At 64.6% G+C, this 56,973-nt stretch carries 52 protein-coding genes (2 of these 52 cut by a window edge); 19 read left to right on the top strand and 33 right to left on the bottom strand.

Annotated elements, in window-relative coordinates; all coding sequences use genetic code 11:
• The 5 genes from tcuB to FB598_RS06200 form a co-directional block, all read right to left on the bottom strand.
• On the bottom strand, positions 1-107 hold the 5' end (the start) of the coding sequence (tcuB, locus tag FB598_RS06220) for a tricarballylate utilization 4Fe-4S protein TcuB (RefSeq protein ID WP_141913992.1). Its footprint begins 1,096 nt before the window's first position; the window shows 107 of its 1,203 coding nt (coding positions 1-107); the start codon lies at positions 105-107; its stop codon lies off the left edge, out of view.
• Positions 94-1,503: an FAD-dependent tricarballylate dehydrogenase TcuA gene (gene tcuA / locus FB598_RS06215; protein ID WP_141913993.1), complete on the bottom strand. Its 1,410-nt coding sequence runs from the start codon at positions 1,501-1,503 to the stop codon at positions 94-96. Before tcuA (FB598_RS06215) ends, tcuB begins: the two co-directional genes overlap by 14 nt.
• Before the next feature lie 85 nt (positions 1,504-1,588).
• A complete protein-coding gene (locus tag FB598_RS06210) occupies positions 1,589-2,530 on the bottom strand; it encodes a LysR family transcriptional regulator (protein WP_141913994.1) in 942 nt (313 codons plus the stop codon).
• A gap of 206 nt (positions 2,531-2,736) precedes the next feature.
• Positions 2,737-4,041, bottom strand: a complete 1,305-nt coding sequence (locus tag FB598_RS06205; RefSeq protein WP_141913995.1) for an MFS transporter — start codon at positions 4,039-4,041, stop codon at positions 2,737-2,739.
• Between the two features lie 29 nt (positions 4,042-4,070).
• The gene (locus FB598_RS06200) at positions 4,071-4,868 is read right to left on the bottom strand and encodes a substrate-binding domain-containing protein (protein ID WP_141913996.1); all 798 of its coding nucleotides are present in this window, start codon (positions 4,866-4,868) and stop codon (positions 4,071-4,073) included.
• Between the two features lie 92 nt (positions 4,869-4,960).
• Between FB598_RS06200 and FB598_RS06195 the strand changes: the two genes are divergently transcribed.
• Positions 4,961-5,917, top strand: coding sequence for a LysR family transcriptional regulator (locus tag FB598_RS06195; RefSeq protein WP_141913997.1), 957 nt, complete (start codon positions 4,961-4,963; stop codon positions 5,915-5,917).
• Between the two features lie 260 nt (positions 5,918-6,177).
• Here the strand turns inward: FB598_RS06195 and FB598_RS06190 are convergent, their stop codons facing one another.
• Positions 6,178-6,708, bottom strand: coding sequence for a GNAT family N-acetyltransferase (locus FB598_RS06190; RefSeq protein ID WP_141913998.1), 531 nt, complete (start codon positions 6,706-6,708; stop codon positions 6,178-6,180).
• 239 nt (positions 6,709-6,947) lie between these two features.
• Between FB598_RS06190 and FB598_RS06185 the strand changes: the two genes are divergently transcribed.
• The gene (locus tag FB598_RS06185) at positions 6,948-7,706 is read left to right on the top strand and encodes an SDR family NAD(P)-dependent oxidoreductase (RefSeq protein ID WP_183405698.1); all 759 of its coding nucleotides are present in this window, start codon (positions 6,948-6,950) and stop codon (positions 7,704-7,706) included.
• 11 nt (positions 7,707-7,717) lie between these two features.
• Here the strand turns inward: FB598_RS06185 and FB598_RS06180 are convergent, their stop codons facing one another.
• Complete coding sequence (locus FB598_RS06180) at positions 7,718-8,623, bottom strand: LysR substrate-binding domain-containing protein (RefSeq protein ID WP_141914000.1); 906 nt, start codon at positions 8,621-8,623, stop codon at positions 7,718-7,720.
• Between the two features lie 259 nt (positions 8,624-8,882).
• Between FB598_RS06180 and FB598_RS06175 the strand changes: the two genes are divergently transcribed.
• Both FB598_RS06175 and FB598_RS06170 read left to right on the top strand, forming a co-directional pair.
• A complete protein-coding gene (locus FB598_RS06175; RefSeq protein WP_141914001.1) occupies positions 8,883-10,160 on the top strand; it encodes a ribulose-bisphosphate carboxylase large subunit family protein in 1,278 nt (425 codons plus the stop codon).
• Positions 10,161-10,162: 2 nt separating this feature from the next.
• On the top strand, positions 10,163-11,575 hold the full coding sequence (locus tag FB598_RS06170) for a four-carbon acid sugar kinase family protein (protein ID WP_141914002.1): 1,413 nt from the start codon (positions 10,163-10,165) through the stop codon (positions 11,573-11,575).
• Positions 11,576-11,794: 219 nt separating this feature from the next.
• On the opposite strand, the gene FB598_RS06165 is transcribed toward FB598_RS06170, so the two are convergent.
• The 4 genes from FB598_RS06165 to FB598_RS06150 all read right to left on the bottom strand — a co-directional run bounded on the left by FB598_RS06165 (position 11,795) and on the right by FB598_RS06150 (position 17,464).
• Complete coding sequence (locus tag FB598_RS06165) at positions 11,795-13,615, bottom strand: TRAP transporter large permease subunit (RefSeq protein ID WP_221292241.1); 1,821 nt, start codon at positions 13,613-13,615, stop codon at positions 11,795-11,797.
• Positions 13,616-13,686: 71 nt separating this feature from the next.
• On the bottom strand, positions 13,687-14,718 hold the full coding sequence (locus tag FB598_RS06160; protein WP_141914004.1) for a TRAP transporter substrate-binding protein: 1,032 nt from the start codon (positions 14,716-14,718) through the stop codon (positions 13,687-13,689).
• Positions 14,719-14,870: 152 nt separating this feature from the next.
• Entirely contained in the window at positions 14,871-15,983 is a 1,113-nt protein-coding gene (locus FB598_RS06155) for a zinc-binding dehydrogenase (protein ID WP_141914005.1), read from the bottom strand.
• 35 nt (positions 15,984-16,018) lie between these two features.
• Entirely contained in the window at positions 16,019-17,464 is a 1,446-nt protein-coding gene (locus tag FB598_RS06150; protein WP_141914006.1) for an aldehyde dehydrogenase family protein, read from the bottom strand.
• Between the two features lie 213 nt (positions 17,465-17,677).
• Between FB598_RS06150 and FB598_RS06145 the strand changes: the two genes are divergently transcribed.
• The 3 genes from FB598_RS06145 to FB598_RS06135 all read left to right on the top strand — a co-directional run bounded on the left by FB598_RS06145 (position 17,678) and on the right by FB598_RS06135 (position 20,883).
• Positions 17,678-18,610: a LysR substrate-binding domain-containing protein gene (locus FB598_RS06145; protein WP_221292208.1), complete on the top strand. Its 933-nt coding sequence runs from the start codon at positions 17,678-17,680 to the stop codon at positions 18,608-18,610.
• Between the two features lie 159 nt (positions 18,611-18,769).
• Positions 18,770-19,936, top strand: coding sequence for a CaiB/BaiF CoA-transferase family protein (locus tag FB598_RS06140; RefSeq protein ID WP_141914007.1), 1,167 nt, complete (start codon positions 18,770-18,772; stop codon positions 19,934-19,936).
• Positions 19,933-20,883 (top strand): CoA ester lyase, encoded by a 951-nt coding sequence (locus FB598_RS06135; RefSeq protein ID WP_141914008.1) that lies wholly within the window; start codon positions 19,933-19,935, stop codon positions 20,881-20,883. The genes FB598_RS06140 and FB598_RS06135 overlap by 4 nt, the downstream gene beginning before the upstream one ends.
• Before the next feature lie 70 nt (positions 20,884-20,953).
• Here the strand turns inward: FB598_RS06135 and FB598_RS06130 are convergent, their stop codons facing one another.
• The 3 genes from FB598_RS06130 to FB598_RS06120 all read right to left on the bottom strand — a co-directional run bounded on the left by FB598_RS06130 (position 20,954) and on the right by FB598_RS06120 (position 24,869).
• The gene (locus tag FB598_RS06130) at positions 20,954-21,733 is read right to left on the bottom strand and encodes an SDR family NAD(P)-dependent oxidoreductase (protein ID WP_255515732.1); all 780 of its coding nucleotides are present in this window, start codon (positions 21,731-21,733) and stop codon (positions 20,954-20,956) included.
• A 233-nt stretch (positions 21,734-21,966) separates the two neighbouring features.
• The gene (locus FB598_RS06125; protein ID WP_183405697.1) at positions 21,967-23,844 is read right to left on the bottom strand and encodes a TRAP transporter large permease subunit; all 1,878 of its coding nucleotides are present in this window, start codon (positions 23,842-23,844) and stop codon (positions 21,967-21,969) included.
• Positions 23,841-24,869: a TRAP transporter substrate-binding protein gene (locus tag FB598_RS06120; RefSeq protein WP_141914010.1), complete on the bottom strand. Its 1,029-nt coding sequence runs from the start codon at positions 24,867-24,869 to the stop codon at positions 23,841-23,843. The genes FB598_RS06125 and FB598_RS06120 overlap by 4 nt, the downstream gene beginning before the upstream one ends.
• Before the next feature lie 187 nt (positions 24,870-25,056).
• Between FB598_RS06120 and FB598_RS06115 the strand changes: the two genes are divergently transcribed.
• The 4 genes from FB598_RS06115 to FB598_RS06100 all read left to right on the top strand — a co-directional run bounded on the left by FB598_RS06115 (position 25,057) and on the right by FB598_RS06100 (position 28,761).
• Complete coding sequence (locus FB598_RS06115; protein WP_141914011.1) at positions 25,057-25,977, top strand: LysR substrate-binding domain-containing protein; 921 nt, start codon at positions 25,057-25,059, stop codon at positions 25,975-25,977.
• A gap of 227 nt (positions 25,978-26,204) precedes the next feature.
• The gene (locus tag FB598_RS06110) at positions 26,205-27,554 is read left to right on the top strand and encodes an NAD(P)H-dependent oxidoreductase (protein ID WP_141914012.1); all 1,350 of its coding nucleotides are present in this window, start codon (positions 26,205-26,207) and stop codon (positions 27,552-27,554) included.
• Positions 27,555-27,562: 8 nt separating this feature from the next.
• Positions 27,563-27,886, top strand: coding sequence for a putative quinol monooxygenase (locus FB598_RS06105; RefSeq protein ID WP_141914013.1), 324 nt, complete (start codon positions 27,563-27,565; stop codon positions 27,884-27,886).
• Positions 27,883-28,761, top strand: a complete 879-nt coding sequence (locus FB598_RS06100; RefSeq protein ID WP_141914014.1) for an NAD(P)-dependent oxidoreductase — start codon at positions 27,883-27,885, stop codon at positions 28,759-28,761. Before FB598_RS06105 ends, FB598_RS06100 begins: the two co-directional genes overlap by 4 nt.
• 23 nt (positions 28,762-28,784) lie before the next feature.
• Here FB598_RS06100 and FB598_RS06095 read toward each other — a convergent pair whose 3' ends face one another.
• The 9 genes from FB598_RS06095 to FB598_RS06050 form a co-directional block, all read right to left on the bottom strand.
• Positions 28,785-29,006: a TonB-dependent receptor gene (locus FB598_RS06095; RefSeq protein WP_141914015.1), complete on the bottom strand. Its 222-nt coding sequence runs from the start codon at positions 29,004-29,006 to the stop codon at positions 28,785-28,787.
• Between the two features lie 117 nt (positions 29,007-29,123).
• Complete coding sequence (gene ilvD, locus FB598_RS06090) at positions 29,124-30,986, bottom strand: dihydroxy-acid dehydratase (RefSeq protein ID WP_141914016.1); 1,863 nt, start codon at positions 30,984-30,986, stop codon at positions 29,124-29,126.
• A 239-nt stretch (positions 30,987-31,225) separates the two neighbouring features.
• Positions 31,226-31,432, bottom strand: a complete 207-nt coding sequence (locus FB598_RS06085; protein ID WP_141914017.1) for a hypothetical protein — start codon at positions 31,430-31,432, stop codon at positions 31,226-31,228.
• Between the two features lie 219 nt (positions 31,433-31,651).
• Positions 31,652-32,563: a LysR substrate-binding domain-containing protein gene (locus FB598_RS06080; protein WP_141914018.1), complete on the bottom strand. Its 912-nt coding sequence runs from the start codon at positions 32,561-32,563 to the stop codon at positions 31,652-31,654.
• 108 nt (positions 32,564-32,671) lie between these two features.
• Entirely contained in the window at positions 32,672-33,931 is a 1,260-nt protein-coding gene (locus FB598_RS06075) for an ABC transporter substrate-binding protein (protein ID WP_183405696.1), read from the bottom strand.
• Between the two features lie 138 nt (positions 33,932-34,069).
• Positions 34,070-35,536: an FAD-dependent tricarballylate dehydrogenase TcuA gene (gene tcuA, locus FB598_RS06070; RefSeq protein WP_141914019.1), complete on the bottom strand. Its 1,467-nt coding sequence runs from the start codon at positions 35,534-35,536 to the stop codon at positions 34,070-34,072.
• 76 nt (positions 35,537-35,612) lie between these two features.
• Entirely contained in the window at positions 35,613-37,094 is a 1,482-nt protein-coding gene (locus FB598_RS06065; protein ID WP_141914020.1) for an aldehyde dehydrogenase, read from the bottom strand.
• 215 nt (positions 37,095-37,309) lie between these two features.
• Positions 37,310-37,948: an FMN-binding negative transcriptional regulator gene (locus FB598_RS06060; RefSeq protein WP_141914021.1), complete on the bottom strand. Its 639-nt coding sequence runs from the start codon at positions 37,946-37,948 to the stop codon at positions 37,310-37,312.
• A gap of 472 nt (positions 37,949-38,420) precedes the next feature.
• Positions 38,421-38,855 carry a PACE efflux transporter gene (locus tag FB598_RS06050; protein ID WP_141914022.1) on the bottom strand — a complete coding sequence of 145 codons (435 nt, stop codon included), beginning with the start codon at positions 38,853-38,855 and terminating at the stop codon, positions 38,421-38,423.
• Positions 38,856-38,992: 137 nt separating this feature from the next.
• Between FB598_RS06050 and FB598_RS06045 the strand changes: the two genes are divergently transcribed.
• Positions 38,993-39,898, top strand: a complete 906-nt coding sequence (locus FB598_RS06045; RefSeq protein ID WP_141914023.1) for a LysR family transcriptional regulator — start codon at positions 38,993-38,995, stop codon at positions 39,896-39,898.
• A gap of 50 nt (positions 39,899-39,948) precedes the next feature.
• Here the strand turns inward: FB598_RS06045 and FB598_RS06040 are convergent, their stop codons facing one another.
• Positions 39,949-40,914, bottom strand: coding sequence for a 3-hydroxyacyl-CoA dehydrogenase NAD-binding domain-containing protein (locus tag FB598_RS06040; protein WP_141914024.1), 966 nt, complete (start codon positions 40,912-40,914; stop codon positions 39,949-39,951).
• Between the two features lie 202 nt (positions 40,915-41,116).
• Between FB598_RS06040 and FB598_RS20675 the strand changes: the two genes are divergently transcribed.
• Complete coding sequence (locus tag FB598_RS20675) at positions 41,117-41,275, top strand: DUF5993 family protein (RefSeq protein WP_183405695.1); 159 nt, start codon at positions 41,117-41,119, stop codon at positions 41,273-41,275.
• An 11-nt stretch (positions 41,276-41,286) separates the two neighbouring features.
• Positions 41,287-41,865 (top strand): disulfide bond formation protein B, encoded by a 579-nt coding sequence (locus FB598_RS06035; protein WP_141914025.1) that lies wholly within the window; start codon positions 41,287-41,289, stop codon positions 41,863-41,865.
• Between the two features lie 117 nt (positions 41,866-41,982).
• Here the strand turns inward: FB598_RS06035 and FB598_RS06030 are convergent, their stop codons facing one another.
• The 5 genes from FB598_RS06030 to FB598_RS06010 form a co-directional block, all read right to left on the bottom strand.
• Complete coding sequence (locus FB598_RS06030; protein ID WP_141914026.1) at positions 41,983-43,056, bottom strand: porin; 1,074 nt, start codon at positions 43,054-43,056, stop codon at positions 41,983-41,985.
• A 213-nt stretch (positions 43,057-43,269) separates the two neighbouring features.
• Positions 43,270-44,367, bottom strand: a complete 1,098-nt coding sequence (locus FB598_RS06025; protein WP_141914027.1) for an ABC transporter ATP-binding protein — start codon at positions 44,365-44,367, stop codon at positions 43,270-43,272.
• A gap of 127 nt (positions 44,368-44,494) precedes the next feature.
• Positions 44,495-46,306 carry an iron ABC transporter permease gene (locus FB598_RS06020; protein ID WP_141914028.1) on the bottom strand — a complete coding sequence of 604 codons (1,812 nt, stop codon included), beginning with the start codon at positions 46,304-46,306 and terminating at the stop codon, positions 44,495-44,497.
• A 150-nt stretch (positions 46,307-46,456) separates the two neighbouring features.
• Complete coding sequence (locus tag FB598_RS06015) at positions 46,457-47,563, bottom strand: ABC transporter substrate-binding protein (protein WP_141914029.1); 1,107 nt, start codon at positions 47,561-47,563, stop codon at positions 46,457-46,459.
• A 55-nt stretch (positions 47,564-47,618) separates the two neighbouring features.
• On the bottom strand, positions 47,619-48,581 hold the full coding sequence (locus tag FB598_RS06010) for a tripartite tricarboxylate transporter substrate binding protein (RefSeq protein ID WP_141914030.1): 963 nt from the start codon (positions 48,579-48,581) through the stop codon (positions 47,619-47,621).
• A 300-nt stretch (positions 48,582-48,881) separates the two neighbouring features.
• Here FB598_RS06010 and FB598_RS06005 point away from each other — a divergent pair, with 300 nt between their 5' ends.
• Together FB598_RS06005 and FB598_RS06000 are read left to right on the top strand one after the other, a co-directional pair.
• Complete coding sequence (locus tag FB598_RS06005; protein ID WP_141914031.1) at positions 48,882-49,556, top strand: response regulator; 675 nt, start codon at positions 48,882-48,884, stop codon at positions 49,554-49,556.
• The gene (locus FB598_RS06000; RefSeq protein ID WP_183405693.1) at positions 49,556-51,010 is read left to right on the top strand and encodes a sensor histidine kinase; all 1,455 of its coding nucleotides are present in this window, start codon (positions 49,556-49,558) and stop codon (positions 51,008-51,010) included. Before FB598_RS06005 ends, FB598_RS06000 begins: the two co-directional genes overlap by 1 nt.
• A gap of 19 nt (positions 51,011-51,029) precedes the next feature.
• Here the strand turns inward: FB598_RS06000 and FB598_RS05995 are convergent, their stop codons facing one another.
• Positions 51,030-52,157 (bottom strand): SDR family oxidoreductase, encoded by a 1,128-nt coding sequence (locus FB598_RS05995; protein WP_141914033.1) that lies wholly within the window; start codon positions 52,155-52,157, stop codon positions 51,030-51,032.
• A 48-nt stretch (positions 52,158-52,205) separates the two neighbouring features.
• Positions 52,206-53,018 carry a MipA/OmpV family protein gene (locus tag FB598_RS05990; protein ID WP_221292207.1) on the bottom strand — a complete coding sequence of 271 codons (813 nt, stop codon included), beginning with the start codon at positions 53,016-53,018 and terminating at the stop codon, positions 52,206-52,208.
• A 261-nt stretch (positions 53,019-53,279) separates the two neighbouring features.
• Between FB598_RS05990 and FB598_RS05985 the strand changes: the two genes are divergently transcribed.
• The 3 genes from FB598_RS05985 to FB598_RS05975 all read left to right on the top strand — a co-directional run bounded on the left by FB598_RS05985 (position 53,280) and on the right by FB598_RS05975 (position 56,341).
• Complete coding sequence (locus tag FB598_RS05985; protein WP_141914035.1) at positions 53,280-53,960, top strand: response regulator; 681 nt, start codon at positions 53,280-53,282, stop codon at positions 53,958-53,960.
• On the top strand, positions 53,957-55,354 hold the full coding sequence (locus tag FB598_RS05980) for a HAMP domain-containing sensor histidine kinase (RefSeq protein ID WP_255463847.1): 1,398 nt from the start codon (positions 53,957-53,959) through the stop codon (positions 55,352-55,354). The genes FB598_RS05985 and FB598_RS05980 overlap by 4 nt, the downstream gene beginning before the upstream one ends.
• Before the next feature lie 84 nt (positions 55,355-55,438).
• Complete coding sequence (locus tag FB598_RS05975; RefSeq protein WP_141914036.1) at positions 55,439-56,341, top strand: LysR substrate-binding domain-containing protein; 903 nt, start codon at positions 55,439-55,441, stop codon at positions 56,339-56,341.
• Here FB598_RS05975 and FB598_RS05970 read toward each other — a convergent pair.
• The gene (locus tag FB598_RS05970; RefSeq protein WP_141914037.1) at positions 56,338-56,934 is read right to left on the bottom strand and encodes a 2-hydroxychromene-2-carboxylate isomerase; all 597 of its coding nucleotides are present in this window, start codon (positions 56,932-56,934) and stop codon (positions 56,338-56,340) included. The two genes, FB598_RS05975 and FB598_RS05970, sit on opposite strands and share 4 nt — an antisense overlap.
• Positions 56,931-56,973 carry the final stretch of a CmcJ/NvfI family oxidoreductase gene (locus tag FB598_RS05965; RefSeq protein ID WP_183405692.1) on the bottom strand. The gene runs 821 nt beyond the window's last position, so 43 of the gene's 864 nt are visible here — the last part of the coding sequence; its start codon lies beyond the right edge, outside the window; its stop codon occupies positions 56,931-56,933. The genes FB598_RS05970 and FB598_RS05965 overlap by 4 nt, the downstream gene beginning before the upstream one ends.

Below are 56,973 nucleotides of genomic sequence, written 5' to 3'. Positions count from 1 at the left end.
TTCATCGCCGCGATGGGAATGATGCGCCGATGTGCCGGCGCCGGGGAGGAACCGGCATTGCCGGCATCGTCGCGCGCCTGCCTGGCCAGGGTTTCAAGTTTGTGCATTTTCAACTCCAGATTGCCGTGTGGCGAACTGCGCCGCCTGGGCGCCGGCGATGCGTCCAAAAGCGGTGCCGATGGACATGCCTACTCCGGCGGTATAGCCCTTGCCGAGAACATTGCCGGCCATCATTTCACCAGCCACGAACAGGTTCTCGCTGGGCTGGCCGGAGAAATGAGCTTGGGCCTGCTCATTGACCTTCAGGCCCAGGTAGGTAAATGTCACGCCAGGCCGCAGGGCGTAGCCGTAAAACGGCGCCTTGTCGATCGGCCGTGCCCAGTGGGTCTTGGGGGGATGCAGATGTTCGGTGCGGCAGTCGTCCAAGACGGTATGGTCGAAACGGCCGCCGCTGCAGGCGGCGTTATAGGCTTCGACGGTCTGGACGAAGCGCGCCTCGGGCACGCCCAGCTTGCGGGCCAGTTCCGCCAGGGTGTCGGCCTTCTCGCCGGGAAATACCGGCGGCATGAAGTGCCCGACCGCCTTGGCGTCAATCACCGAATAGGCGATCTGCCCAGGCTGCTGCGCCACAAGGCGTCCCCAGATGGCATAGCGCTTGGGCCAGAAATCCTCGCCCTCGTCATAGAACCGCTCGCCATCGCGGTTGACCACCACGCCCAGCGAGACGCAATCGATACGGGTGCAAATGCCGCCGTCATACAGCGGCGCCCGCGCATCGATGGCCACCATATGGGCTTGGGTCGGATCGCCGATTTTGTCGGCGCCGGCATCGATCATGAAACGCAGCAGGTCGCCCCGGTTGAAGCGGGTGCCGCGGATCAGGAAATTATCGGCCGGCCATTCCCCGCGCTCGTTCGGCCCCCAGGCCTCGCGCAGCCATTCGCGATTGGATTCGAAGCCGCCCGCAGCCAGCACGCAGGCGTGCGCCGCGAAACGGCGGCTGCCGCTGCGCGCGGCGACGAAGCGTGCGCCATCCAGCTCGATGGCGTCAACCGGCGTGTCGTAGAGAACCTGCACCCCCAGCGCCTCTGCGCTGCGGTAATAGGCGTTGACCAAGGCCTTGCCGCCCCCCATGAAGAATGCATTGGTGCGGGCCACATGCAAGGCGCCCGACAGCGGCGGCTGGAAGCGCACGCCGTGCTTGCGCATCCAGGGCCGGCAGATGGCCGAGGCCCGGATCGTGAGGCGGGCCAGGTGCTCATTGGTGAGGCCGCCGGTAACCTTCAGCAAGTCTTGCCAGTATTCCTCTTCCGGATAGGCATCCACCAGCACGTCCTGCGGGCCGTCGTGCATGCAGCGCAGGTTGCGGGTGTGCTGGGAGTTTCCGCCGCGCCAGGCGCGCGGCGCCGATTCGAGCATCAACACCGAGGCGCCGGCCTCGCGCGCCATAATGGCGGCGCACAGCGCGGCGTTGCCGCCGCCGATGACTAGAACGTCGATCATCGCCGTCCCCTCCTTGAGATATGTCCAGGAGACGACTATAGGCACGCCGGCCCCGCGCCGCTATCGGCGGGCCGGCAAGAGATATTCAGTTTTTGTGAAGGGTGGTGGGACGCAGGGCGGCGCCAGGCCAGCGTCCCTCTTCCACCTGCTTGCGCGCCACCTCCGCCAGCAGCACGCGGGCGGCCAGGCCGGCCGGGGACAATTCGTCATCCGATACGCTGACGATCAGGTTCGGCCGCGTGGCGTCGCCGCCGGCCAGCGGCACACTGGCCAGGCCGGCGTTCTCCGAACGGGCCAGCGCGGCGCCAGGCTGGATGGTGGCGCCAATGCCGGCGCGCACGGCATCCATCAGGATGGGCAAGCCGTCGACTTCCATCACGATGCGAGGCGCATAGGCCGCATGCTTGAACGCCGTATCCAGCAAGGAGCGCAGCCCGTGCTTGCGGGTCGGAAGAATGAGGGGCAAGTCTCCCAGCGATTTCAACCGTGCCTGGCGCGCCGCGGGCATGCCCGGCAACGCCGCCGCGCCGATGACGAACAGGCGCTCGTCGAGCAAGGGCATCACGCTCCAGCGCTGTACCGGCTCTTCCTGAAACAGGATGGCCAGATCGATCTGGCGCGCCCCGAGCATGGCCCCCAAATGGCCGGACAGGCTTTCCACCATGCGCAGGCGCACATCCGGATAACGCGCCCGCATCGCCGCCATGAACGCCAGCCCCATCACGCCCGCCGTGCTGGAGGCCATGCCAACGCTGACATGGCCGGACAGGCGTGCTTGGCGGGCCGCCAGCGCCGCGTCGTCGATATGCCGCAACGCCAGCTGCGCCTGCTTCAGAAAGGCGATCCCGGCGTCGGTCGGCACCACGCCGGTGGAGGTCCGTTGCAGCAAGCGGGTCGCCAGTTCGTTCTCCAGCCTGGTGATCTGCTGGCTCAGGGTCGAGGTCACCATGCCCAGCTCCAGCGCGGCCTTGCCGATGCTGCCGTGTTCAACGATGCTGGCAAAATATCTTAGCTGGCGGATTTCCATACAAGGCCCGGGATCAGTGCATTATTTTTCAGGAGGCGTTTCGCAACGGCGCGCTCCCTCTGTTGCGCACAAATCTTAACATCCCGTGCCATCGGCCGGCTGGCGAAGACAAGCTCCCTCCGGACTGCCCGCATGATCCCGGCGGCCGCGGCGCGGAGGGGTTTTCCTTCCCGATCCTTCCGCCGCCGGCGCGCTTACCGACTCGCTTACCGGCTCGCCTGCCCCACGCCGCCGATGGCCGTATCGCGGCCTTGGTTGCGATACAGAAGAACCGTGGCAACCAGTCCGCATACGGCAGCGAAGGTCATCCAGTAACCGGGGGAAGCCTTGTCGCCGGTTGCTTCGATAAGCCAGGTAGAGACCAGCGGGGTAAAGCCGCCGAAAATCGCCGTCGCCAGGCTATAGGCGAGCGAAAAGCCGACCGTGCGCACATGGGCAGGCATCACTTCAGTGAGCGCCACCACTGCCGCGCCGTTGTAGCTGGCATAGATAAAGGACAACCACAGTTCGGTGACCAGCAAATTCCGGAAACTGATGTTGGCGACCAGCCAGCTCATCACCGGATAGGCGGTCAGGATCGCCAGCAGCGTGAAGACGATCAGGACCGGGCGCCGCCCCACCTTGTCGGATACGGCGCCCATGATGGGCAGCCAGATGAAGTTCGACAACCCGACGCAGAAAGTCGTAATCAGGCTTTCCGATGCCGACAGTTTCAGGACGTTCTTGCCGAAGGTCGGCGTGTAGACGGTGATCAGGTAGAAGGAAACCGTCGTCATGACCACCATCATCATCCCGGCGATGACAATCCTCCAGTTCTGGGCGATCGACGCCACAATTTCGCCGAAGGACGGATGGTGTTTGCGCGCCAGGAACTCTTCCGTTTCCTGGAGCGAACGGCGGATGATGAAAATCACCGGCACGATCATGCAGCCGATAAAGAACGGAACGCGCCATCCCCAATCGCTGATCTGGGCCGGCGCCAGCCACTGGCTCAGCAGATAGCCGATCAGCGCGGATGCCATGATGGCGGCCTGTTGGCTGGCGGATTGCCAGCTCACGTAGAAACCTTTGCGGCCTGGCGTCGCCATTTCCGCCAGGTACACGGAAACGCCGCCCAGCTCGACGCCGGCCGAGAAGCCTTGCAACAGGCGCCCGATGAGAACCAGGACCGGCGCGGCGATGCCGATCGACGCGTATCCCGGCACAAAAGCGATCAGTACGGTGCCGACCGCCATGATGCTCAAGGTGACGATGAGGCCTTGCCGGCGCCCGACGCGGTCGATGTAGGAACCCAGGATGATGGCGCCCAGGGGACGCATGAGGAAGCCCGCGCCGAATGTGCCGAACGTCAGGATGAGCGATACGAACTCATTGTCGGACGGGAAAAAGGTCTTCGAAATGTAGCTGGCGTAAAAGCCGTACAGGAAGAAGTCGAACATTTCCAGGAAATTGCCGCTCGTCACGCGAATGACGGTCGACAGTTTCGATGGTTTGGCGTGTTGGTTATGCATTATTGTCTCTCTCGCTCGCCTGGTTCAGTTTATTGTCGGTGCCTGGGAGCCGGGTCCAGCCCCGCTTGCCTGATGATGTCCTGCGCTTCCGGGGAGGCGAGGTAGTCCAGCAGCTCACGGGCCGCTTCCGGCTGCCGCGCACCGACGACGATGCCCGCAGAGAAGGGAGTCACCTGTTGCGCCGCCTCCGGCAGCGGGCCGACGATGTCGATGCCGGCCAGGGGCTTCAACTCGGATAGCTGCTGGAAGCCCAGCTCCGCTTCACCGCGCGCCACCACGTTGCCGACGGGTTCGGCCGGAATCATGCGGGCTTTTCCCTTGAGCTGTTCCTCCACTCCCAAACGCTTGAACAGGACCGTCGACAGGTAAACGCCGCTGGCGCTATCGGAATACGCAATCGAATGCGCGGCGAGCAAGGTCTTCTTCAAGGCATCAATGCTGGAGATGTCCGGCTTGGGGGCGCCGGCCTTGACCGCCAGGCCGATGCGGGACAAGGCCAGCAGCTCATGGTCTTTTTGCGACACCTTGCCGGCCTTGACCAAACCATCCAGCGAATCGCCAACCATGATGACCACGTCGAATTGTTCGCCCCGGGCCAGGCGATTGGGAATCGCTTGCCGGGTCTCGCCCATGGAAGGCCCCCAATCGGAAATCAGCTTATGGCCGGTCTTCTTCTCGAAGCCCGGGCCCAGCGCCTTGTACGCCGCGGCAAAGCCGCCCGAGCTGACCACGTGGATATCCGCCGCCTGGGCCCAACTTGCGACCGAGACGAGCGCCAACGCGAAGACCACACGTTTGAATTGAACGGCCAGAGAATTCCTTTTCATCACGGTCTCCTTCAGTAGAGTTATTGAAACTTGCAATATTGGGCAAATCTGTTTAAAAAGTTAAATGCATTTAATTTAACGATTAATAAACAATGCGCATCAATATCGAGACCAGTGAAATTCAGGCGTTTGTCGCCGTGGCCCGGCAATCGAGCTTCAAGGCCGCGGCAGAAGGGCTTTTCATCTCCCAGCCCGCCCTCAGCAGGCGCATCGAGAACCTTGAACATGCGCTCCAGGAACGTCTGTTCAACAGGACGACGCGGCGCGTTTCCCTCACGCGCGCCGGCGAGATTTTTCTCACCCATGCCCTGGCAGTGCTGGAGGAGCTCGACATTGCCATGAAGAACGTCGAGCAAGGAACGGTTCACAGGAGGGAGCACGTCACGGTCGCCTGCATTCCTTCGGTGGCCACCCGCGTCCTTCCGCGCGTATTGCGGAAATTCTCGCTGCAGCATCCCAACGTCAGGGTGAAAGTCATCGACGAAAGCGCCATCGACGTTCTCGAAAGCGTTCGCAAGGGGGAGTCCGACTTCGGCATCAACTTCATCGGCGCGCAGGAAGCGGACATCGAGTTTGAAGAAATCGCCAATGAACACTATCTGGCGGTGATGCCGGCGGATCATCCGCTTGCGCACCTGGGGTCGGTTTCGTGCGAAGCGCTCTGCGGCGAAAGGCTGGTCTCGGTCTCGTCAAGCAGCGGCAACCGCGGCGTCATCGATCGCGCCTTCGCCAGGATCCAGGAGCGGCCCGTCATCCAGTACGAAATCAACCATGTCTCCGGCGCCATCAGCCTCGTGGCGGCCGGCGTCGGCATCGCCTTGCTGCCGGAGCTTGCCATCACAGGCGCGCCCTATACCGGCATCGTTTCAAAGCGCCTTACCAGGCCCGTCATCACGCGCCCGTTGGGCCTGATCACCCGCAAGGGCAATGTGCTTCGGCCCGCCGCGGAACTCATGGCCAAAGAAATGCGTGCCGCCATTTTAGCCAGCACCTCCAGGACAACCCGCAGCAGCAACAAGATCCAGGTCATACAGAAAGACGATGGCTGAATACCGGCTGGGCACTTTGCCCCATACCCCCTCAATTCAAGGTGTTGCGAGGCCGATTGAATCGGTTCGGTACGCCAGTCGCAAGTTTGGCCAGCGGTTGTGTCGTTACCGGATTGAGCAGGGCATGCGCCGGTATCGATCACCCACCCCACCTGCGCCGGCACTTCGTACTGAGCGTTGATATTGCTGAGGAATTCGCTCCCGAGGCAGAAGAATAGCGCGCCGGTCGCAATGACAGGTCTTGCTCTTTTTATTTCTCGTCATTCTGTCGCATTGAATGCGTCATGGTAGGCAACCTCGCCGGTGGGCATGCCGCCATTCAACGCAAGCGCCTGGAAATATTCGGGGGGAACGCCCGGATAAAAAAGCCCCTCATGAACGCGGAACCCGAATCGGCCATAGTAATTAGGATCGCCAAGGACGACACATCCTTGCGCATTGCTTGCCTTGAGTTCGGACAGCGCCTCCCTCATCAGTGCGGAGCCGATGCCTTTTCCCTGGTGCCCAGGCAGGATGGAAATGGGGCCGAGACCGTACCAGCCAGCCACCCCGGTCACTCCCGCTACTCCGGCCGCAATGCTGACGGGCGAAATGGCGACATGGCCGACTATATTTCCATCGAGCTCGGCCACAAGGGAAATGGATAGCTGATTGCTTCTCCGCAAGGCATCGACAATCCAGTGCTCCGTGTGACTGGAATACGCCGCATGCCTGAATGCCGCTTCAGTGACATCCCGGATTGCGCCGATGTCGGAATGCTCTTCCGGGCGGATCTTGATTTCGTCTCTCATTGATTCTTCTCCTGGTTCAGGTGTTCCGGCCCGGATTTTCGCATTCCGCATGCCGCAGGAAAAGGACATTGGCCGCCTTCAGGCCGCCGCCATGCCATTTCCACCTGTGACTTTTGCTCACATTACCGGGATTTCATATCGTTTGCCCGCCGCATACCCGTCTCTTAAGATGCAGCGTAGACGTGATGGTTTCAGGCTGCGCGCGTCATTCATCAACCCAATACCTACCCAGAAAAAACATGGAGAACAATACCAAAGTCGCCATCGTTACCGGCAGCGCCAGCGGTATCGGCGCAGCATCCGCCCTCACGCTGGCCCAGCGCGGCTACCGCGTCGCCATTGCCGACCTGCGCGCAGATGCCGCCTTGGCAACTGCGCAACATTTCCAGGCGCAAGGCTTGCAAGCGATGGCCGTGGCAGTCGACGTGTCGGATGAAAACAGCGTGGCCAAGATGGCCGAGGCGGTCATCGGCAAGTGGGGGCGGATCGATGCGCTGGTCAACAGCGCCGGGCTGGAAAGCGCCAAACCTTTCCTCGACATCGCGCCTGCCGAATTCCGCAAGGTGATGGAAGTCAATACCACCGGAACCTGGTTGTGCTGCCAAGCGGTATTGCCGCACATGGTCAGGCAGGCTGGCGGCGCCATCGTCAACATCAGCTCGATTGCCGGCATCCGCGGCGGCGGCATGCTGGGCACGGCGGCCTATGCCACCTCAAAGGGCGCCGTCATCGCCATGACCAAATCGATCGCCCGCGAGTTCGCCAAGACCGGCGTACGCGCCAACGTGGTCGCGCCCGCTTTCACCCTGACCGATTTCGTGGCCCGCCAGCTGGAAACCAAGCCGGCTGGTTTCGTCGATACCATCATGGCGTCCACGCCCCTGGCGCGCGGCGCGCAGCCGCATGAAATCGCTGCGGTCGTGGCCTTCCTGGCGTCGGATGAATCGTCGTTCGTGACCGGCTCGGTCTACAACGCCGATGGCGGTTCGGCGATGTAAGCAAGCACGGTTCAGGCAGCGCCTTCGGCGGCGTCCAGTTCCTGCTTCAGCCACGCCACCAGCGCATCGGCCTGGTGGCGTCCGGCCATATGCGGCGCCACCCACAGCACCAGGTGGTGCGGTCCCGGCACAAAACCGAACGGCGCCACCAGGGCGCCCGAACGCAGTTCGTCGCGCACCAGCATGCGCGGGACATTGGCCACGCCCAATCCGCATTTCGCCGCCTGGATCAGCAGGTAGAAATGCTCGAAGGCCTCCGCGATGACGGGCTGCACTCCGGCCTGGCCGGAAGCGTCGCACCACTCTTGCCAGGCCTGCGGGCGCGTCTTGGTGGCCAGCAGGCGCACCCGGGCCAAATCGGCCGGGATGCGCAGGCTGAATGAGCGCATGTATTCCGGCGTGCACACCGGCCCGATCCACTCCGGCACCAACTCGATGGGCACAATGTCACGCGGCGGCTCGATGGTATTGATGCGGATCGCCACGCTCACGTTGTCGCGCGCGAAATCGACATGGCCATGGTTCATGTTGAAGCTGACCTTGATGTCCGGATAGCGGTCGTGGAACTGCGCCAGCCGCGGCAGCAGCCAATACATCATGATGGACTCGGAACAGGAGAGGATCAACGGCCCCGGCTTGACCTGCTCCACGCTGGCCTGGATCAGGTTGAAGGCGCGCGACAGCCCTTCCGCGAGCCGCGCGCCTTCCGGGGTAGGTTCGGTCGAATGGGCGTTGCGCATGAGCAGCATGACGCCCAGCGTGTCTTCCAGCGAGCGGATATGCCGGCTCACCGCGCCATGCGTGACCGACAGCTCTTCGGCCGCCGCGCCGAAGCTGCGCAAGCGCGCGGTCGCTTCAAACGCGCGCAGCGCATTCAGGGACGGGCGGGGTATCCGCGTTGGCGCAACATATGCCATCTGGCATGTCTCCTCTGTTCTGCATGCCCGGGGGTGTCGTGCAGAGACGATGGCACGGGCAATCCTGGTGTGGCCTGTCTTCGCTATTGTGAGTTTTTTGCAGGGCGTCCAGAAATCATATCGTTTGATGCTTTTGACGGTCAATCTTATATTCGACACTGGCCGCCCGGTGTGCGCCATCCCAACTCAAACGACAAGAGACGACCTTGCTGCGCCATACGACAACACCATACGGCGCTGCCAATAACCCGTAGCCGACATGCCAAACCAACCTTCTCCACGCAAAGAATTCACCGCCCGCTATTTCGTCGAAAGCACCGTCCCCATTCCGAAGGCGGCGGAAATCATCGCCGGCGAACAATCCAGCGGGACCTTTCTTTCCCTGCCCGGCGAAACCGAAGAGCTCAAGCAACGTTCGCGCGCCCGCGTCACCCATGTCGCCATGCTGCCGCCGGCCATGGAGCCGTCGCTGCGCAGCGCCCACGCCGAACGCAACGGCCATCAAGGCGTGTTCCATCGCGGTGAAATAGAAATCGCCTTCCCGTGCGCCAATGTCGGCGCCAACCTGCCTTCGCTGCTGGCCACCGTCGCCGGCAACCTGTTCGAGCTGGGCGAGATCACCGGCCTGCGCATCCTCGACATCGACATGCCGGACGATTACGCCGCGCGCTTTCCCGGCCCCAGGTTCGGCATCGAAGGCACACGCGCATTCGCCGGGGTGCATGGCCGCCCCATCGTCGGCACCATCATCAAGCCGAGCATCGGCCTGTCGCCTGAACAAACGGCGGAAATGGTCGATGCGCTATGCGCGGCCGGCATCGACTTCATCAAGGACGACGAACTGCTGTCCGATCCCGACTACGCCAGCTTCGACGCCCGCCTGCAAGCCGTCATGCCGGTGCTCAAGCGCCATGCCGACCGCCTGGGACGCATGCCCATGTATGCCATCAATATCTCAGGCAGCATCGAAGAGCTGCGCCAGCGCCATGACGCCGTGCTGGCTGCCGGCGGCACCTGCGTGATGGTCAGCGCCAACTGGGTCGGCTTTGCCGGGGTAGAGCATCTGCGCCGCCACACGCAGTTGCCGATCCACGGCCATCGCAATGGCTGGGGCGCGTTCACGCGCTTTCCCCATCTCGGTTTCTCGTTCACCGCCTACCAGAAGCTGTGGCGCCTGGCAGGGGTGGACCATCTGCACGTCAACGGCCTGCGCGGCAAATTCTGGGAACCGGACGATTCCGTGATCGCTTCGGCCAGGCAGTGCCTGGCCGGTTTCGCCGGCACCCGGCCGCTGATGCCGGTGTTCTCTTCCGGGCAATGGGCCGGACAAGCGCCCGACCTGTACCGCCTGCTGCAATCCACCGACCTGATGCACCTGGCCGGCGGCGGCATCATCGGGCATCCGCAAGGAATCGCAGCGGGCGTGGCCAGCATGAAGGAAGGATGGGAGGCGGCAGTGTCGGGCGTCTCGCTGGAACAATATGCCCAGACCCGTCCGGCGCTGAAGGCGGCACTGGCTTATTTCAACAAGGACTGAGCATGCGCGGCAACGGACAATCCCCGACCTTGCGCCTGGCATTCTATGGCGACGATTTCACCGGCTCGACCGATGCGCTCGAAGTGCTTGCCTTCTCCGGACTGCGTTGCGCGCTCTTTCTGAAAGCGCCCACGCCGGCCATGCTGGAGCGGCTGGGCGGCTTCGACGCCATCGGCGTGGCCGGCGACAGCCGCGGCATGTCGCCGGCGGAAATGGATGTCGCCCTGCCGCCGGTGTTCCAGGCGCTGCACGCCCTGGATGCGCCCATCGTGCATTACAAGGTGTGCTCGACCTTCGACAGTTCGCCGGCCATCGGCAGCATCGGCCGGGTCATGGAGATCGCGCGCGCCCAGATCGGCGCCGATGCGATTCCCATCGTTGCCGGCACGCCGGCGCTGCAGCGCTATTGCCTGTTCGGGAACCTGTTTGCGCGTTCGGGCACCGACGGCCGGGTCTACCGTATCGACCGCCATCCCATCATGCGCCGCCACCCCGTCACGCCGATGGATGAAGGCGACCTGGCCGCGCACCTGGGCCGGCAAACCGCACTGCCGATCGGCAATTTTCACCTGCCCTTGTTCGAACTTGCGCCGCAGGTGCGCGAACAGGAACTGGATGCGCAGTTTGCCGACGCCGCCGCCGTGCTGCTCGATACCGCCAGCAGCGATCACCTGACCGAGCTCGGACGGCTGCTGGAGCGTGAAGCGCAATTGCGCCGGGCATCGCGCAAAACGCTCTTCGCCGTCGGCTCTTCAGGCCTGGAATATGCGCTGACCCAATGGTGGCAATCGCAAGGCCGCTTGCCGCAAGCCAGCCGCAGTTACCGGCATGTGGATGCCGCCGCCTGCATCCTGGCCGTCTCAGGCAGCGCCTCGCCGCTCAGCGCGCAGCAGGTCGATGCCGCCATCGATGCCGGCTTTGAAGAGATCGCCGTCGACGCGACCGCACTGGTCGGCGACGACACCTGGCAAGACGCGCAGGCGACGATGGCGCGACGGGCCGTCGCCGCGTTGCACGCCGGGCGCAGCGTCATCATCCATACCGCGCGCGGCCCCGGTGATGCGCGCATCGATGCCATGATCGCCAGCCTGGCGCAGCGCGGCATGGACCGCGAACAGGCGCGCCACCAGGGCGGACGCCTGCTGGGCCAGCGCCTGGGCCTGCTCACGCAAGCCATCCTCAAGGCGGCGCCGCTGCAGCGCCTGATCCTCTCCGGCGGCGATACGTCCAGCCAGATCACGCAGGTGCTGGGGCCGGACGCGCTGGAAATCTCGGCCAAGCTGGCGCCGGGCGCCCCATTGTGCCAAGTCATCTCCGACAAGGAAGAATTGCGCGGATTGGAAATTTCCCTGAAAGGCGGCCAGATGGGCAATGCCGATTTCTTCGTCACGGCATTGCGCGGCAACAACCTTTGAACCGTCGTCGTCGCATCCTCTTCCTTCTCCATTTTCCCCCCTCCGCTGATACCCATCCGGCCCAGTCCGGCGGGTATCGCTTTGTCGTGCCGATTCCCCAGCTGATTCCCGCGCTGATTCCCGCGCTGTTTTCTCCGCCGGTCCGTCGCACATAAAAAAAGGCGGCAACCGGAGTTGCCGCCAAATCCACATACCAAGCTGCGGAATGTGTTTCCGATATCAGAGGAACCCGATCGAGATCCACGGGATGGCCGCGACCACGATGATGCCGATCAGCAGCGCGACCATGTAGCCGATGATCGGTTTGATGCCGGCATCGGGATGGGTCTTGCTGACCGCGCAGGCGCCGTAGTAGCCGACGCCGAACGGCGGCGAGAACAGGCCCAGGCCCATCGACAGGATCACCACCATCGCGTATTGCACCTCATGGATGCCCACCTCGCGGGCGATCGGGAACATCAGCGGCCCGAACAGCACGATGGCGGGAATCCCCTCCAGCACGCTGCCCAGCACCACGAACAGCACGATCGACATGGCCATGAAACCGATCGCCCCACCCGGCAGGTTCTCCATGAACAGCGCCAGGTTGTGCGAAAAGCCGGACTGGGTCAGCGACCATGCCATCGCCGTGGCGGTGCCGATGATGATGAGGATGGCGCCGGACAGGGCCGCCGTTTCCACCAGCATCGGCCCGATGCGTTTCCAGTTGAAGGTGCGGTACAGCAGCAGGCCGGCAACGACGGCATACACGATGCCCACCGTCGACACTTCGGTGGCGGTGGCCACGCCTTCGACCACCGCCACCCGGATCACGACCGGCAGCGCCAGCGCCGGAATGGCCACCAGCAAGGTGCTGCCGACTTCGCGGCCCGAGGCCCGCGCCGCCGACGGCGTCGTCTTGCGGGCGCGCCACCAGACCAGGACGCACAAGGCCAGACCCAGCACCAGGCCCGGCAGCAAGCCGCCGGTAAACAGCGCCGAGATCGATACGCCGGTGACCGAACCGATGGTAATCAACACAATGCTCGGCGGCACCGTCTCGGTCTGGGCGCCGGTGGCCGACAGCAATGCCACCAGCTCGCCCGGCTTCTCCCCGCGCTTGGTCATCTCTGGAAACAGGATCGGCGCCACCGCCGCCATGTCCGCCGCTTTCGACCCCGAAATTCCGGAAATCAGGTACATCGCCCCCACCAGCACATACGACAAGCCGCCCCGGACATGCCCCAGCAACGAGGCCAGGAAATTGATCATCGCCTTGGCCATGCCGGTCATCTCGATCAGCAAGCCTAGGAAAACGAACATCGGCACCGCCAGCAACAGCAGCTGCGACATGCCCTCGTCCATCCGGCTGACCACGATTTCCAGCGGCATCGTAGTCGACAGCGACAAATAGGAGAACGTCGCCAGGCCGAACGAGAAGGCGATCGGCATGCCGCTGAGCACCGTGAAGCCGACCACGCCGACGAAGAAGATCAGCAAGTTGAGGTTGCCCAGGTCCTTGAGCAGCGGGCCGCTGAACTCCAGCGCGAACACCGCCAGCGCCACCATGCAGATGCCGCCGAGCATCTGCTTCCAGCCGATCGCCAGCAGGCGGACGATGCACATGGCCAGCATGCAAAGCACCGCATACATGATCCCGGCCACGCGCCAGCCATCGTTGAACTCCAGCGCCGGCGTCACCAATCCCCATTGCTGGCTGATGAAGGCCCATGCCGGCGCCAGGATCAGGCCGAGGAACAGCATGCTGGACATCAGGGCGACGTTGTCCCAGATCTTGCCCCACTCTTTTCCCGCACGGTTGACGATGGCCGTCATCCGCATGTGCGCACCGCGATGCAAGGCGGTGGCCGCGCCGGTCATCGCCAGCCAGAGGAACAATATCGCCGCCAGCTCATCGCCCCAGGACAAGGGGTTGTGGAAGGCATACCGCATCACCACGCCGGAAAACAGCAGCACGATCTCCGCCAGCACCAGCAGCGCGGCCGGCACGGCCACCATCAGCCCCAGCGCATGGTCGATGCGCTTGAGCCAGCCGGGCATGGAATGCGGCGGCCCGGCAACCACTGCCTCGCCGCCGCGCGCTGCGGCGAACTCTTCAGCGATGGCCGGAGTCATGCCAGCTTCCCTGTGACTTTTTCGAGCAGCGACCATTCTTCATCGCCGAAGGTCTTTTGCATCTCGGCATAGAAACCGCCCTTCTTGAGCACATCGCGGAAGGCATCGATGTTGGGCCGGTTGAAGACCAGGCCTTTCGCCTCCAGGTCCTTTTGCAGCGAAGCATTCAGCCTGGCGACATCTTCGCGCTGCTTCATCGCATGGGCATTGAGATGCCTGGACACCACGTCGCGCACGCTGGAGGGCAACTTCTGCCAGGCGTTGCGGTTGCCCAGGAACCAGAAGCCATCCCACATGTGGCTGGTCATCGAGCAATACTTCTGGACTTCGAACAGCTTGGCCGAATCGATCACCGCCAGTGCATTCTCCTGGCCTTCCACCACCCGGGTCTGCAGCGACGAATACACTTCATTGAAGCTGATCGAAGTGGGCGCCGCCGACAGGGCCCGGAACAAGGAAATCCATACGCGTCCCGGCGGAACGCGGATCTTCATGCCTTTCAGGTCGCCCGGCGTGGCGATCGGCTTGACGCTGCTGGTGATCTGGCGGAAGCCGTTGTCCCAGATCTTGTCCTGCACTTCCAGTCCCGCCTTGTTGATCAGGCCGCGCAGGTGTGCGCCCAGTTCGCCGTCCAGCGCCGAGAACACCTGGTTGTAATCCTTGAAGGCAAAGCCGACGCCCGAAATCGCCGTCTTCGGCACCAGCGCCGACAGTGCGTTCACCCCGGACAAGGTGAAGAACTCCAGCGCGCCTGCGCGCAACTGGGCGAACATGTCGGGATCGCCGCCCAACTGGTTGTTGGGGAACAGGCGGATTTCCATGCGCCCGTCGGTTTCCTTCCTGATGGCATCGGCCGCTTCCTGGATACGCGTATTGAGCGGGTGCGAAGCCGGCAAGTCGGTACCGACCTTGTAGGTGAACTCGGCCGCATGTGCACGGCGAATCCAGGGTGCGCCCATCACGCCGGATGCGGCCAACGCGACGGAACCTGCCCCGGTGATGAGGAATTTGCGGCGATCGAAAGTCATTGCTATCTCCTTGATGTAATTGCCGACCGTTGTCGGCGTTTATGTGCCTGGCGACGGCAAGGCGGTACCCTGCCGCAGCATCGGCTGTCTCCCTACCCTTGGTATGCGTTGGTTCTCTGCCTGGTTCTCTATCGCAGCGCTGCCGGCATCGCTCAGTCGACGGCGATCACGGGCTTGATCTCCTCAAAATTCTTCATGCGCTCCAGCGCCAGGTTGACCTCATCGAGCTTGTAGCGGCCGGTGATCATTTTCTGGAACGGGAAATCGTCCTGGTGCTTTTCCAGGAACTGCAGGGCCAGCGAATAGCTGCGCGCATCGCCCGAGAACGAGCCGATCACCTGCAGGTTCTTCTTGACGATCATCGACGGCTGCATCGTGGTGGCGCCTTCGCCCAACTGGCCGACCACCAGGTAACGGCCGCCCTTGCGGGCCAGCGCCAAGCCTTCATTGAAGGCCGATGGCGCGCCGGTGAACTCCATGACGATGTCGGCGCCCCGCCCTTCGGTGTGCTGCAGCACCAGGTCCAGGCGTTCCTGCGGGGTCGTGCCTTCCACCGGGATGCAGACATCCGCGCCGAACTGGCGCGCCATCTCCAAGCGCGGCGCCGGCGAACCGACCACGATGATCTTGCGGGCGCCGCGGACGCGGGCATTGGCCGTCGCCAGCAGGCCCAGCGGGCCGGCGCCCTGGATCAGCACGGTCTCGGTCGGCTCGATCTCGCCCAGTTGCGAGAAGGCGTTCATCACCGAACGCAGCGCGCAGCTCGACAGGCTGGCCAGCTCATTGGGCACCGAGTCCGGCACGCGCAAGCGGCCGGACTGCGGCAGCACGTAACCGTATTGGGAAAACCCGCCCAGCAAGTAAGGCGACTGCTCGATGTTTTCATACATGTAGGCGCGGCGGTTGATGCATAGCGTCGGCTTGCGCGCAGTGGTGCAGAAATAGCAGCCGCCGCAGGAAGTATGGGTATAGACCACCCGGTCGCCGACCTTCAGCGGCGTGCCGACCGAGTCGGTCTCCACGCCCTTGCCGGCGCGGATCACCCGGCCCACCATTTCATGGCCGATGATCACGGGCAGGTTCACCTTCAGCGACAGGGAGCCCTGCCACAAATGGATATCGGTGCCGCAGATCGAGCACATCTCGATCTTGACCATGGCGGCATTGGGTTCGAGCTCGCGCGGCACAGGCACTTCTTCGATCTTCAGCGGCGCCTTGAATTCGCGCAGCACGGCCGCGCGGGAAAACTCCGGAATGGGTGTCATGCAGTCTGTCTCCTGATGGGATGGCGTTGTTCTGTTCAACCGTGGCGCAGCACGATGGTCTTGGCGACGGTGTATTCCTTGAGCGCTTCCAGGCCCTTTTCGCGGCCGTGCCCGCTGCGCTTGACGCCGCCGAACGGCAGTTCGATGCCGCCGCCGGCGCCGTAGTTGTTGATGAATACCTGGCCGACGCGCAGCTTCTTGGCCACGCGCATCTGGCGCGCGCCGTTCTCGGTCCACAGGCCTGCCACCAGGCCGTATTCGGTGCCGTTGGCGATGGCAATCGCCTCGGCTTCGTCCTCGAACGGAATGGCAGCCAGCACCGGCCCGAACACTTCGTCCTGGGCCAGTTCATGGGTGGTCGGCACCGGGCCGAACAAGGTCGGCGGCACGAAGTAACCCGTCTTCACTACGCTGGCATCCATGCCCCCTTGCGCCAGCACCTTGATGCCGTCTTTTCGCGCGCGGTCGATGAATCCCTTGACCTTGTCGGCCTGGGTGGCGTTGATGACCGGGCCGCATTGCAAGTCGGCCGCCGGCGCGCCGACGCGGATGGCGGCCATCTTTTCGGCCAGCAGCGCCGAGAAGCGGTCGTAGATGGAACGCTGGATCAGCACGCGGCTGCCGGCCGAGCAGGTCTGCCCGGCATTCTGGGTGATGACGCCGACAATCGTCCTGGCGGCCAGTTCTGCATCGACATCGTCGAAGACGATCTGCGGCGATTTCCCGCCCAGCTCCAGCACGCATGGCACGTGGTTCTTCGCCGCCGCGGTCTGGATCAGCGTGCCCACCTCCGGCGAGCCGGTGAAGGACAGGAAATCCACATCCGGATGGTTCGACAAGGCCGCGCCGGCCTCTTCGCCCAGGCCGGTGACGAGGTTGAGCACGCCCGCCGGCAAGCCGGCCTGCGCGGCCAGTTGCGTCAGGCGGATGCAGCTCATGCTGGCGTCTTCGGCCGGCTTGAGAATGGCGGTGTTGCCGGTCGCCAGCGCCGGGCCCAGCGTGCGGCCGAACATCGACGCCGGGTAGTTCCACGGGATGATCAATCCCACCACGCCGCGCGCTTCGCGCTGGACGGTCACCTGGAAACCGTCGAGGAACGGCAGCACGTCGCCCAGTATCTTGTCGCAGGCGCCGGCATAAAACTCGAAGTAGCGTGCCGTGGCCTTGATGTCGGTGCGGGCCTGGCTGATCGGTTTGCCGGTGTCGCGCGCCTCAAGCTGCGCCAGGTCTTCTTCGTTGTCCAGGATCAGTTGCGACAGCCGGGCCAGGATACGGCCGCGCTCGAAGCCTGCCATGCTGCCCCAGGCGCCTGCCAGCGCGCGGCGCGCGGCCTGCACCGCGCGCTCGACTTCGTCCTTGGCGCCGCGCGCAATCGCAGTGAACACTTCACCGTCGGAAGGGTTGCGCACGTCGATGGACGCGCCCGATGCTGCGGCGCTCCAGGCGCCGTTGATGAAGATGGTCTGGGCTTGTGCAGCCATGGTGATGCCTCCTGATGTCTCGATCGTTGTAGTGGTGTTGCGGCGGTATTGGCCATCGTTGCAAGGCGGGGCCTTGCTCCGGTGCTGGAAAAAAGTATAGGGAGTTAAAAGCCCGCGCTACAAATACGAATTGCCAATAGAGGATATAATCCACGCCTATACCAACCGTAAAAACACCGCTTTTCCATCGTTTCTCCATGTGTGGCGCCCGCCATGGAACCTGTAGGAGACAAGTTCGTGGACGTACGACAATTGCGTTACTTCGTGGCCGTCGTCGAAGCCGGCAGCCTTTCCAAGGCCGCGCTGAAGCTGGCCATTTCGCAACCCTCGCTGAGCCAGCAGATCGTCGAAATGGAAGGCGACATGGGTCTTCCATTGCTGTTGCGCAGCTGGTCCGGCGTGCGGCCGACCGAGGCCGGACTGTCAATGTACCGGCATGCAAAAACCATCCTCGGCCAGGTCGAACAGATGCGCGCCGAAGTACGCCGCGGCGAGTACGAACTCTCCGGCCCGGTCGCCATCGGCCTGCCCACCAGCGTCGCCACCGTCATCGCCGTGCCGCTGTTCGACCGCATGCGCAGCAGGTATCCCGGCATCGAACTGCAGATCATCGAGAGCATGAGCGGCAGCCTCTCCGAACTGCTGGCCAACGGCCGGCTGGACATGGCCATCCTGTTCCGCGAGACCGAGACGCGCGGCATCAGCGTCATCCCGCTGTTCAACGAACTGCTCTCCGTGCACGGCGCGGCCTGGATCGGCGATCCGATGGCGCGGTCGCTGCCGCTGTCGATGCTGTCCGGCGTGCCGCTGGTCCTGCCGGGCAAATCCAACGGCTTGCGCCTGCTGGTGGAACGCACGTTTGCCGCCGAACGGCTGGAGCTCAACGTCGTCGCCGATATCGACTCCCTGCCCACCATGCTCTCGCTGGCCCGCCGCGGCAGCGTCGCCACGATCCTGTCCGGCTTCATCACCATCGGCAGCCACGGCGAACTGCCGGCGCGCTATCTGGTGGAGCCGACGCTGGAGCGCTCGGTCGCGCTGTGCCGCCTCAATTCCGTCCCGCAGACCGCCGCATCGCGCGCGGTGCAGGACTGCATCCAGGCGATCGTGGCCGACCTGGCGCCGTCGCTGAAGGTAACGCCCTAACCTCCCTGGCCGGCGGCAGGCGCCCACCACATTGGTTTTGGCTATACCCCCTAGTCAAAAAGAGTATTTCCCGGCGTCTCCTTTTGCGGGCTAAGATTTTTCATCGGCACGACATTCGCCTCGTTACAACGAAAAATCCAACCGTCCTGGAGACCAGACATGCCACTTCCTCTTTCCGGCGTCACCGTGGTGACGCTTGAACAAGCCATTGCCGCACCGATCGCCTCGCGCCACCTGGCCGACTGGGGCGCGCGGGTGATCAAGATCGAGCGTCCGGGCCGGGGCGACTTCTGCCGCGACTACGACACCGCCATGAACGGCATGTCCAGCCAATTCGTCTGGACCAACCGCTCCAAGGAAAGCCTGGCGCTCGACATCAAGAGCCCCGAGGGCAAGCAGGTCCTCGACGCGCTGCTGCCCAAGGCCGATGTGTTCCTGCAAAACCTGGCGCCGGGCGCCGCCGCCAAACTCGGGCTCGACGCGCGCACGCTGGTCAAGCGCTTTCCGGCGCTGATCGCCTGCGACGTTTCCGGCTACGGCAGCGGCGGCCCGTACGGCAAGAAAAAAGCCTATGACCTGCTGGTCCAGTGCGAATCGGGCTTCCTCGCCATCAACGGCACCGAAGAGCAACCGGCCAAATGCGGGCTGGCCATTGCCGATACCGCTACCGGCATGTATGCCCTCAACGGCATCCTCATGGCGCTCTATCATCGCGAACGCACCGGCCAGGGCACCGCCTTCGAAGTCTCGCTGTTCGATTCCATGGCCGAATGGATGAGTTATCCGGCCTTCTACACCAGCGGCACCGGCGCACCGCTCAAGCGCACCGGCATGCGCCACGCCACGATTGCTCCTTACGGCCCGTTCCGCGCCGGCGACGGCCGCAGCATCTTCTTCGGCATCCAGAACGCCCGCGAATGGGAGTCGTTCTGCCAGACGGTGCTGGAAGACCCGTCCGTCGGCACCGATGCCCGCTTTGCCACCAATCCGCAGCGGCTGGTCAACCGCGATGCGCTCGAACAGCTCATCGAAGAACGCTTCGCCCGCTGGAGCAGCGACGAGCTGCTCGCCAGGCTGGACCAGGCCGCCATTGCCAACGCGCGCATGAACACGGTGGAAGAATTCACGCGGCATCCGCAATTGCATGCCCGCAAGCGCACCCGCGAAGTGGACTCGCCCCACGGCCCGCAAACCATGTTCCTGCCCGCCATCACGATCGACGGCCTGGAACCGGCCATGCATCCGGTTCCTGCCGTGGGCCAGCACAACGACGCCATCCTGGGCGAGCTCGGCCTGCAACATTTGCGCCAGCGGAGCGCCGCATGACTCCGGCCAGCTCCGGGCAAACCGTACGCATCGTGCGCACCTTCCTTGCCGTGCCGGCCCATCGGCGACGGCTGGTGGAGTCGGCGGCCCGCTCGCAGGCCGATGCCGTCTTCCTCGACCTGGAAGACGCGGTTCCCGAGTCCGAAAAACAGCAGGCGCTGGACGACGCCTTGCTGGCGCTGCAGGAACTCGACTGGAGCGGCAAGCATGTGGCCGTACGCGTCAATGCCTTTGGCAGCCGTTTCCTGCAAGCCGAAATCGAGACGCTGGCCAAGAAGGCCTCCCGGCTCGACGCCATCATCATCCCCAAGGCCGAACGCTGCGGCGACATCGCCGCCATTGCCGGCTGGCTGGATGCATCCGAAACGGCGCGCGCCCAACCGCTCCAACTGGAACTGCTCATCGAAACCGCGCTCGGCCTGGTGCAAGTCGATGCGCTGGCGCAAAGCCATGCGCGGGTTTCGGCGCTGCACCTTGGCGTCGGCGATTTCGCCGCTTCCATCGGCGCCCGCAGCACGGAGATCGGCAGTTCGCCGGACGGCTACCGGCAAACCGTTGCTGCCGCGGGCAACTACCTGAGCGCGCCGCTCGACCTGTTCGCCTATCCGATGATGCGGCTCCTGGTCGCAGCCCGCGCATTCAACCTGCGCGCCGTCGACGGCCCATGCGGCGCGTACCGGGATGCCACGCTCACCCAGGCCTGGGCCGAGAAAGCGGCGGCGATGGGCTTCGATGGAAAACAGGTCATCCACCCATCGCAAATCGCAGCCACGCGCGATGCGTTCATTCCGGACGCTGCGCAACAGGCATTCGCGCAGCGCGTCGTCGCGGCCATGGAGGATGCCGAACGCAACGGCAAGGGCGCGGTGTCGGTCGACGGCAAGATGGTCGACTACGCCAACGTCCGCATGGCGCAACGCATCCTGCGCCTCGCCGGCCACTCCTGACTGCTGATTCATCACTGCGCACCGGAGCCATCGAAAACGGCGCCGGTGCGCCAACCTTTGCAAACAGGCCTCAGATGGAACCGGCGCCATGCGCCAGGAACCCGCCATCCACCGGCAGCACGATGCCGTTCACATACGAAGCGCCATCCGAGGCGAGATAGGTCACGGCCGAAGCGATCTCGGCCGTCGTGCCGTAACGTTTCATCGGGATGGCGCGCGTATATTCTTCGCGGAATTTATCGGTATGCAGGACCCGCGTCATCGGCGTATCGACCGGCCCCGGCGCCACCGCATTGACGGTGATGCCGTGCGGGCAGAGCTCGACCGCCATCTGGCGCGTCAATGCGATCACCGCGCCCTTGGAAGTGCCATAGGCCGTGCGGCCGCTGCCCACGGCGCGCATGCCGGCCACCGAGGCGATGTTGACGATGCGGCCCCAATGCTTGGGGATCATCAGGCGCGCCGCGTGCTGGCCGCACAGCATGCTGCCGGTGACGTTGACGTTCATGGTCGATTGGAAGATGTCGAGCGGGTATTCGACAAAAGGCAAGACCTTGGCGATGCCGGCGCTGTTGACCAGCACGTCGCAGCGCCCGAACTCCTGGCCGATCTGGCTGAAGCCGGCGGCGATCGATTGCGCGTCGGCCACGTTCATCTGCAGCGCCGATGCCGCATGGCCCTGGCCCTGGAAGCGTGCAGCGGTGGCTTGCGCCGCCGCCAGATCCAGGTCCGCAATGACGATGTGATAGCCGGCTGCCGCCAGCTGCTCGCCCACTTCGGCGCCGATGCCGGCCGCGCCTCCGGTGATTACTGCTACCCTGCCGTTGCTCTTGCGTTGCGTCTCTTCCACGTTGTCTCCTGTCCCAATTTTTTCGCTGCGGCGCCGGATCGACCGTGCCGAAGCATGCATGATTGGAGCAGATTATGAGAGACGGAAAACGCCGGCTCAATGGATATTAAAGCCGCGCCCTGTGAGAAAAAGTCACTGCAGCCGATGCCGCCGCCCGAGCGCGTATCGGCAAGGCCGGCGCGGCCACAGTCCGCGCCGGCCGCGCTTGCAGCCTGCTGCCCGGCAATCGCGATTCAGAGGAAGCAGGTTGAAATCGCGGGAATGAATGTAATGGCCACCAACCCCGCCAGTAACACGCCCAGATACAGCCAGATGCGCTTGAGCGCGGTCTCCGGCGGCACCTGCCCGATGATGCAGGCGGCGTAGTAGCACAGGCCGAATGGCGGCGCGAACACGCCCAAACCCATGGCCAGGATCACCACCATCGCGTAGTGGATTTCATGGATGCCGAGCTGGTGCGCGACCGGAAACAGCAAGGGCGCAAACAGCACGATGGCGGGAATCCCCTCCAGCACGCTGCCCAGCACGATGAACGCCACGATCGACACCAGCAGGAAGCCGGTGGTGCCGCCCGGCACATGGGTCATCATGGCGGCCAGGTCGTGCGAGAAGCCCGATTGCGTCAGCGCCCATCCCATCGCACTGGCGGCGCCGACGATGAACAGGATCGCGCCCGACAAGGCGGCGGTCTGCACCAGGATCGGCATGCCCATGCTCCACTTCAGGCTGCCCCGATAAATCAGCAGGCCGACAATGAGCGAATAGGCGATGCCGATGGTCGAGACCTCGGTCGCCGTCGCCACGCCTTCGACCACGGCGGTGCGGATCACGAACGGCAGCAGCAATGCCGGCAGCGCGATGGCGAAGGTGCGCAGCACGTACTTGGCGGGAGCGCGCGCGGTTTCCACATGGTCGCTGCCGGCGCGCCACCAGGCCACGACCGCCAGCACCACGGCCAGCACGATCGCCGGCAGGATGCCGGCGGTAAACAGCGCCGCGATCGAGATGCCGGTCACCGAGGCGATTGCGATCAGCACCAGCGAGGGCGGGATGGTTTCGCTCATCGCGCCGGAGGCGGCCAGCAGCGAAATCAATTCGCTGTCCTGCATGCCGCGCTTGCGCATTTCGGGAAACAGCACCGGCGCCACGGCGGCCATGTCGGCGGTCTTCGATCCGGAGATGCCCGACACCAGCAACATCGCCCCCAGCAGCACATACGACATGCCGCCGCGCACGTGGCCCACCAGCGAGGCCAGGAATTCGACCATCACGCGCGCCAGGCCGGTGGCATGCACCAGTTGGCCCAGCAGCACGAACATCGGCACGGCCAGCAGGATCAGGCTGCTCATGCCCTCGTCCATGCGCCCGACCACGATCACCAGCGGGGTCGAGGTAGTGCACAGCAAGTAGGCGCTGGTGGCGATGGCAAAGGCGAAGGCGATCGGCGCGCCGGCCATCACCGCCACGCCCAGCATGCCAAGGAAGAACACCGGCAGCGCCTGCTGCCCCATCGCCGCCAGCATCGGCGCGGCCAGGTAGCAGCCGCCGGCGACCAGCGCCAGCAGCGCCGCCACGCTGGCCACGTCGCGCTTGCCATGCTGCAGCAGGCGCAGCACGCAACTGGCGAGCGCGACCACGAAGCCGGCCGGCAAGGCCAGCGCGCGCACCATGCCGCTCCATCCCAGCGCCGGCGTTTCGACGAAACCCTGGTCTTCCACATAATCGAAGCTGGGGTGCAGCACCAGCGCCAGCAGCACCAGCGTGACGCCGATGGCCAGCGTTTCGGCCCATACCTGGGCGCGCGGCGGCAGCTTGGAGATGAAGAAGGTCAGCCGCATGTGGCAATTCTTCTGCACCGCCAGCGCCGCGCCCAGCATGGCCAGCCACAGGAACAGGATCGAGGCCAGCTCGTCGCTCCACACCAGCGAACTGTGCAGCACCGAGCGCGCGACGATGCCGGCCATCAGGATCGCCACCTCGGCCACCAGCACAACCGCCGCCAGCGTCTCCACCGACTTCTGCAACCAGTGCTGGCAGGCGTCGATCAGGCTGCGCGGGGCATCGTGCGTTCCCATCGCCGCGCCCGGCTGCATGCTGTGCACGGCACTCATGTCATCTTCCCGACGACCGATTCCAGCGCGGCCCACGGCGCGGCGCCGAACTTGTCTTTCCATTCCTTGTAGAACCCGGCGTCGGCCAGCGCCTTGCGGAAGGCGTCGCGATTGGCGCTGTCGAAGACGATGCCCTTCCTGGTGAGTTGCTCCTTGAGCGAGACGTTGAGCTGTTCGACATCGCCGCGCTGCTCGACGCTGGCGCGGTCGAATTCGCGGCGCACGATCGCCTTGAGGTCGTCCGGCAGATTGTTGAACGCGCGGCGGTTGCCCAGCAGCCAGAACGGGTCCCAGATGTGGTTGGTCTGGCTGATGTATTTCTGCACTTCATACAGCTTGCCGGCATCGATGGCGACCAAGCCGTTTTCCTGGCCGTCCACCAGCTTGGTTTGCAGCGCCGTGTACAGCTCGTTGAAGTTGATCGAGGTCGGGTTGGCGCCGAGCGCCTTGAACAGAGAGGTGAACATGGGCGACACCGGCACGCGGATGCGGTAGCCCTGCAGGTCGGCCGGGGCCTTGATCGGCTTGGAAGTCGACGATATCTGGCGGAAGCTGTTGTCGGCGGCCTTGGAGACCGACACGATGCCGCTCTTGTCGATCTGCGCGCGGATGATCTTGCCCAGTTCGCCATCCACGCTGGACCACACTTGCTGGTAATCGGAATAGGTGAAGCCGACATTGGTGATGGCCGCCAGCGGCACCACGGTCGACAGCACCGAGCCGGCGATGTTGAGGAACTCGACGCCGCCGGTGCGCACCTGGGTCAGCAGGTCGGTATCGGAACCCAACTGGCTGGCCGGGAAGAAACGGATGTCGAGCCGGCCCGAGCTGGCTTCGCGGATACGCTCGGTGGCCTGCTTCAAGCGGGCGTTGATCGGCTGGTCGAGCGACTGGCCGGTGGCCAGCTTGTAGTTGAATTCGGCGGCGCGCGCCGGTTTGCTCCAGATCGTCACCAGCGGCAGGGCCGCGGCGGCGGCCAGGACGGAGCGGCGCGACACGCCGCGCGGCGGGTTGGTTTTGCTCATGCTGTGTCTCCAGTTTTTATGTGTCGGAGGAGTGCCGCCTGCCGGTTGCAGCGGGCTGGCGACCATGTCCTGATAGTGCAGCTCTGTGGCTGCTACGGTGCATTCGAGCTTGAATTTAAAAGGTTTATTGGTGAAGTACAATTAATTTATTTTTCATTAATCTTTAGAAAATTTAAAGGGTTAGCGTATGTATCTGCCGCTTCGCGCCATCAGCGTATTCCACGCCGCCGCCCGCTCCGGCAGCATTTCGGCGGCCGCCGACGAACTCAATGTGACGCCCTCGGCCGTCAGCCAGCAGATCCAGGCGCTGGAGACGCACCTGGGCACATCCCTGATGGTGAAAGTGGGGCGCGGCGTGGCGCTGACCGAGGCGGGGGAGCGCTACTTCTCCTTGATCGCCGAAGAGATCGACCGCATCTCCGAGGCCACCCAAAGCATCCGCGGCCTGCGGCCGGTCACCCTGTTGACGGTGCGCGCCACGCCCACGCTGTCGAGTAAGTGGCTGCTGCCGCGCCTGAAGGGTTTTCTGGACGCCAATCCCGACCTCGAAGTGCGCCTCAACGGCACCAACGAGGTCACCGATTTCACGCGTGAAACGGTGGATGTGGAAATCCGCCACGGCCGCGGCCAATGGCCGGGGCTCTACACCGAAGGGCTGACCGAAGAACTGTTCTTCCCCGTGTGCCACCCCGGCTACGCCGCGCCCGGCAGCCTGAACGCGGAAGACCTGGCGCAGCACCGCCTGATCCAGTCGGTGAAGTCGCAGGTGCAATGGCCCTACTGGTTTTCGCTCAACAAGCTCAGTGCGCCGAACCAGATGCGGCGCGTGCTGTTCGACCGCAGCCACATGGCCATCGACGCGGCCGCCGACGGCATCGGCCTGGCGCTGGAGAGTTCGCTCATGATGTGGCGCGAGCTGCGCGAGGGCACGCTGGTTTGCCCATTGCGCCACCCGCCGCGGGTGGCGCAGACCACGCAGTGGGTGGTGTGCCCGGTGGACAGCCTGCGCAAGAAGAAGGTCAGCCTGTTCCTGGACTGGCTCAAAGAAGAAGTGAAGCAGTGGCAGGCGCAGCAATTCATCCCGCCCGGCATGCCCGGCGGCAAATAATTAGAAAAACTAAGCATTCCTATCGTAAATGTTAATTGTTTTAACAAGATGCGCTGATTAAACTTTTTTGCACGGGTTGGCTGCGCGCTCGCTTCACACCGCAGCCGCCCCGCAAAAAGGAGACACGGCAAGGAACCCATCCCTGCCGCTTTGACGAGTCAGTCGCATCCGGCGCCCGCATGACGCTTCACGCATCGGGCCGCCGCACATTACGAGAAGGAATTGACATGAATTTGTACAGCTTGCTGCGCGAGCGCGCGGCCGCCGGCCGCCCGGTGCGCGTCGGCCTGATCGGCGCCGGTAAGTTCGGCTCCATGGTGTTGGCCCAGGCGCAGCATATCGAAGGCATGCACGTGGTCGGCGTGGCCGACCTCAACGTCGAAAAGACGCATGCCGCGCTCAACCGCGTGGGCTGGCCCAAGGAACGCTACGCCGCCAAGAGCCTGGGCGAAGCCGTCAAGAACGGCACCACCTGCGTGCTGGAAAACGCCGCCGCGCTGGCCGACTGCGAAGAGATCGAATGCATCATCGAAGCCACCGGCCATCCGATCGCCGGCGTGCGCCATGCGCTCTCGGCCATCGACGGCAACAAGCACGTGGTGATGGTCAACGTCGAAGCCGACGCCATGTGCGGCCCGCTGCTGGCGGCGCGCGCCAAGGCCAAGGGATTGGTCTACAGCATGGCCTATGGCGACCAGCCGGCCATCATCTGCGAACTGGTGGACTGGGCGCGCTCGTGCGGCTTCGAACTGGTCTCGGCCGGCAAGGGCATGAACTTCGAGCCGCGCTACCGCTACTCGACGCCGGATACCGTCTGGGGCTATTTCGGCTGGACCGATGAAGAAGTGGCCAAGGGCGACTTCAATCCCAAGATGTACAACTCTTTCACCGACGGCACCAAGGCCGCGATCGAAATGGCGGCGGTGGCCAACGGCACCGGCCTGGATTGCCCGGATGACGGCCTGGCGTTTCCGCCGACCGGACTGCATGACCTGGCCGGCGTGTTCAAGCCCGCATCCGAAGGCGGCCGCCTGCCGCGCGCCGGCCTGGTCGACATCGCCGCCAGCCAGGAGCCCGACGGCCGCGAAGTGTTCAACAACATCCGCTACGGCGTGTTCGTCACCTTCAAGGCGCCGACCGAATATGCGCGCGCCTGCTTCAAGCAATACGGTCTGCTGGTGGACAAGTCGGGCTGGTACGGCTCGATGTGGCGCCCGTTCCACATGATCGGCCTGGAAACCAGCATCAGCGTGCTGTCGGCCGTGCTGCGCGGCGAATCGACCGGCTGCTCCAAGGAGTTCCGCGGCGATGCCGTGGCCACCGCCAAGCGCGACCTGAAGCCGGGCGAATTCCTCGACGGCGAAGGCGGCTACGCGGTCTGGGCCAACGCCATTCCCGCGACCAAAAGCCTGGCCCACGGCGCCTTGCCGATCGGCCTGGCGCATAACGTCAAGCTCAAGCGCGCCGTCGCCAAGGACACCGTGGTGCGCTTCGAGGACGTGGAACTGCTCAACGACCTGGATGTGGTGGCGCTGCGCCGCGAGATGGAAAACCAGGCGCGCGGCAACGTCCGCTAGGGGTGCGCATGGCAAACGCAGACGCATTTGCCGTCATCGCGGAGTTCGAGGTAAAGCCGGCCTGCATGGCGGCTTTTCTCGCGCTGGCGCATGACGATGCCCATCATTCCGTCAATAGCGAAGCGGGTTGCCAACGCTTCGATGTAGTGCGGCTCGACGGCACCAACCACGTGCTGTTCTACGAGCTGTACGACGACCGGCGCGCCTTCGACCTGCATCTCGACACGCCCCATCTCAAACGCTTCCAGGCCGGTTTCCCGGCACTGGTGGTGCGCGAGCTGCCGGTGCGCTTCGGCCAGATGCACCGGCACTGGGAAGGAAGCCCCGCATGAAGACCATCGGCTTCATCGGCACCGGCATCATGGGCTTGCCCATGGCCGGCCACCTGCTGCGCGCCGGGCTGGCGGTCAAGGCCTGGAACCGTACGCTGGCCAAGGCCGCGCCGCTGGCAACACTGGGCGCGCAGCTGGTGCCCGCCGCAGCGGACACGGTACGCGATGCCGATGCCCTGGTCTGCATGCTCAGTTCCGGCCCGGCTTGCGACGAGCTGCTGCTGGGCGAACAAGGGCTGATCATCGCGATGAAGCCGGGCGCGCTGCTGGTGGTGATGAGTTCCATCCCGGTGGAGACGGCGCGGCGGCAGGCGGCCACGGCCGGCGAACATGGCGTGCTCTATGTGGATGCGCCGGTCTCGGGCGGGGAAAAGGGCGCCAGGGAAGCCACGCTGGCCATCATGGCCGGCGGCGCCGCACCGGCCTGGGACGCCGCGCAGCCGTTGCTGGCGCTGATGGGCCGGCCCACGCATGTCGGCCCGGCAGGCTGCGGGCAGCTCGCCAAGCTGGTGAACCAGATGATGGTGGCAGCCAATATCGCCAGCGTCTCTGAAGCCATGCTGCTGGCCGAACATGGCGGCGCCGACGTCGCCAAGGTGCGCGAGGCGCTGCTGGGCGGCTTCGCCGATTCGACCATCCTGCGCCAACATGCGCTGCGCATGATCGCCTCGGACTTCACGCCCGGCGGACCGGCCAAGTACCAACTCAAGGACACCCGCACCGCCATCGCCTTCGCGCACAGCGTGGGCTTGTCGCTGCCGATGCTCAACCAGGCCGACCGCCTGTTCGCCGACATGATCGAGCACGGCGACGGCGAGCTGGACCATAGCGGCCTCATCCGGGAACTGCGACGAAGACAAGGCTTGCCGGCCTAGCCGCTCATTCGCATCGACGCGCCTTACCAGCGGTAACGCGCCGTCGCCAGCACCTGCCGGCTGTTGCCATAGATGCAGCGCCCATCGTAATAGCAGCCAGTGACATAGTCGCGGTTGAACAGGTTGCTGCCGGTCAGCGACAGGCGCCAGCTCGGCAAGTCGTAGTGGAGCGCGGCATCGAACAAGGCGTAGCCCGGAATGCTCAGCGGCCAACCGGTAGTAGTCGAACTTGGCCAGGACCGCAATACATCGCCGCCACGAAAAAAAACCCGCCTCGAACTTCAGGCGGGTTTCTTCCGGCGCTCACGCTTGCATCAGCATTTGCATCAGCATTTGCATCAGCATTTGCATTAGCGTTTGCATCAGCGCTTAAGCTGCGACAGGTCGCGCACCGCGCCGCGGTCGGCCGAGGTGGTCAGCGCGGCATAGGCTTGCAATGCCTGCGACACCACGCGTTCGCGGTTGCCCGGTTGCCATGCCTTGTCGCCCCGCGCTTCCATGGCGGCGCGGCGCTTGGCCAGGTCGTCGCCGGAGATGCGCAGGTTGATGGTGCGGTTGGGGATGTCGATGTCGATCATGTCGCCTTCTTCCACCAGGCCGATGGCGCCGCCTTCGGCCGCTTCCGGCGAAGCGTGGCCGATCACCAGGCCCGAGGAGCCGCCGGAGAAACGGCCGTCGGTGAACAGCGCGCAGGCCTTGCCCAGGCCCTTGGACTTGATGTACGAGGTCGGGTACAGCATTTCCTGCATGCCCGGACCGCCCTTGGGGCCTTCGTAGCGCACGATGACAACGTCGCCGGCATGCACCTTGTCGCCCAGGATGCCTTCCACGGCGGCCTCCTGGCTTTCGAACACGCGCGCGGTGCCGGAGAACTTGAGGATGCTTTCATCCACGCCGGCGGTCTTCACGATGCAGCCCTTCTCGGCGATGTTGCCGTACAGGACCGCCAGGCCGCCGTCCTTCGAGTAAGCGTGCTCGATGTCGCGGATGCAGCCGTTGGCGCGGTCCAGGTCGCTGGTCTCGAAACGCTCTTCCTGCGAGAACGCGGTTTGCGTGGGCACGCCGCCGGGCGCGGCGCGGAACAGCTTGTGCACGGCCGGGTCGCTGGTGACGCGGATGTCGTATTTCTCGATGGCCTCCCCCAGGGTCTTGCTGTGCACGGTGGGACGCGAAGTGTCCAGCAGGCCGGCGCGCGCCAGCTCGCCCAGGATGGCGATGATGCCGCCGGCGCGATGCACGTCTTCGATGTGGTACTTGTTGGTCATCGGCGCGACCTTGCACAGGCAGGGCACCTTGCGCGAGATGCGGTCGATGTCGGCCATGGTGAATTCGACCTTGGCTTCATGCGCGGCGGCCAGGAGGTGCAGCACGGTGTTGGTGGAGCCGCCCATGGACACGTCCAGGGTCATGGCGTTTTCCCAGGTTTCCTTGGTGGCGATGTTGCGCGGCAGGATGGAGTAGTCGTCCTGCTCGTAGTGGCGCTTGGCCAGTTCCACGATCTGACGGCCGGCGCGCAGGAACAGTTCCTTGCGGTCGGCGTGGGTGGCCAGGATGGTGCCGTTGCCCGGCAGCGACAGGCCCAGCACTTCGGTCAGGCAGTTCATCGAGTTGGCGGTGAACATGCCGGAGCAGGAACCGCAGGTCGGACAGGCCGAGCGTTCGACTTCGGCCACGTCGGCGTCGGAGATGTTCTGGTCGCCGGCCTGGATCATGGCGTCGACCAGATCCAGCTTGATGATCTTCTTGTCAGTGTTGACGGTCTTGATAACCTTGCCGGCTTCCATCGGGCCGCCGGAGACGAAGATCACGGGGATGTTCAGGCGCATGGCGGCCATCAGCATGCCCGGGGTGATCTTGTCGCAGTTGGAGATGCACACCATGGCGTCGGCGCAGTGGGCGTTGACCATGTATTCCACCGAGTCGGCGATCAGGTCGCGCGAGGGCAGCGAGTACAGCATGCCGTCATGGCCCATGGCGATGCCGTCGTCGACGGCGATGGTGTTGAATTCTTTCGCTACGCCGCCGGCCGCCTCGATCTCGCGCGCCACCAGCTGGCCCAGGTCCTTCAGGTGCACGTGGCCCGGCACGAACTGGGTGAACGAGTTGACCACGGCGATGATGGGCTTGGAGAAATCGCCATCCTTCATGCCGGTGGCGCGCCACAATGCGCGGGCGCCCGCCATGTTGCGGCCTTGGGTGGTGGTATAGGAACGGTAGGTAGGCATGTTGGGTGTCTCCTCAGAGCTGCGAACGAAAAGGAGCACTAGGGTGCCGTGGGCGGCCCCAGTTGTCCAATATATTATTCAATGCCCTGTGATTCGCTCGGGATATTACTAAGGCCAATTAACAACAGGCCCCAAGAAAGCCGCCAGGAAGGGCATTGCCCTTCCTGGCGCGGCCGCAACAGCTGCTTGTCAGGGTTGCGTTTCGGGATACGGCCATCGCCGGCAATGGCCGATGGCGTTCATTTGCGCACCGCAGCGTCGATTGCGCTGACGATGGCGATGGCCTTTTCGATCACTTCTGCCTGGCTGGCAACCTGCATGCTGACTTTCAGCGCATGCAGCTGTTCCCGGGTTTCCTTGCTGACCGGCACGTTGATGAAACCGTCCGGATCACGGATGAAGCCGGGATCCTGCCTGCTTCCCTGGGTGATGGATTTTCTGGCCACGTCGGACTCCTCGCTGTTGGAAACATGTGGCGCCTATTATGGGGGCTCGATTGCGTATCCACCAGCGACAAAGTCCCATTTGATGGGAGAAGCCGATGAATGTTTAGGACTTATCAATATGAAACTCGTTTCCTCAACAGGCGCGGAACATTCTAAGTTTATCGGCGCCAGCGACTAACAGGCGCGACGGCGTGGCGCAAGTACGCGCCTGGAACCGGATCAGTTGCGGTCGTGCTCCTTGCGATATTGCTCCGACACGGCGCGCAGCCAGTCGCGCAACGCCTGCACGCCGGGATTGCCCTGCTTGTCCTCGGGCGCGATGAAGTAATAGTCCTTGGCGCCCGGCACGCGCATCTCCCAGGGAATGGTCAATTGGCCGCCGGCGATCTCATCGGCGACATAGGTGCGCGGCACCAGGGCGATGCCGGCGCCAGCGCGCGCGGCTTCGATCAGCATCGCGTGCATGTTATAGCGCGGCCCCTTGAGGGCCCGCACGTCGGCCACGCCGGCCAGTTCGAACCAGCGCGACCAGGCTTCGGGACGGCCCGACTTGTGCAGCAACACATGCGCCAGCAGGTCCGCCGGACGCTTGCATTGCAACGCGCCGATCAGCGCCGGACTGCACACCGGCACCAGTTCCTCGGTAAACAGGTAGGTGCTGACCGCATTGGTCCAGACCGGATGATCGAAATGGATGGCGGCATCGAAGCCCTCTTCGGAGAACAGGAAGGGGTCTTCGCGCGCGGTGACGTTCAAGGTGATCAGCGGATGCTGCAGGCGGAATTGTTCCAGCCGCGGCATCAGCCACTTGAGGCCGAAGGTCGGCAGCACCGCCAGCTCCAGCGCCACGCGGCCTTCGTCGTGCGCCATGGCCAGGGTGGTTTCGATTTCCAGCCGGTCGAGCGTGGCGCGCACCGTCTGGCTGTAGTTGCGCCCGGCTTCGGTGAGCAGCAGGCGCTTCTTGACGCGGCTGAACAGCTTCACGCCCAGGTAGTCTTCCAGCATGGCGATCTTGCGGCTGATCGCGCCCTCGGTATAGGACAGCTCTTCCGCGGCGCGCGTGAAGCTCAGATGGCGCGCCGCCGATTCGAACGCCTCCAGCATGCTGGTGCCGGGAATCTTTCTTCTCATCGCTCATCCAGAATCGACTGAAGCCTGCGGATTGCGGGCCTCGCAGCGCAGGCTATTCTATAGTACCCGCCGCGTGCAACCCCGGTTCTGCGGCCTTATCGCGGTCGGTCATTTCTTTAGCAGCGGACAAGTGCTGGCCGACAGCGGCGGATAGGCATCCTCGCCGGGCACGGTGGCGCGCAGGTTGTAATAATCCCAGGGGCCCTTGGATTCGGCCGGCGTCTTCACCTGCATCAGGTACATGTCGTGCACCAGCAGGCCGTCGGCGCGGATCTTGCCGTTCTTGGTGTAGAAGTCGTTGACCGGCGTTTCCTTCATCTTCCTGATCACCGCATCCGGATCGTCGGTGCCGGCGGCCTTGACGGCGTTGAGGTAGTGCATCGCCGAAGAATAGTCCGCGGCCTGGATGGCCGATGGCATCTTGCCCATGCGTTTGTAAAAACGCTGCGACCACTTGCGGGTCTCGTCGTTGAGATCCCAATAGAAACCTTCGGTGATGAACAGGCCTTGCGCCGTCTTCAGGCCCAGCGCATGGACGTCGTTGATGAACATCAGCAGGCCGGCGAATTTCTGCTTGCTGGCCGGGCTGAGCATGCCGAACTCGGCGGCGGTCTTGATGGCGTTGATGGTGTCCGAGCCGCCGTTGGCCAGGCCGATGATCTTGGCGCCGCTGCTTTGCGCCTGCAGCAGGTAGGAAGAAAAATCCGAGGTGTTGAAAGGATGCTTGACCGATCCCACCACCTTGCCGCCGGCGGCCTCGATGATGGCCGTGGTGTCGGCCTGCAGCGAGTAGCCGAAGGAATAGTCGGCGGTGATGAAGTACCAGCTGTTGCCGCCCTGCCTGACGATGTACTTGCCGGCGACATTGGCCAGCGCGGCGGTATCGTGGTTGTAATGCAGGCTGTAGGGCGTGCAGTCCTCGTTGGTCACGCGCGTGGTGCCGCCGCCGGTGACGATGGAGATGCGCTTCTTCTCCCCGGCCACCTTGATGACCGCCAGCGCCGTGGCCGAGCCGGAGATGTCGGTGATCATGTCGACCTTGCGCTGGTCGATCCATTCGCGCGCGGTGGAGGCGGCGATGTCGGCCTTGTTCAGGTGGTCGGCCGCGATCACGTCGATCGGCACGCCATTGACCTTGCCGCCGAAGTCCTCCACCGCCATCTTGACCGCTTCCACCGCTCCCTTGCCGGCAAAGTCCGAGAAGGTGCCGGACAGGTCGGTCAGCACGCCGATGCGCACCACGCCGTCGGACATTTTCGGATCCTGGGCCATGGCATTGCCCGCGCCTGCCACCGCTGCTACTGCCGCGGCCAGCGCGATCGCCGCAGACTGCCGCAAACGCTGTTTCCCTGCGTGCTTCGTTTTCATCCTGGTCTCCTCGCTTCGATGGTCTTGTTATCCGGCGGCAAGCCGCCTCCCCGGCGCATCGACGCGCCGTGGCAATGGCGGCATGCCGCCTGTTTTTCCATGCATGTGTGCCTGCCGGCCTTGGCGGCAGGCCTGCGCTCAGCGCTGGCGCGCGGCGGCGTGCTCGCCGGCAATGCGCCCGAACACCGCGCCGCGCATCACCGACGTGGCGCCGGTGTACACCTGGTGGTACAGGCCGGCCGCTTCGCCGGCGGCGTACAGGCCGGGGATGGGACGTCCATCCTGGTCCAGCACCTGGGCCGAGGTATCGGTCTTGACACCGCCATAGGTGAAGCAGATGCCCGGCACGATCGGGTAGGCGAAGAACGGTCCCTGGTCGATGGCGCGCGCCCAGTTCGACTTGCGGATGTCCAGGCCTTCGGCGGCCAGGCCATCCACCTCCAGCGCAGAGAATTTCCCGCCCGCTTTGCCGCAGGCGGCGTTGTATTCATTGACGGTGCGCAGCAGCGGCGCGGCGTCGATGCCGCACAGCGCCGCCAGCTCTTCCAGCGTACCGGCCTGCAGCGGCGGCTGGTCGGTGCGGATGCTCTTCTTCCAGTTCGGCACGTCATCCATCTTGCGATCGAACAGCACGTAGGCGATGCCCTCGGGCTGGTCGCCGATGTCGCGCGCAATATGGTCGTAGTGGATGTCTACCGGGCCGGGCGCCTCGTCGGTGAAGCGCTTGCCGCGCTTGTTGACCAGGATGCCGTAGGGGAAATTCATCACCAGCGCCTCGGCCGCGGCCGAACGCGGATCGAGCGGTTCGGCATGATAGGAGCCGAAGTCGCCGGCCGGCGCAGCGCCGTTTTCCAGCGCCATGCGAATGCCTTCGCCGCGATTGAAGTAACCGCCCGGCGCCACCGGCCGCAGGTATTTGGCGCTGCTGCCCAGGTAGCGGGTGAGCATCTCGGCATTGCCCTCGAAGCCGCCGGAGGCGATCACCACGTTGCGCGCAAGGATGGTCTGCTGGCGGCCGCCATCGCGCACCACGTCGACGGCGAAACCGTCGGCTTCGCGCCGCATGGCGTTGGCGGTGGTCTGGTAGCTGATGGGAACATCAATCTTCTCGGCGTGCGCGCGCAGCGCCTCGATCATGGCCAGGCCACCGCCGTCCGGCATCATGCGCGGCGCCGCTGCGGTCAGGAAATAGGTCGGCATGTTGCTGAAGCGGATGCCGAAGGTCTTGAGCCACTGCACCGTGGGCCCGGCCTGCTGCGCCAGCGTCGACACCAGCTCGGGGTCGGTCATGCCGTGCGCCCTGACGTAGGAGGGCCAGTTCCCGTAGTCGGCGCCGACCTCGCCGATGATGTGCGGGTCGAGGTTGTAGCCGGCGTTGGCGATCAGGCGCTCTTCGAAGTCATCGCTGACCTCGTGCTCGTTCTTCATGCGGAAATAGGATTCGGTCCAGCGCGTGTTGCCGCCGAATTTTTCCTTTACCGCGCGTTCCAGCACCAGCACGCGGGCGCCGGCGGCGCGGGCCGACACCGCGGCCGACAAACCCGAGATGCCGCAGCCGATGACCAGCACATCACAGGCAGGCAAGCTATCCGTCTGCGCATTCATCTTGTCTCCTCAATATCCGTACGCCTGGCGCGTGGCCGGCGTGATCTTGTCGGTAGGCGCGGCATTGGCCGCGCGGTCAATACTTGCGGATGAAAGGGTCCGGCATGTCGAGGTCGGTGGAGATCCATACGCTCTTGGTCTCCAGGTACTCCTTGATGGCCTCCATGCCTCCTTCGCGCCCCATGCCGCTGTCCTTGTAGCCGCCGAAGGGCGTCGTGAAACTGGTGGAACGGTAGTTGTTGATCCACACCGTGCCGGCCTTGATCTTATCGGACATGAGCATGGCGCGATGCAGGCTCCTGGTCCATACGCCGGCCGCCAGGCCGAAACGGATGTCGTTGGCGATGCGGATGGCGTCTTCCTCGTCCTTGAAGCGGATGACCGACAGCACCGGTCCGAACACTTCTTCCTGCGCGATGCGCATGCCGTTGTCCACATCCACGAAGATGGTCGGCTCGACGAACTGGCCGCAGCCGAATCCTTCGCCGGTGCGCGCGTTGCCGCCGAACACGCAGCGCGCGCCTTCATTCTTGGCGATGTCGATGTAATCCATGATTTTCTCGAACTGCGGTCGCGTAGCCACCGGGCCGACCTGCACGTCGGAACGGGTGGGGTCGCCGAGCTTGGCCTTGCTGGCAATGGCCACCAGGCGCTCGACGAATTCATCGTGGATGCTCTCCTGCAGCAGCAGGCGCGAGCCGGCCATGCAGGTTTGGCCGCCGGCCGAGAAGATGCCGGTGATCACGCCGTTGGCCGCACGCGCCAGGTCGGCGTCGTCGAAGATGATGTGCGGCGACTTGCCGCCCAGCTCCAGCGAGACGCGCTTGAAGTGCTGCGCACCCAGCACGTTGACCTTGCGCCCGCCCTCGTCGCCGCCGGTGAAGGCGATGCGCGGCACCTGGGGATGCTTCACCAGCGGCTCGCCCACTTCATGGCCGAAGCCGGTCAGCACGTTGAACACGCCCGGCGGGAAACCGGCTTCGACGAACAACCTGGCCAGCTCGAACAGCGACACCGAAGTATGTTCCGACGGCTTGGCCACCACCGTGTTGCCCGCGGCCAGCGCCGGCGCCACCTTCCATGCGGTCAGCAACAGCGACGAGTTCCAAGGCGTGATGGTGGCCACTACGCCGACCGGCTCGTACCTGGTGTAGTTGAACACCTTGGGCTTGTCCATCGGGATCACCGCGCCCTGTACCTTGTCGGCCAGGCCGCCGTAGTAGTAGAAGTACTTGGCCATGTACCTGACCTGGCCGCCCACCTCGCTCTTCAACTTGCCGTTGTCGCGGCTCTCGGCCAGCGTCAGCGTCTCGGCATGCTGCTCGATCAGTTGGCCCAGCTTGTGCAGCAAGAGGCCGCGGTCGGTGGCCGACATCTTGCCCCACGGCCCCTGCATGGCGGCCGTCGCCGCCGCCACGGCGCGTTCGACGTCATCCTTGTTGGCGCGCGGGATCTGCGCCCAGGCTTCGCCGCTGAACGGGTCGAGCGAATCGAACCACTGGCCCGACAGCGGATCGACCCATTCGTTGTTGATGAAAAGCTGATAACGCTGCGCCATGCTGTCTCCTCGGGAATGTGGCTGCCGTTTCCATTGAGGAAAAATTATTGTGTTTGCCGGGGGGTGTTGGCAAACGATTAATCGTCATCAGTTTGTGCGGAAATGGAATCAACATCGCAGCATCGCCTCCGCCCATCAGCGCCGAAAGCGCACGGCAAGAGGCGGCAGGCCGGCGGCGTTCGCCACGTTGCATGGCGAACGTTGCATCGACGGATTTATTTTTCCCTGGCCGCTGCCTCGTCCAGCATCGCATCGCCCACGGCGTGGCTGCCATTGGCGCTGAGCGCCTCGCCGGCGCCGCGGATATCGCGCACGTCCTTGTTCTGGCCGAGCTTGCGCTTGCCGGCCAGGCGGGTGATTTCGATTTCGATGCCGACAATGGCCTTGAGCATCGTGTCGATGTAATCGGCTGGCGCGTCCGACATCTTCCACGGCGCCGGCTGCGCCGCCTCGTGGGTGCGCGTGAGCCGTCCCACCACGCCGCGCACGTAGCGCTCGTCGTCGCGGATGACGATACGGCCGTGGGCATGCGCCACCATATAGTTCCAGGTCGGCACCTGCTGATGTGCCTCATGCTTGCTGGGATACCAGTTGGGCGAGATATAGGCGTCGCCGGCTGAAAAGATCACCATCACCTCGTCGCCATCGGCCAATGCGCGCCACAACGGATTGGCGCGCGCCACGTGGGCATGCAAGGTACCCAGCGCGCCCTGCGCCGGATCGAGATGGAACGGCAGATGGTTGGCATCCAGCCCGCCGGCGCCATGCGAGACCAGCACCCCGAACGGGTGGCTGGCGATCATCTGGTGCAAGACTTCGGTGCGCGGTTCATCGAAGTGGGAGGGTACGTACATGGCGGCTCCTGGCAGGTAGGCTGGGCAGTGGGAATGGGAATGGCAACGATGACGGCGTCAAACCGGATTCATTCAATATCGAAGCCGGTCTCCACCAATCTCATTTGGCTGGAATCATGGCATAAAAAACTAACCGCGTGCCGGCATGAGCCTTAATGCGGCCAATGTTGCAGCCAGCATCGCCGTTGCGGAGATGCATGTGCGCCCTGGTTACGCACCGACCTGTTCCTCCACCGTCAGCCGCTCCCATTCGACGCCGGCCACGGCGGCATTGAGCTTGTTGACGTAGGCATAGGGAAGGACTGGCAGGGAATAAGGCATGGCATTGCTCCGTAATGTTGAATGTCCCGGCCGTGGAGATGGCCGGGTCCGGAGGCTGCCGGTTGGGTGGCGATGGACGCGCTGGCGTCCGCCCAATTCTAGAGGCAAATGCGGAAGACTTTCCCCTGTCGCCGGCAGGGGCTCCCCCGGTTCAGGTCTGGGGCGCCGGCATGGCCGAGCTGGGCAGGCCGAACACCTTGTCGAACACGAGGTTGAACAGGTAGGTATAGACCATGAAGAACACGATCAGGCCGAGATCCAGCACGAAGGCATCCCACAGGCCGATATCCAGCCACCAGGCGAACAGCGGCACCAGCATCAGCACCAGCCCGCCCTCGAATCCGAGGGCATGCGCGATGCGGCGGCCAACGCCGCGGCCGCGCTTGGCCTGGCGCGCTTCCCAGCGCTCGAACAAGCCGTTGAAGATGAAGTTCCAGATAAAGGCGACCGTCGACGAGGCCACCGCCGCCGCCGTCGAATGGGCGCCGTCATGGCCAGCGATCACCGCCAGGCCGAAGGTGGTGAAACAGATCGCCAGCAGCTCGAACATACAAGCGTAGACGAATTTGCGTTTGAAACCTTGCATGGAAACTCTCCTGATTGGATTGCGGGCCGCCAGCCACGACAGAGGGGACGGCCTTGGGTACGGGAAGCATTTTATGGTTTAATTATTGATAGAAGAAGTCAGCTTCTTTCAGTTTTATTGATAACCAAAAAGACAACATGACCTTCTCCAGCGACAATGTGAAAGTCTTCCTGGCGGTGCTCGACGGCGGTTCCTTTTCAGCCGCGGCGCGCATGCTGGGACGCGTGCCCTCCGCGGTCAGCATGGCCATCAGCCAGCTGGAGGCCGAACTGGACCTGGTGCTGTTCGACCGCACCGCGCGCGACGCCCGCCCCACCGACATGGCGCGCGCGCTGGAGCCGGACGCGCGCCTGCTGGCCAGCACCCTGCGCCAGCTCGACGCCCATGCGCTGGCCATGCACCAGGGCCTGGAACGCAAGCTGACGCTGGCGGTCGCCCCCGAACTGTTGTCGGTGCCCTGGGCCAGGCCGCTGGCGGTGCTGGCCGAGGAATTTCCGTCGCTGGAAGTGGAGGTCCTGTCTTCGCCGCAAGCCGATGCCATGCGCATGCTGTACGAAGACTGCGCGCAGCTGGCGCTGGTGTTCGAGCGCCACGCCGGCAACGACCGCGAGGCGTTCCAGGAATTCAGCAGCGAAATGCTGGTGGCGGTGATCTCGCCACAGCATCCGGCATTGAAGACGAAGAAACGCAAGCTGCGCTACGAAGACCTGTACGACATCCGCCAGATCGCCGTGGCCAGCCGCGATGCCAGCGTCTCCGATCCGCGCTTTTTCCTGGCGCGCCAGATCTGGCGCACCGACAACCACCTGGCCACGCTGTCGCTGGTGCGCGAAGGGCTGGGCTGGGCCTATCTGCCGCACAGCCTGGTGCAGCCGCAAATCGATTCGGGCGCGCTGGCCGCCATCGACTTCGACAACATCAGCAACCAGTTGCGGCTGTGGGTGGACGTGGTGTGGAACAAGGACAAGCCGCTGGGTCTGGGGGCGCAGCGCTTTATCGCCTTGATGCGCGAGATGGCGCCAAGCAGGCGCAAGGGGAAATGAACTGCCCGATCCCGGCCTGCGCCGGGATCGGATTCATGGAATCACAACCATCAAGGCAATATCTTCGACTCCGCCTTGGACGCCAGCAACTTCACCAGCAGCCGGTCGCGCTCCGCCGCCACCTCGGCCGAGGTCATCCCCTGCATCTGCTGTTCCACGCCCGCGCGCAGGGTTTCCTTCAGCGCGTCGGTGATCGCCGGCGTTCCCAGGTCGGCCCACCAGCTCTCGATCGGCGGTCCCAGGTGGTCGAGCATATGCTTGATGCCGCCCTCGCCGCCGGACATGTGCAAGTTCAGGTACGGCCCCATCAGCGCCCAGCGCAATCCCGGCCCGTAGGCAATCGCGGTATCGATATCCTCGGTGCTGGCCACGCCCTGCTCCACCAGGTGGAAGGCTTCGCGCCACAATGCCGCCTGCAGCCGGTTGGCGATATGGCCCTTGACCTCCTTACGCACATGGATCGGCTTCTTGCCGATGGCGGCGTAGAAATCGATGGCGCCTTGCACTGCCTCCGGCGAAGTCAGCTGGCCGCCGATGACTTCCACCAGCGGGATCAGGTGCGGCGGGTTGAAGGGATGGCCCAGCACCACGCGTTCGGGATGGCGGCAGGCTGCCTGCACCTTGCTCATCAGCAGGCCCGACGAACTCGACGCCAGGATCACTTGCGCCGGCAAAGCGGCATCCATGCGCCGGAACAGGTCGGTCTTCAGGTCTTCGCGCTCGGGGCCGTTTTCCTGGACGAAATCGGCGCCTTGCAGCGCATCTTCCAGCTTCTCGAAAAAGCGCAGGCGGGACATCGATGCGCCTGGCGCCAGGCCCAGCGTTTCCAGGCTGGGCCAATGGCGCGCGACGGCCGCGCGCAATTTCTGCCCGGCTTCGGGCATGGGGTCGGTGGCCGACACGTCCAGGCCCCGTGCCAGGAAATACGCGACCCAGCTGGCGCCGATCACACCGGTGCCGACCACGGCAATACGCTTGATTTCGCCTTTGCCTGGCGTGCCGCCTGTTTGCTGCATGTGCCTCTCCTCGGTTGGCGGCCATCGGACGGGCCTGCCGGTTTGATTATCGGTATGACAAGAAGACGCCTGCTGCCCGCGCAAAAATTGCACCCGTCTTCCGAAAAGACTGCAGCTTATCACCTGCCAACAGCCATCTTTACGCTATCATCGCGCACAAACGAACCGCCCCATAGACAACAATCAAAACAAAGGCATTCCCATGTTCATGTACCTTCCCTTCCTGCTGGCATTGCTGGCCGCGATCGGCATCGTGATCGGCTGGAGGACGTTCAGTTTCGCGCTGTGGCTATGCGCGTTGTGCGTGACGCTGTACTGGTTCGGCTTCCACGCCACCAGCGCGCTCAACCTTTCCTTCTGAGGCCGGCCGCCATGAACCGATCCATCCTGTCGTCCTCGCGCGACCGCGCCACTTCCGGCGGCAACATACTGAACGTGCTGGGACTGCTGGCCGTTTGCGCCGCGCTGGGCATCGCCTTTTATTACCAGCTGGCCCGCAACGAACTCCCTTGCCCCTTGTGCCTGCTGCAGCGCGCCGGCCTGATCCTGACCGGCATCGGCCTGATGATGAACGTGCGCTTCGGCGTCAGGAGCGCGCACTACGGCGTCGCGCTGGCCGGCGCGCTGGCCACCGGCGTCATCGCGCTGCGCCAGGTATTGCTGCACATCGCGCCGGGCGACGCCGGCTACGGTTCGACTGTCATGGGGCTGCATTTCTACACGCTGGCCGCACTGGCCTCATTGGCGGCGCTGGCCGGCATCGCCGCGCTGCTGATGCTCAAGAGCTGGGAAGTGCCGGCGCGCTTCCCGGCATGGAAATCGGCCGGCGGCAAACTGGCCTGCCTGCTGTTCCTGCTGCTGGTAGCGGGCAACCTGGCCTCGACGGTGCTCGAATGCGGCGCCGGCGCCTGCGCAGACAATCCCACTTACTACCTGCTGCTCGGCAAATAAAAAAACCGGCGCAAAAAGAACCGGTGGGTTCCTTTTGCGCCGGCATCAAGTCCGACGGCTCAAGACTACTCAAAAAACTGCTCACGCATGGCGCGCTTGCGCCATGCGTTTCCTTCATCAGAAGCGGTGCTGCATGCCCAGCGTCAGGCCGAACTGGCTGTTGCCGAAACCGGACTCGTCGCGCGACAGGCCGACCAGCTGGTTGTTCTTGGCCTTGGCATACGCGGTGCTGGCGTACAGGTCAGTGCGCTTGGACATCGCGTACTTCAGGCGCAACGAATACATGATGGGATCTGCATCGTTGGCCACGTTCTTGATGTTCTGGTAGTAGACCGTGCCGATCAGGGTCATCGCCGGGGTGATCTTGTAGCTGCCGCCGCCCCAGAACATATCGCTGCGCAGGTCGGTCGCGCCCGAGGCCAGCGTCTTCTTGTAGTAGCGGTAGCCCAGGTTCAGCTTCCACGCATCGGACGCCTGGTAGCCGCCGGCCAGGTGGGCGGAGGTGGCCTTGTCATAGGCGCCGCCGGTGGCCGCAGCCGTGCTGTTGTTGCGATCGTAGGTCGCCGCCAGGGAGAAGGGGCCGTTGCCATATCCCAGGCCGAGGGCGTATTTGGCGCCCTCGCTCTGGCTGCCGGCCACTTCGCCGAAGGCGTAGGTCGCGCCGATCTTCACGCCGCCGAATTGTCCCTGGTACTTGATCAGGTTGGAAGCGCTGGAGAGCATGCCATCCTTGCGGCCGCCGGTGGCGCCGGCCGAGGTGACCCACGAATAATTGGCCGAATAGCCCATCGGGTCGAACGGCAGGATGAAGTCATAGGTGGTGGTATACGAACGGCCCGCCACCACGCGGCCGAAGCCGCCTTCCAGGCCGACGGTGGACTGGCGGTTGAACAGCTGGTTGGCATCGCCATCGAAGTTGCCGGTGTCCAGCTTGAAGCCGTTTTCCAGCTGGAAGATGGCTTTCAGGCCGCCGCCCAGGTCTTCGCTGCCGCGAAAGCCGATGCGCGAGGTGTTCATGTTGCCCGACGACAGGCGGGTGACGCTGCCGCCATTGGCGCCGGCGTTGTTGACGAACTCCAGGCCGGTGTCGAGCAAGCCATAGACGGTGACGCTGCTCTGGGCCTGGACGGCGCCGCCGGCGGCGGCAAATGCGGTAGCCGCTGCAGCGGCCGCCAGATGTTTTTTCTGCACTGTGATCTCCTTGGTTGAAAGCGGTTGTGATGCTCTTTGCCGCATATCGCATGCCGTGGGACGGCTGCGGCTTGTTGTTATCTGCTCGTTTTGATTTGCTCGTTTTGATTTGCTTGTTTCTGCACTGCTGGTGTCGCCGGCGTTGCATGCTGCTGTGGCGGACGCAGCGGCTTGTGGCCGCGCGCCCCCGTCATCCCCTTGGCAGCGGATGAATCAGAAAGCCCATAGCGCCTGCTCAGGCAGGCACAGCCAGTACTCGCCCGGCTCCAGCCGCTGCGGGGAGTAGGCGCGCAAGACCACCGTGCCGTTGCCGGCACCCGCAAGGTCGCCGGCCTTGAACAGGCATTCCCAGCGATCGCCCAGGTACATGCAGGTGGACAGCGGCAGGCGGATGGCGTTGTCGGCAGGTTGGTCGGAGATGCGCACCTGCTCGACGCGGATGATGCCGGTGACCTCCTTGCCGGGCGCGGCATCGGGGTTGCCGCGCAGGGTCGCCGTCGCGGTGCCGCCGTCGAGCTTGAGCGTGACGCGCTCGCCTTCGCGGCTGATCACCTGTGCGGCCAGCTTGTTGTTGCTGCCCATGAATTCGGCGGTAAACAGGGTGTCGGGGGTCTGGTACATGCTTTGCGGCGTGCCCTGTTGCTCGATGCGGCCGTTGTTGAGCAGCAGGATGCGGTCCGAGATCGCCATCGCCTCGCCCTGGTCGTGGGTGACCATCAGCGCGGACAGGCCCAGGCGCACGATCAGCTCGCGCAGGAAGGCGCGCGCTTCCTCGCGCAGCTTGGCGTCAAGGTTGGAGAGCGGTTCGTCGAGCAGGATCACCTGCGGGTTGTAGACCAGCGCACGGGCGATCGCCACGCGCTGCTGCTGGCCGCCGGAAAGCTGGTGCGGATAGCGCTCGCCGAGATGGCCCAGCCCCAGTTGCGCCAGCACCGCCTTGACGCGTTCCCCGATGTCGGCGGTCGATACCTTGCGCAGCTTCAGGCCGTAGGCGACGTTCTCCGACACCGTCTTGTGCGGCCACAGCGCGTAGGACTGGAACACCAGGCCCAGGTTGCGCTCTTCGGCCGGCATCTCGAAGTTGCGCGAACCCTCGAACACGCGGCGCGTGCCGATGTCGATGGTGCCGGCCTTGGGCGATTCCAGCCCGGCCACCGCGCGCAGCAGCGTGGTCTTGCCGCTGCCGGAGGGGCCCAGCAGCGCCACCACTTCGCCGCGCTGCAGTTGCATCGAGACGCCCTTGAGGATGGGGTTGGCGTGAACGCCGCTACCGTAGTCCAGGTGCAGGTCGTTGACGGAAAGTTCGGACATGATGGTTTCCTTTATAAGGAGTCGCTAACAAAGCGTCGGTGGCAAGGCGCGCCGACGCAGGCAGTACGAAAGTACAGAAGTACGACAGGGAGAAGCAACGCCGCCAGCGGCGTTTTGTCAGCGACTCCTAATCGTGCAGCTTGACGCCGAAGCGCAGCGCAATGCCGAGGCCCACGGCCACCAGCGTGATGTTGATGAAGGACAGCGCCGCCACCAGGTCGACGGCGCCGGCGGCCCACATCGACACGATCAGGGAACCGATCACCTCGGTGCCCGGCGAGAGCAGGTAGACGCCGGTGGAGTATTCGCGTTCGAAGATGAGGAACACCATCAGCCAGGCGCCGATCAGGCCATAGCGCACCAGCGGGATGGTGACGTCGCGCGTGACCCTCGCACGCGGCGCGCCGACTGCGCGCGCCGCCTCTTCCAGTTCGGGCCCGACCTGCAGCAGCGCGGCATTGATCAGGCGCAGGCCATAGGCCAGCCACACCACCGTGTACGCCAGCCAGACCGAGAAGATGGTCGAGCGCAGCGAACGCATGGCCGGGATGAAACTGTCCACCATCCACAGCGCGAAGAAATTGTCGCTCCCCTTGAACAGCGATTCCAGCAGCGACGGCACGAACAGGAACACCCACAGGAAGGACAGGCCGGCCAGCAGGCCCGGCACCGCGCGGGGCACCAGCACGCTGTAGTCGAGGAAGCGGGTAATGCCATCCGGCTTGCGGTGCATCGCCAGGGCGATGGCGGTGTAGCAGACCACCGCAAACGCGCCGCCGATCACGCCGATGGCGACCGTATTGATGATGCCGCGCACCAGCGAAGGCTGATCCCAGACATCGCGCAGGTTCTGCAAGGTCAGCACATCGAACAGATGCACGCCGAGGCCCCAGTGCGAGACGAACGTGCGCAATGCGATGCCGGACAGCGGGATCACCACCGTAAACAGCAGCCATGCCGCGATCAGCGCGAACGCCACCCAGCGCCACTTGCCCAGCGGCAGCGGTTTCTGGCGCGATCCCTTGCCCTTGATCGCGACATACTTGTTGGCCGAACGCAGCAGCCAGCGCTGCAGCATGACCAGCGGCATGGTGACCGCCACCAGGCACACCGCCACCGCCGCCATCAGGTGGTAGGAAGGCGTGCCCAGCTTGTTGGTCAGCTTGTACAGGTAGGTGGGCAATACCAGGTGGCCTTCCGGATCGCCCAGCACCAGCACCAGGCCGAACACTTCGAAACCGAGGAAGAACACCAGCACGCCGGCAAAGGCCAGCGCCGGCATGATCATCGGCAGCGACACGTTGAGCGCGACCTGCAGCGGCGAGGCGCCGGCCACGCGGGCGGCTTCCTCGACATCCGAGCCCAGGCTTTTGAGGGCCGAGGAGGCGTACAGGTAAACGTGCGGCACGTGGGTCAGGCCGGCAATGATGACGATGCTGGTGAAGGAATAGATGTTCCACGGCTCGCCATCGAAACCGAAGAACGACAGCAGCTCCTTGGCCCACACCGTATAGAAGCCCACCGGCCCCATCGACACCACATAGCCGAAGCCGATCACCATGGGCGAAACGAAGATGGGCACCAGCAATGCCGGCGCGATCCAGTTGCGGCCGGGCAGATCGGTGCGCACCATCAGGAAGGCCAGCATGCCGCCCATCGGCACCGCGATCAGGGTCAGGCCGGTGGCCAGCGTGAAGCCGTTGACGAAGGCCTGGCGGAAGTCCGGGTCATCGAAAATGAAACGATAGGAATCCAGGGTCAGTTGCTTGACCGGCGCGAAGAACGGCGCCGACAGGAAACTCTGGTACACGATGAGGAGAAGCGGCGTGAAGATGGCCAGTGCGGCCAGCGTGACGACCAGGCCGCGCGGCCAGTTCAGGCGCAGGCGCCGCTTGACCGGCGCGTATTCCCCCTGAGGCAGCGATGTAGTTGTTTGCATGATTCAGCTCGAAAAACCGGAATCCGCTCGTGCCGGTTTGCCATGCGACAGGCGAAGCGGCGATGGAGTCGCGGACAGCCGCGCTCCATGCAGATCCCTCGGTTGAAAATCGCCGCAACGGCACACACCCGTTGCGGCTGGCGGGCCGCCTTATCGTTTGGTGGCTTCTTTCCATTGCTTGAGGAATGCCAGGCGCTTGGTCTGGTCCAGGTATTCCAGCAATTCGGTCGACACCGGCATCGGCTTCAGGGCCGCACCAAGTTGCTTGCTCAATTCCGCCGAGGTGGTCGCGCCGGTGACGTCGCCGCGGATGGCGAACAATTGCGCATCATTGGCGATGATGGTCTGGCCGCGCTTGGACAGGATGTAGTCCAGCCACAGCTTGGCCGCATTGGCGTTCTTGGCCGACTTGTTGATGAAGATCACGCGCGAGAGCACCAGGTTGTAATCCTTGGTGAAAGCGACGCCGATCGACGGATCCCTCTTGGCGCGCATCAGCGCATAAGGACCGAGCACGTTGTAGCCGATCAGGTTTTCGCCCGAAGAGAGGCGTTCCAGCATGGTGCCGGTGGACGACTGCACGCGCGCCGCGACGCCGCCCATGGCACGGGCGAAATCCCAGAATTGCGGGTTCAGCTTCAGGTCATAGATCATCAGGCTGAAACCCACGCCGGACTTCTCGATGTCATAGGTGGTGACCTTGTTCTTGAACTTGTCCTGCTTGGAGGTCAGCAGCTTGGTGAATTCGGCGTGGGTGGTCGGGACTTCGTCTTCCTGCACCAGGCGCTTGTTGTAGACGATGGCGGCCGGTTCGAAGGTGGTGCCGTAGGCGGTTTCCTTCCAGTTGGCCCAACCCGGGAGGGCGGCGGCCTCGGGCGACTTGTAGGCGAGGCCGTAGCCTTCGGAGGCCAGCTTGACCTGCAGGTCCATCGAGGACGACCACATCACGTCGGCAGTGGCGCCGCCGGCGGCCGCTTCCGAGATGAAGCGGTTGTACACCTCGGTCGAATTCATGTCGTTGTATTCGACCTTCACGCCGGGATAGAGCGCACTGAAATCCTTGATCAGCGATTCGGCGGCCTTGGAATCGGTGGTACTGTAGACCACCACCTTGCCTTCCTTCTTCGCGCCTTCGATGATCTTGGCGTAGTCGGCGGGATAGCCGGCCGGCACTTGCGCAAATGCGGCGTTCGTCAAAGCGACAGGCAAAGCGAGGGCAAGGCTGAGCGCGACGCTCAGGCGACGTTTGTGCAACATGGGTTCTCCTTGATATTGAAATGAGGCTGGTTGTGCGGCGCCGAAAAGCGCCTGGTCAACGAACCAGCCCTAGCTCCTGGGACTGCTTGCGGTACTGCGCAACGGTCTGCGCAATGTAATCGGTCAGCGGCTTGCCGGTCATGGCAAAGGGATAAAGACCGCTGGCGCTGCGTTGCAGGTCGAAGGCGGGATCGGCCATCGCCTTGTCGAAAATCTCTACCCAACGGCGGTAATCCGCCTCCGGCACATGCGGGCTCATGTAGAAGCCGCGGATGATGGGCCAGACCACGTCGTACCCTTGTTCGCGCGCGGTGGGCACTCCCTGCAGCGCGCCCGGCAGGCGCTGCTCGGACAGCACCGCCAGGATCCTCACCCGGCCTTCGGCGGCGAAGTGCGCCACCTCCGAGGCGTCGCCCGAAATCACCTGCACATGACCGGCCTGCAGCGCGGCGAAGGAATCGCCGCCGCCCTCCAGGGCGACAAAGCGGAACTGCCGGGGCTCGATGCCGGCGCGGCTGGCAATGAGCGCCATCTTCAGCCAGTCCTGGCTGCCCACCGTGCCGGACAATCCGACCGTCGTCCTGGCCGGATCCTTGCGGATGGCCTGCATCAGTTCGCGCAGGCTGCGCCAGGGAGCGTCGCTGCGTACCGCGATCATGCCGTAATCGATGCCCACGCCAGCCACCCAGCGCACGTCATCCACCGAGGCCTTGCCGTACTTCCCCTGCGCCAGGTTCAGCAGCGAACCGCCGGAAAAGGTCACCAGCACATCGGGCCCGCCGCGCCGCTTCGACACGACCGAACTCCACGCCACCGCGCCGATGCCGCCAGGCAAGTAGCTCAGCTTGACCTGTTCGCTCCCGGCGCCCGCCGGGAAGATCTTGCGCAGCATCTTGCAGGCGACATCCATGCCGCCGCCGGGCTTGGCCGGCACGATGCATTCCAGCGCCAACGCCCGCGGCGCGGCGCACGCCAACAGGCATGCCATCAACAGGATGCGCAGGCTGCGTGCTTTCATGCCTGGTCTTGCGGGTGCACCGCTCAGGCCTCTGCGCAATATCGGGAATCGGGGAAATACGTCATGGTCTTGTCTCCGGCTTGATTCTTTTTGGGTTTGGCTAATCCTACAAGAAAAGTCTTTCAGTCGGCTTTCAATGGAAAGCCCCCATGCAAGAAATCCTGTGTGCGATTTGCGCAGTTGCCATCCATGCATTTCAACCCTGCGCATGCATCTGTTAGCATCCGCGCTGGGGGCAAGCCGGACGCGTGTCTATAACAGCCCGGCTCCGCATCAACAATATTCTAATAAGGCAATATCATGCGCATCTTGCTGGTAGAAGATCACGTCGAACTTTCCCGCTGGATTTCCAAAGCCCTGCAGGATGCCCACCTCAACGTGGAATGCGCGCGCAACGGCGCCGACGCCGACAGCCTGCTGCTGACGCAGGAATACGCGCTGGTGATCCTCGACCTCACGCTGCCCAGGATGGATGGACTGGAGGTGCTAAAGCGCATGCGCGCCCGCGGCAGCCGCTCGCCGGTATTGATCCTGACCGCGCGCGGCGGGCTGGCCGACCGCGTCAACGGCCTGAACCTGGGCGCCGACGATTATCTGGCCAAACCGTTCGAACTGGAAGAACTGGAAGCGCGGGTGAAGGCGCTGCTGCGCCGCACCCAGAACAATGAGGCGGTCACCGTCAGCTGCGGCGCGCTGTGCTTCGATACCGTTTCGCGCACCTTCAGCTACGGCGGCGAATTGCTGGCGCTGACCCCGCGCGAGCATGCGGTGCTGGAAGCGCTGCTGTCGCGCCACGGGCATACGGTGCCCAAGGAGAAGTTGTTCCAGCAGGTGTTTTCGCTGGACGACAGCGCCAGCGTCGACGCCATCGAAATCTACATCCATCGCCTGCGCAAGAAACTGGAACATGCCGGCCCCGGGCGCGTCTCCATCACCACCTTGCGCGGCCTGGGCTACCTGCTGCAGGCAGTGTGATGGCCGCACAAGCGAAACTGGGCAGCCTGCGCGGCCAATTGCTGCGCTGGCTGCTGATTCCGCTGACGCTGCTGGTGGCGCTGGACGCCGTCTCGGTCTACTACAACGCCCTGGAAGTGGCCGACCTGGCCTACGACCGCTCGCTGCTGGCATCCACCCGGGCGCTGGCCGAGCGCGTTTCCATCGTCGACGGCCAGGTCATCGCCGACGTTCCTTATGTAGCGCTCGACAGTTTCGAAACCGATACCCTGGGCCGCATCTATTACAAGGTCACCGGCCTGAACGGCGAACTGGTGTCGGGCTACGACGACCTGCCGCCGGTGCCGCCCGATGTCAAGCGGTCGGAAGCCTATCCGGCGCTGGTGCGCTTTTACCAGGCCGACTACCACGACCAGCCGATCCGCATCGCCGCGCTGCTGCAGCCGGTATATGACGACAGCATGCGCGGCATCGTGCTCATCCAGGTCGGGGAAACCATGGATGCGCGCCATGGCATGACGCGCAAGATCCTGTTCGACACGTTGTGGCGCCAGGGCACGCTGGTGACTGTGGCCGCGCTCCTGGTATGGATCGCAGTACGCTTCGTGCTGCGCCCGATGATGCAATTGCGCGGCGAAGTCGAGGCCAGCGCGCCCACCGATCTCTCCGGTTTCGATCCGACGCTGGTGCACAAGGAAATGCGGCCGCTGGTGCTGGCCATGAACGGCTACATGGAAAGGTTGCAAACCCTGATCTCGGGCCAGCGCCGCTTCATCGCCGACGCCTCGCACCAGCTGCGCACGCCGCTGACGGTCTTGAAGACCCAGGCCGAACTGAGCTTGCGCGAACTCAGGCGCGGGCAACACGACCCGGCCCAATTGCGGGAACTGGTCGAAGGCATGGCGCACACCACCGACGCCACCGTGCACCTGGCCAACCGCTTGCTGACGCTGGCGCGCGCCGAACACGGCGCCGCCGAAGGCGGCACGGCGCCGGTCTCGCTGACCGACGCGGTACGCCAGGTGGCGCTGGAACTGTCGCAGCAGGCGGTGATGCGCCGCATCGAACTGGCCTTCGAAAGCGAAGGCGACATCCGCATCGAAGGCAACGCGCTGCTGCTGCATGAACTGATCGTCAACCTGCTCGACAACGCCATCCGCTACACGCCCGACGGCGGGCGCATCACGCTGCGCGTCCATGCCGCCAGCGAGCCCGGCCGCGCCACGCGCGCACTGCTGGAAGTGGAAGACAATGGCCCCGGCATTCCCGACATCGAGCGCGGACGCGTTTTCGAACCGTTCTACCGCGCCAGCGCCACGCAGCACATCAACCCCTCCGGCACCGGCCTGGGTCTTTCCATCGTGCGCGAAATCGCCGCCATGCACCACGCCCATATTGCGCTGGAAAGCCCGGCGCAAGGCAGCGGGCTGGTGGTGCGCATCACCTTTCCCGGCGTAGCCGAAGTGCGGCTGTAAGCCGCCGCTGCATCCATCTTCACTTGAAATCCCAGGCCATCTGCTGCGACACCGGCTGGTGCGCCACGCTCTGCGCGCACAGGCCGATGTAGCGCGTCAGCGGCGGCGGCGGCGGAATGCCGGCTTCCTGCGTGGCGCGGTTGTCGAAGGTGTAGCCCAGCCGCGCAAAACCGCCGTAGAGCCGCAACGCCCGCAACATCAGGCGCGGATTGCAGTCGGGCAGTCGTTCGCGGATGCGCGGCAGCAGTTCCCCCAGGCGCTCCGGCGGCAGGATGCCGTAGGCGCCGGGCGACTCGCCGGCAGCCCGCGCCAGTTCGGCGTCGATATCGGCGAAGCTGCAGCTTCGCTGCGCGCCGGCCGACAGGTGCAGCAAGTCGTGTTTCCACTCCGGCCGCAGCGCCGCCGCCGCGATGGCCGCCGCGCACCAGTCCACCGGCACCACGTCGATCTTCTGCTGCAGCTCCGCCACGCTCGCGCCCAATGCGCGCCAGGCGCGGAAAACCCAGTAGATGCTGGCCGATGGCGCGCAGCCAAGCCGGGTATGGCCGACGACGATCGATGGGCGCAGCACCACCAGCGGCAACGCCGGCGCCATCTTCCTCAACAGCAGTTCGCACACCGCCTTGGAATGGGTATAAGTCACCAAATGCGCACGTTCGTCCAGCGGCAGCGCCGCGCTCTCGGGAATGTCGCTGCCGGCCGCTTGCCGGTTGCCGCACGCCATGGCGGTACCGATGTAGACGAAGCGGCGCAACGGCGCATGGCGCTGCAGCAGCCGCGCCAGGATTATGCTGGCGTCGACGTTGAGTGCCCCCATCGCCGGATGGGCGGTGAAGCTGGCATGCGCCGCGCAATGGATCGCCACGCCTACCCGCGCCAGCCGCGCATCGCCGGCGATGGACTCGACCTGCTCCAGGCTGGCCAGCAGGATCTGCGCAGGACGCAAGCGCCGCAGCGCTTCTTCCGGCGCGCCCAGGCGGCGCAGTTGCGAGGTGACGCGGGCATGGGCGCCGGCCGCATCCGCGCCGCGCACCATCAACAGCAGGCGCGCGCCCTGGCGTTGCCGCATCAGCTCGACCGCCACCGCGCCGCCGAGAAACCCGGTGGCGCCGGTGAGCAGGATCAAGTCGTCATGCTCGTTCGTCATGAAAGTCCTTTCTCGATTGGCCCAAGGAATCGGCGTAGCCGGTTCGCATCAATAGCTGTAGGTGACGAAGACGCTGCCCATCGGCGCCGTCTTGCGCTTGACGATAGGGCTGTTGCCGGCGTCGCCGGCAAGCTGCATGGCGCCGACCGACGCCATCAGGCTCCAGTTGGCGTCGAACTTGTGCTTCCAGCCCAATTCCAGCGCATAAGCGTAGATTCCCGACTTGGCGCCGTGCTGGCGGAAACCGGACGCGGCCGACTGGGCCGCCGTCACGCCGTAGTAGGTCTGCACGTATTTGCGGTTGCCCCAGCTGCTGGTCAGGCCCAGCGTCAGCCGGTCGGAGTCGCTGGTGTAGAACGGGCTGCTGGCGCTGAAATGCAGGGCGCTGCCGTTGTCGCGCTGGGACAGCGGCACCTCGGCCTGCAGCCCGAGACGCAACCAGTCGGTCACGGTATAGCCCAGTCCGAGCAGCGTCGTCACCGAACCCTTGATCTCGCCCATGCCGCGCAGGTAATCGCTGCCGGTACGTCCCATGAAACTGCTCTGGATGCTGTCCTTGCGGCCTTCGCGATAACCCAGGGCAATGCTGTAGTCGAGCTTGCCGGCCTGGCTGCCGTAGCCGATGCCGCGCGTGGTGCCGATGAAGAAACCGTTGGACGCCGCATAATCCACCGCCAGTCCGAGGCCGGCGCGGTTCTGGTCGGAACCGGAATAACGCGGGCCGATGGCCACCCCCGCCCCCAGCGTGAACACATCGCCTTTGGGCGCTTCGGCGGCCTGGGTGGGAGCGGCCAATACCGCCAGCGCAGCGACCGCCAGCAGCGCCATCGGCGGACAAGACTGCCGCAAGAGTCGGGACATTGCGCCAGGAATGCGCCGCGAACGCGGCTGCCGGTACGATTCGATACTTTGCATGAAACACCTTTGGTGGAGGAAAGAGGGCAAGACGAGGCCAGGCCCCGTGGCAACGCAGTATGGAATCCACGCATGAAGTCCGGATGAACCGGAAATGAAGGAAAAATGAAGCCGCCCGCAGTGCCGCCCCCCGTCATTGCACGCAACGGGCATGCCGGCCTGACGCGTCTTAAGCCATTCTTCACGCGCCGCGTATACACTCGCGGCATGAAAATCCTCCTGATAGAAGACGACCTCGATCTGGGCAATGGCGTGCGCATCGCGCTGGCCGACCATGGCTTCGACGTGGTGTGGGTGCGCCAGCAGGAAGACGCGCTGCGCCAGCTCGAGACCGGCGCCTGCGAACTGGCGCTGCTCGACCTCGGCCTGCCCGACGGCGACGGCATGCGCATCCTGGCGCGCCTGCGGCGCGAGCGGCACAACATGCCGGTCATCATCCTGAGCGCGCGCGACGCCCTGGAAGACCGCCTGCGCGGCCTGGACGGCGGCGCCGACGATTACCTGGTCAAGCCCTTCGTGCTGGCCGAACTGCTGTCGCGCGTGAAGGCGCTGGCGCGGCGCAGCTACGGCTTCGACGGCGAAACGCTGGAAGTGCGGGGCCTGACGCTGCACGTGCCGACGCGGCGCGTGACGGCAGGCGAACGGGCGGTGGAACTGACGGCCAGCGAATACGCCTTGCTCAAGCTGCTGATGGTGCGCGCCGACCGCGTGGTCACGCGGCGCCTGCTGGAGGAAGAAGCGCTGCCCGGCGCCAATGAAAATGCCAGCAACGCGCTGGACGTGCATATGGGCAACCTGCGCCGCAAGATCGGCGACGGCTTCGTGCGCACCGTGCGCGGCGTAGGCTATGTGATCGACACCGTGGCGCAGCGCAAGGAAAACGCATGATGATGCTCGGCTGGTGGCGTCGCGTGGCGACGCCCTCCCTGGTGCGGCGGATCATGCTGGCGCAGTTGCTGCTGCTCACGCTGCTGTGGTGCGCCTTCCTCACCTACGTGCTGTGGGAAAGCCTGCGCGGTCCGGGGCTGCTGGGCGGCGCCAAGGTATTCGACACCGTCCTGGCCGTCACGGACGAACTGCAAGATCGCCCGCAGGCACGCCATGAAGTCCTGCACCAGATCGACATGGCCCTGCGCGAAGACTACGGCCCCGGCGACGATTCCAAGATTTCGAGCAGCCTGATCGTGCGCAGCCACGGCCAGGTAGTCTATGCGTCCGCAGGCGCCCCTTTGGAGGTACGCAACACGCGTTACGACACGAATGAACGTATCGCCGTCGGCGAACGCTCCTGGCGCAGCCGCACCGTCCGCTCGCCGCGCTCGGATGCCGAAGCCATGCTGGTGATACCGGGCGATGCCTGGGCCTTCTTCATCCACATCAATTCGCGCGGCTACTACCTGCTGCCGCTGCTCATCAGCCTGCCCTTCCTGCTGCTGCCGGCCTGGCTCTCGGTGCGCATGGCGCTGCGGCCGTGGAGCAAGGTGGCGCGCGAGGTTGCCAAGCGCGGGCCGCACGACCTGGCGCCGCTGCAATCGATGCCCAAGCATGAAGAGCTGCGCAACATGGTCGACTGCATCAACGACCTGCTGGCGCGGGTGCGCGAGAGCGCCGGGCGCGAACGCGCCTTCATCGCCGACGCCGCGCACGAGCTGCGCACCCCGCTGGCGGCCATGCGCATCAACGTCGAGGCGATGCAGTCGCGCGTGGCCGATGCCCACCAGCGCGAACTGCTGGCCGGCATCCTCAACAGCGGCAACCGCGCCACGCGACTGGTGCGCCAGTTGCTGCTGCTCATGCGCAGCGAGGCGCACACCGGCATTCCGTTGCGTCCGGTGGCGTTGACCGCGCTGGTGCAGGAGCGGCTGGCGGCGCTGTCGCCGCTGGCGACCGAGCGCGAGGTGGAGCTGGAACTGGATGCGCGCGGCGAGGCATGGGTAGATGGCGCACGCGAAGGGCTGGTGTCGCTGGTGGACAACCTGGTGGAAAACGCCATCAAGTACAGCCCGGCGCGCGCGCGGGTCGAAGTGGCTGTGCACCTGGGCGCGCAAGGCGTGCAACTGAGCGTGTCGGACGCCGGTCCGGGCATCGCGCCGGCCATGCGCGAGCGCGTGTTCGACCGCTTCTTCCGCGATCCCGACCAGGTCCAGAGCGGCAGCGGCCTGGGGCTGGCGATCGTCAGGACGGTGGCACGGGAACACGGCGGCAGCGTCGCGCTGGATACCTCCGCCGAAGGCGGGCTGATGGTCACGGTCATCCTGCCGGCCGGCAAACCCGCCGGCTGACGCCGGCCTTTCCAGGCTTGCCTTCTGCAGCCGAAGGCGCCTTGTGGTTCAATGGAGCCTTCCTCTTTCGCATGCCGCCAAGGAATGTCTCTTCCGCTGCTGAAACTGCCCTCCCTGGACCTGCTGCGCGGCTTCGTCGCCGCCGGGCGCCGCATGAGCATTACGCTGGCGGCGCAGGACCTGTGCCTGACGCAATCGGCCGTCAGCCGCCAGATCCATGCGCTGGAGGAATTCATGGGAATCCGTCTCCTGGTGCGCGGCCATCGTTCGATCGCCTTCACGCCCGAAGGCGAGCGGCTGTTTCGCAGCGCCGACGCGGTACTGCAGCAATTGCAGGATGTGCTGGGCGAATTGCGCAGCGCGCAGGCGGCCAAGCCGGTGACGGTGACCGCCAGCATCGGCGTCACCGGCCTGTGGCTGCTGCCGCGCCTGGCGCACCTGCAGCAGCATCTGCCCGGCATCGACGTGCGCGTGGCCGCCAGCGACAGCCTGGCCGACCTGCGCCACGACGGCATCGACCTGGCGATCCGCTACACCACCGCCGCGCTGGCGCCGCCCGGCGCGCAGCGGCTGTTCGGCGAATCGGTGGCGCCGGTGGCGCATCCGCTGCTGCTGGCCGGCGCCAGCGCCGGGCAATTGCCGCCGGATATCCCGCTGCTGGAATTCGACCAGCCCAATGCCTGGCTCTCATGGCAGCAATGGCAAGACCTCGCCGGCGCCGGCAAAAGCAAGGGCAAAAAGCGCGGAATGCTGCGCTTCAACCAGTACGACATGGTGATCCAGGCAGCCGTGGCCGGCCAGGGCGTAGCGCTGGGGCGCATGGAACTGATCCGGCCGCTGCTGGAGAACGGCCAGCTGATCATGCTGGCGCCGCCACGCGCGCAACCCGAGGATGGCCACGCCTATTGGCTGATCCAGGCCGATGCCGCGCCGCGGCGCGAAGTGCGCCTGGTTGCCGGCTGGATTTGCAGCCAGGCCGGGGACTAGGGCCTGCAATACGCCAGCGCATCGTCCAGCCGGTCATTGCCCCAGAACATTTCATCGCCGACGAAAAAGGTCGGCGCACCGAAGATGCCGCGCTGGCGCGCCATCCCGGTTTGAGCCCGCAGCCGCTCGCGCCACGCTTGCGATTGCGCCTGCTCCCACAACTGCTGCGCCGGCAGCCCCATCGCCAGCAATACTTCTTGCACGACTCCGGCATGATCGATGTCGCGGTCGTCGACGAAATTCAACTGCATCACGCGCCGGCAGAATTCACCGATCCACGGCTGTTCCGCGTTGGCCAGCGCGATGCGCGTGGGCGGCACCGCCGAGCGCGGAAAGTTGCTGGGACGTTGCCACGGCAAGCCGTACTTGCGGCATTGGCGCTGCATGTCCTTCCAGGTGTAGTCGCCTTTCTCCTTCTGCAGTACGAACGGCGAGGTGCTCCAGCCCAGCGCGCGAAAAACGGGCCCCAGCAAGAACGGACGCCAGACCACCCGCGCACCCGCGGCTGCCGCTTCCGGCCCGATGCGCATGACGCTGATATAGCTGTAGTTGCTGCCGAAGTCGAACCAGAACTCGATGGCCGGCGTACTCATGCGTGCACCACCAGGCAACGCACCTCGATGCTCTCGCGC

The organism is Herbaspirillum sp. SJZ106, assembly GCF_006715495.1.
Taxonomy (GTDB): Bacteria; Pseudomonadota; Gammaproteobacteria; order Burkholderiales; family Burkholderiaceae_D; genus Herbaspirillum.
This window is presented reverse-complemented; position numbering and strand designations above follow the sequence as displayed.

Coding starts and splice junctions, on each gene's coding strand:
- FB598_RS06020 (WP_141914028.1), bottom strand. CDS start 46,306: ATGCAAACAACTACATCGCTGCCTCAGGGGGAATACGCGCCGGTCAAG.
- FB598_RS06125 (WP_183405697.1), bottom strand. CDS start 23,844: ATGAGTGCCGTGCACAGCATGCAGCCGGGCGCGGCGATGGGAACGCAC.
- FB598_RS06005 (WP_141914031.1), top strand. CDS start 48,882: ATGCGCATCTTGCTGGTAGAAGATCACGTCGAACTTTCCCGCTGGATT.
- tcuA (WP_141914019.1), bottom strand. CDS start 35,536: ATGAATGCGCAGACGGATAGCTTGCCTGCCTGTGATGTGCTGGTCATC.
- FB598_RS06170 (WP_141914002.1), top strand. CDS start 10,163: ATGCGCGGCAACGGACAATCCCCGACCTTGCGCCTGGCATTCTATGGC.
- tcuA (WP_141913993.1), bottom strand. CDS start 1,503: ATGATCGACGTTCTAGTCATCGGCGGCGGCAACGCCGCGCTGTGCGCC.
- FB598_RS05975 (WP_141914036.1), top strand. CDS start 55,439: ATGTCTCTTCCGCTGCTGAAACTGCCCTCCCTGGACCTGCTGCGCGGC.
- FB598_RS06165 (WP_221292241.1), bottom strand. CDS start 13,615: ATGCCCGGCTGGCTCAAGCGCATCGACCATGCGCTGGGGCTGATGGTG.
- FB598_RS06175 (WP_141914001.1), top strand. CDS start 8,883: ATGCCAAACCAACCTTCTCCACGCAAAGAATTCACCGCCCGCTATTTC.
- FB598_RS06115 (WP_141914011.1), top strand. CDS start 25,057: ATGTATCTGCCGCTTCGCGCCATCAGCGTATTCCACGCCGCCGCCCGC.
- FB598_RS06105 (WP_141914013.1), top strand. CDS start 27,563: ATGGCAAACGCAGACGCATTTGCCGTCATCGCGGAGTTCGAGGTAAAG.
- FB598_RS06040 (WP_141914024.1), bottom strand. CDS start 40,914: ATGCAGCAAACAGGCGGCACGCCAGGCAAAGGCGAAATCAAGCGTATT.
- FB598_RS05995 (WP_141914033.1), bottom strand. CDS start 52,157: ATGACGAACGAGCATGACGACTTGATCCTGCTCACCGGCGCCACCGGG.
- FB598_RS05990 (WP_221292207.1), bottom strand. CDS start 53,018: ATGTCCCGACTCTTGCGGCAGTCTTGTCCGCCGATGGCGCTGCTGGCG.
- FB598_RS06135 (WP_141914008.1), top strand. CDS start 19,933: ATGACTCCGGCCAGCTCCGGGCAAACCGTACGCATCGTGCGCACCTTC.
- FB598_RS06140 (WP_141914007.1), top strand. CDS start 18,770: ATGCCACTTCCTCTTTCCGGCGTCACCGTGGTGACGCTTGAACAAGCC.
- FB598_RS06050 (WP_141914022.1), bottom strand. CDS start 38,855: ATGCAAGGTTTCAAACGCAAATTCGTCTACGCTTGTATGTTCGAGCTG.
- ilvD (WP_141914016.1), bottom strand. CDS start 30,986: ATGCCTACCTACCGTTCCTATACCACCACCCAAGGCCGCAACATGGCG.
- FB598_RS06080 (WP_141914018.1), bottom strand. CDS start 32,563: ATGAGAAGAAAGATTCCCGGCACCAGCATGCTGGAGGCGTTCGAATCG.
- FB598_RS06015 (WP_141914029.1), bottom strand. CDS start 47,563: ATGTTGCACAAACGTCGCCTGAGCGTCGCGCTCAGCCTTGCCCTCGCT.
- FB598_RS06065 (WP_141914020.1), bottom strand. CDS start 37,094: ATGGCGCAGCGTTATCAGCTTTTCATCAACAACGAATGGGTCGATCCG.
- FB598_RS06150 (WP_141914006.1), bottom strand. CDS start 17,464: ATGGCTGCACAAGCCCAGACCATCTTCATCAACGGCGCCTGGAGCGCC.
- FB598_RS05985 (WP_141914035.1), top strand. CDS start 53,280: ATGAAAATCCTCCTGATAGAAGACGACCTCGATCTGGGCAATGGCGTG.
- FB598_RS06060 (WP_141914021.1), bottom strand. CDS start 37,948: ATGTACGTACCCTCCCACTTCGATGAACCGCGCACCGAAGTCTTGCAC.
- FB598_RS06110 (WP_141914012.1), top strand. CDS start 26,205: ATGAATTTGTACAGCTTGCTGCGCGAGCGCGCGGCCGCCGGCCGCCCG.
- FB598_RS06100 (WP_141914014.1), top strand. CDS start 27,883: ATGAAGACCATCGGCTTCATCGGCACCGGCATCATGGGCTTGCCCATG.
- FB598_RS06160 (WP_141914004.1), bottom strand. CDS start 14,718: ATGACTTTCGATCGCCGCAAATTCCTCATCACCGGGGCAGGTTCCGTC.
- FB598_RS06120 (WP_141914010.1), bottom strand. CDS start 24,869: ATGAGCAAAACCAACCCGCCGCGCGGCGTGTCGCGCCGCTCCGTCCTG.
- FB598_RS06025 (WP_141914027.1), bottom strand. CDS start 44,367: ATGTCCGAACTTTCCGTCAACGACCTGCACCTGGACTACGGTAGCGGC.
- FB598_RS06190 (WP_141913998.1), bottom strand. CDS start 6,708: ATGAGAGACGAAATCAAGATCCGCCCGGAAGAGCATTCCGACATCGGC.
- FB598_RS06205 (WP_141913995.1), bottom strand. CDS start 4,041: ATGCATAACCAACACGCCAAACCATCGAAACTGTCGACCGTCATTCGC.
- FB598_RS06185 (WP_183405698.1), top strand. CDS start 6,948: ATGGAGAACAATACCAAAGTCGCCATCGTTACCGGCAGCGCCAGCGGT.
- FB598_RS20675 (WP_183405695.1), top strand. CDS start 41,117: ATGTTCATGTACCTTCCCTTCCTGCTGGCATTGCTGGCCGCGATCGGC.
- FB598_RS06035 (WP_141914025.1), top strand. CDS start 41,287: ATGAACCGATCCATCCTGTCGTCCTCGCGCGACCGCGCCACTTCCGGC.
- FB598_RS06010 (WP_141914030.1), bottom strand. CDS start 48,581: ATGAAAGCACGCAGCCTGCGCATCCTGTTGATGGCATGCCTGTTGGCG.
- FB598_RS06155 (WP_141914005.1), bottom strand. CDS start 15,983: ATGACACCCATTCCGGAGTTTTCCCGCGCGGCCGTGCTGCGCGAATTC.
- FB598_RS06210 (WP_141913994.1), bottom strand. CDS start 2,530: ATGGAAATCCGCCAGCTAAGATATTTTGCCAGCATCGTTGAACACGGC.
- FB598_RS06145 (WP_221292208.1), top strand. CDS start 17,678: ATGGAACCTGTAGGAGACAAGTTCGTGGACGTACGACAATTGCGTTAC.
- FB598_RS06000 (WP_183405693.1), top strand. CDS start 49,556: ATGGCCGCACAAGCGAAACTGGGCAGCCTGCGCGGCCAATTGCTGCGC.
- FB598_RS06180 (WP_141914000.1), bottom strand. CDS start 8,623: ATGGCATATGTTGCGCCAACGCGGATACCCCGCCCGTCCCTGAATGCG.
- FB598_RS05970 (WP_141914037.1), bottom strand. CDS start 56,934: ATGAGTACGCCGGCCATCGAGTTCTGGTTCGACTTCGGCAGCAACTAC.
- FB598_RS05980 (WP_255463847.1), top strand. CDS start 53,957: ATGATGATGCTCGGCTGGTGGCGTCGCGTGGCGACGCCCTCCCTGGTG.
- FB598_RS06195 (WP_141913997.1), top strand. CDS start 4,961: ATGCGCATCAATATCGAGACCAGTGAAATTCAGGCGTTTGTCGCCGTG.
- FB598_RS06045 (WP_141914023.1), top strand. CDS start 38,993: ATGACCTTCTCCAGCGACAATGTGAAAGTCTTCCTGGCGGTGCTCGAC.
- FB598_RS06075 (WP_183405696.1), bottom strand. CDS start 33,931: ATGAAAACGAAGCACGCAGGGAAACAGCGTTTGCGGCAGTCTGCGGCG.
- FB598_RS06200 (WP_141913996.1), bottom strand. CDS start 4,868: ATGAAAAGGAATTCTCTGGCCGTTCAATTCAAACGTGTGGTCTTCGCG.